At 61.9% G+C, this 57,671-nt stretch carries 51 protein-coding genes and 1 pseudogene (1 of these 52 running past the window's edge); 20 read left to right on the top strand and 32 right to left on the bottom strand.

Annotation, left to right across the window (positions count from 1 at the left end; all coding sequences use genetic code 11):
* From C3418_RS03490 to nuoN, 14 genes are all read left to right on the top strand, one after another.
* On the top strand, positions 1-601 hold the 3' portion of the coding sequence (locus C3418_RS03490) for a flagellar motor protein MotB (RefSeq protein WP_010675026.1). It extends 275 nt beyond the left edge of the window; 601 of the gene's 876 nt are visible here — the last part of the coding sequence; the start codon falls outside the window, past its left edge; the stop codon is at positions 599-601.
* 256 nt (positions 602-857) lie between these two features.
* Complete coding sequence (locus tag C3418_RS03485) at positions 858-1,262, top strand: NADH-quinone oxidoreductase subunit A (RefSeq protein ID WP_039038710.1); 405 nt, start codon at positions 858-860, stop codon at positions 1,260-1,262.
* A 29-nt stretch (positions 1,263-1,291) separates the two neighbouring features.
* Positions 1,292-1,966 (top strand): NADH-quinone oxidoreductase subunit B family protein, encoded by a 675-nt coding sequence (locus C3418_RS03480; RefSeq protein WP_103857956.1) that lies wholly within the window; start codon positions 1,292-1,294, stop codon positions 1,964-1,966.
* A gap of 2 nt (positions 1,967-1,968) precedes the next feature.
* On the top strand, positions 1,969-3,774 hold the full coding sequence (gene nuoC / locus C3418_RS03475; protein WP_041211563.1) for an NADH-quinone oxidoreductase subunit C/D: 1,806 nt from the start codon (positions 1,969-1,971) through the stop codon (positions 3,772-3,774).
* Positions 3,775-3,846: 72 nt separating this feature from the next.
* Positions 3,847-4,386, top strand: a complete 540-nt coding sequence (gene nuoE / locus C3418_RS03470) for an NADH-quinone oxidoreductase subunit NuoE (RefSeq protein ID WP_010675030.1) — start codon at positions 3,847-3,849, stop codon at positions 4,384-4,386.
* Positions 4,383-5,768: an NADH-quinone oxidoreductase subunit NuoF gene (gene nuoF, locus C3418_RS03465; protein ID WP_103857955.1), complete on the top strand. Its 1,386-nt coding sequence runs from the start codon at positions 4,383-4,385 to the stop codon at positions 5,766-5,768. The genes nuoE and nuoF overlap by 4 nt, the downstream gene beginning before the upstream one ends.
* Before the next feature lie 57 nt (positions 5,769-5,825).
* Positions 5,826-8,555 (top strand): NADH-quinone oxidoreductase subunit NuoG, encoded by a 2,730-nt coding sequence (nuoG, locus tag C3418_RS03460; protein ID WP_103857954.1) that lies wholly within the window; start codon positions 5,826-5,828, stop codon positions 8,553-8,555.
* The gene (nuoH, locus tag C3418_RS03455; protein WP_103857953.1) at positions 8,552-9,517 is read left to right on the top strand and encodes an NADH-quinone oxidoreductase subunit NuoH; all 966 of its coding nucleotides are present in this window, start codon (positions 8,552-8,554) and stop codon (positions 9,515-9,517) included. Before nuoG ends, nuoH begins: the two co-directional genes overlap by 4 nt.
* A gap of 90 nt (positions 9,518-9,607) precedes the next feature.
* Complete coding sequence (gene nuoI, locus C3418_RS03450; protein ID WP_010675034.1) at positions 9,608-10,150, top strand: NADH-quinone oxidoreductase subunit NuoI; 543 nt, start codon at positions 9,608-9,610, stop codon at positions 10,148-10,150.
* Positions 10,151-10,159: 9 nt separating this feature from the next.
* A complete protein-coding gene (gene nuoJ / locus C3418_RS03445) occupies positions 10,160-10,699 on the top strand; it encodes an NADH-quinone oxidoreductase subunit J (RefSeq protein ID WP_010675035.1) in 540 nt (179 codons plus the stop codon).
* Between the two features lie 79 nt (positions 10,700-10,778).
* Positions 10,779-11,087 carry an NADH-quinone oxidoreductase subunit NuoK gene (nuoK, locus tag C3418_RS03440; protein WP_010675036.1) on the top strand — a complete coding sequence of 103 codons (309 nt, stop codon included), beginning with the start codon at positions 10,779-10,781 and terminating at the stop codon, positions 11,085-11,087.
* Positions 11,084-12,931, top strand: coding sequence for an NADH-quinone oxidoreductase subunit L (gene nuoL / locus C3418_RS03435; protein ID WP_103857952.1), 1,848 nt, complete (start codon positions 11,084-11,086; stop codon positions 12,929-12,931). The genes nuoK and nuoL overlap by 4 nt, the downstream gene beginning before the upstream one ends.
* Positions 12,932-13,000: 69 nt before the next feature.
* Positions 13,001-14,518 carry an NADH-quinone oxidoreductase subunit M gene (nuoM, locus tag C3418_RS03430; RefSeq protein ID WP_010675038.1) on the top strand — a complete coding sequence of 506 codons (1,518 nt, stop codon included), beginning with the start codon at positions 13,001-13,003 and terminating at the stop codon, positions 14,516-14,518.
* 43 nt (positions 14,519-14,561) lie between these two features.
* A complete protein-coding gene (gene nuoN / locus C3418_RS03425; RefSeq protein WP_039038715.1) occupies positions 14,562-16,025 on the top strand; it encodes an NADH-quinone oxidoreductase subunit NuoN in 1,464 nt (487 codons plus the stop codon).
* Between the two features lie 356 nt (positions 16,026-16,381).
* On the opposite strand, the gene C3418_RS03420 is transcribed toward nuoN, so the two are convergent.
* From C3418_RS03420 to purL, 3 genes and pseudogenes are all read right to left on the bottom strand, one after another.
* Positions 16,382-17,535, bottom strand: a protein-coding gene (locus tag C3418_RS03420) for an IS3 family transposase (RefSeq protein WP_103857951.1) whose coding sequence is annotated in 2 segments (ribosomal slippage) — positions 16,382-17,298 and positions 17,298-17,535 — 1,155 coding nt in all. Because the reading frame shifts where the segments join, the coding sequence is not laid out codon by codon here.
* A 91-nt stretch (positions 17,536-17,626) separates the two neighbouring features.
* A pseudogene (locus C3418_RS25050) lies at positions 17,627-17,783 on the bottom strand (IS4 family transposase); the annotation flags it as partial.
* 67 nt (positions 17,784-17,850) lie between these two features.
* The gene (purL, locus tag C3418_RS03415; protein WP_103857950.1) at positions 17,851-21,744 is read right to left on the bottom strand and encodes a phosphoribosylformylglycinamidine synthase; all 3,894 of its coding nucleotides are present in this window, start codon (positions 21,742-21,744) and stop codon (positions 17,851-17,853) included.
* Between the two features lie 149 nt (positions 21,745-21,893).
* Between purL and mltF the strand changes: the two genes are divergently transcribed.
* On the top strand, positions 21,894-23,387 hold the full coding sequence (mltF, locus tag C3418_RS03410) for a membrane-bound lytic murein transglycosylase MltF (RefSeq protein WP_042016648.1): 1,494 nt from the start codon (positions 21,894-21,896) through the stop codon (positions 23,385-23,387).
* A 322-nt stretch (positions 23,388-23,709) separates the two neighbouring features.
* Here the strand turns inward: mltF and C3418_RS03405 are convergent, their stop codons facing one another.
* The 21 genes from C3418_RS03405 to C3418_RS03305 form a co-directional block, all read right to left on the bottom strand.
* Positions 23,710-23,940 (bottom strand): zinc ribbon domain-containing protein, encoded by a 231-nt coding sequence (locus C3418_RS03405; protein ID WP_069651392.1) that lies wholly within the window; start codon positions 23,938-23,940, stop codon positions 23,710-23,712.
* A 123-nt stretch (positions 23,941-24,063) separates the two neighbouring features.
* Positions 24,064-25,560 carry a ribosome biogenesis GTPase Der gene (gene der / locus C3418_RS03400; RefSeq protein WP_010675045.1) on the bottom strand — a complete coding sequence of 499 codons (1,497 nt, stop codon included), beginning with the start codon at positions 25,558-25,560 and terminating at the stop codon, positions 24,064-24,066.
* Between the two features lie 74 nt (positions 25,561-25,634).
* Positions 25,635-26,819 (bottom strand): outer membrane protein assembly factor BamB, encoded by a 1,185-nt coding sequence (gene bamB / locus C3418_RS03395; protein WP_039038719.1) that lies wholly within the window; start codon positions 26,817-26,819, stop codon positions 25,635-25,637.
* Complete coding sequence (locus C3418_RS03390; RefSeq protein WP_010675047.1) at positions 26,812-27,462, bottom strand: tetratricopeptide repeat protein; 651 nt, start codon at positions 27,460-27,462, stop codon at positions 26,812-26,814. The genes bamB and C3418_RS03390 overlap by 8 nt, the downstream gene beginning before the upstream one ends.
* A gap of 3 nt (positions 27,463-27,465) precedes the next feature.
* Positions 27,466-28,743, bottom strand: a complete 1,278-nt coding sequence (gene hisS / locus C3418_RS03385) for a histidine--tRNA ligase (RefSeq protein WP_103857949.1) — start codon at positions 28,741-28,743, stop codon at positions 27,466-27,468.
* Between the two features lie 138 nt (positions 28,744-28,881).
* Positions 28,882-30,012: a flavodoxin-dependent (E)-4-hydroxy-3-methylbut-2-enyl-diphosphate synthase gene (ispG, locus tag C3418_RS03380; protein ID WP_010675049.1), complete on the bottom strand. Its 1,131-nt coding sequence runs from the start codon at positions 30,010-30,012 to the stop codon at positions 28,882-28,884.
* Between the two features lie 10 nt (positions 30,013-30,022).
* Positions 30,023-30,943: a RodZ domain-containing protein gene (locus tag C3418_RS03375; RefSeq protein ID WP_103857948.1), complete on the bottom strand. Its 921-nt coding sequence runs from the start codon at positions 30,941-30,943 to the stop codon at positions 30,023-30,025.
* Positions 30,933-31,724 carry a PilW family type IVa pilus biogenesis/stability lipoprotein TapF gene (gene tapF / locus C3418_RS03370; RefSeq protein WP_103857947.1) on the bottom strand — a complete coding sequence of 264 codons (792 nt, stop codon included), beginning with the start codon at positions 31,722-31,724 and terminating at the stop codon, positions 30,933-30,935. The genes C3418_RS03375 and tapF overlap by 11 nt, the downstream gene beginning before the upstream one ends.
* 11 nt (positions 31,725-31,735) lie before the next feature.
* The gene (locus C3418_RS03365; RefSeq protein ID WP_041213014.1) at positions 31,736-32,839 is read right to left on the bottom strand and encodes a bifunctional tRNA (adenosine(37)-C2)-methyltransferase TrmG/ribosomal RNA large subunit methyltransferase RlmN; all 1,104 of its coding nucleotides are present in this window, start codon (positions 32,837-32,839) and stop codon (positions 31,736-31,738) included.
* 167 nt (positions 32,840-33,006) lie between these two features.
* Positions 33,007-33,435: a nucleoside-diphosphate kinase gene (gene ndk, locus C3418_RS03360; protein WP_039038725.1), complete on the bottom strand. Its 429-nt coding sequence runs from the start codon at positions 33,433-33,435 to the stop codon at positions 33,007-33,009.
* Between the two features lie 277 nt (positions 33,436-33,712).
* Positions 33,713-34,996 (bottom strand): aminopeptidase PepB, encoded by a 1,284-nt coding sequence (gene pepB, locus C3418_RS03355; protein WP_103857946.1) that lies wholly within the window; start codon positions 34,994-34,996, stop codon positions 33,713-33,715.
* Positions 34,993-36,294, bottom strand: a complete 1,302-nt coding sequence (pepB, locus tag C3418_RS03350) for an aminopeptidase PepB (protein ID WP_103857945.1) — start codon at positions 36,292-36,294, stop codon at positions 34,993-34,995. The genes pepB (C3418_RS03355) and pepB (C3418_RS03350) overlap by 4 nt, the downstream gene beginning before the upstream one ends.
* Positions 36,295-36,451: 157 nt before the next feature.
* Positions 36,452-36,790 carry an ISC system 2Fe-2S type ferredoxin gene (gene fdx / locus C3418_RS03345; protein WP_005299781.1) on the bottom strand — a complete coding sequence of 113 codons (339 nt, stop codon included), beginning with the start codon at positions 36,788-36,790 and terminating at the stop codon, positions 36,452-36,454.
* Between the two features lies 1 nt (position 36,791).
* The gene (hscA, locus tag C3418_RS03340) at positions 36,792-38,639 is read right to left on the bottom strand and encodes a Fe-S protein assembly chaperone HscA (protein ID WP_103857944.1); all 1,848 of its coding nucleotides are present in this window, start codon (positions 38,637-38,639) and stop codon (positions 36,792-36,794) included.
* A 28-nt stretch (positions 38,640-38,667) separates the two neighbouring features.
* Positions 38,668-39,186 (bottom strand): co-chaperone HscB, encoded by a 519-nt coding sequence (gene hscB, locus C3418_RS03335; RefSeq protein ID WP_103857943.1) that lies wholly within the window; start codon positions 39,184-39,186, stop codon positions 38,668-38,670.
* Between the two features lie 190 nt (positions 39,187-39,376).
* On the bottom strand, positions 39,377-39,700 hold the full coding sequence (iscA, locus tag C3418_RS03330) for an iron-sulfur cluster assembly protein IscA (protein ID WP_010675058.1): 324 nt from the start codon (positions 39,698-39,700) through the stop codon (positions 39,377-39,379).
* Between the two features lie 15 nt (positions 39,701-39,715).
* A complete protein-coding gene (gene iscU / locus C3418_RS03325; protein ID WP_010675059.1) occupies positions 39,716-40,099 on the bottom strand; it encodes a Fe-S cluster assembly scaffold IscU in 384 nt (127 codons plus the stop codon).
* A 54-nt stretch (positions 40,100-40,153) separates the two neighbouring features.
* Entirely contained in the window at positions 40,154-41,368 is a 1,215-nt protein-coding gene (locus C3418_RS03320; RefSeq protein WP_010675060.1) for an IscS subfamily cysteine desulfurase, read from the bottom strand.
* Between the two features lie 52 nt (positions 41,369-41,420).
* Positions 41,421-41,924 carry a Fe-S cluster assembly transcriptional regulator IscR gene (gene iscR, locus C3418_RS03315; RefSeq protein WP_025327241.1) on the bottom strand — a complete coding sequence of 168 codons (504 nt, stop codon included), beginning with the start codon at positions 41,922-41,924 and terminating at the stop codon, positions 41,421-41,423.
* 94 nt (positions 41,925-42,018) lie between these two features.
* Complete coding sequence (trmJ, locus tag C3418_RS03310) at positions 42,019-42,753, bottom strand: tRNA (cytosine(32)/uridine(32)-2'-O)-methyltransferase TrmJ (protein ID WP_103857942.1); 735 nt, start codon at positions 42,751-42,753, stop codon at positions 42,019-42,021.
* Positions 42,754-42,943: 190 nt separating this feature from the next.
* Positions 42,944-43,456 (bottom strand): SCP2 domain-containing protein, encoded by a 513-nt coding sequence (locus C3418_RS03305; RefSeq protein WP_103857965.1) that lies wholly within the window; start codon positions 43,454-43,456, stop codon positions 42,944-42,946.
* Between the two features lie 189 nt (positions 43,457-43,645).
* Between C3418_RS03305 and C3418_RS03300 the strand changes: the two genes are divergently transcribed.
* Complete coding sequence (locus C3418_RS03300) at positions 43,646-44,641, top strand: peptidase U32 family protein (RefSeq protein WP_010675064.1); 996 nt, start codon at positions 43,646-43,648, stop codon at positions 44,639-44,641.
* A gap of 12 nt (positions 44,642-44,653) precedes the next feature.
* The gene (locus C3418_RS03295) at positions 44,654-45,526 is read left to right on the top strand and encodes a U32 family peptidase (RefSeq protein ID WP_103857941.1); all 873 of its coding nucleotides are present in this window, start codon (positions 44,654-44,656) and stop codon (positions 45,524-45,526) included.
* Positions 45,527-45,601: 75 nt separating this feature from the next.
* Here the strand turns inward: C3418_RS03295 and nlpI are convergent, their stop codons facing one another.
* The 7 genes from nlpI to queA form a co-directional block, all read right to left on the bottom strand.
* The gene (gene nlpI / locus C3418_RS03290) at positions 45,602-46,534 is read right to left on the bottom strand and encodes a lipoprotein NlpI (RefSeq protein WP_280520777.1); all 933 of its coding nucleotides are present in this window, start codon (positions 46,532-46,534) and stop codon (positions 45,602-45,604) included.
* Positions 46,535-46,624: 90 nt separating this feature from the next.
* Positions 46,625-46,993 carry a rhodanese-like domain-containing protein gene (locus tag C3418_RS03285; RefSeq protein WP_069651399.1) on the bottom strand — a complete coding sequence of 123 codons (369 nt, stop codon included), beginning with the start codon at positions 46,991-46,993 and terminating at the stop codon, positions 46,625-46,627.
* A 100-nt stretch (positions 46,994-47,093) separates the two neighbouring features.
* The gene (gene secF / locus C3418_RS03280; RefSeq protein ID WP_010675068.1) at positions 47,094-48,041 is read right to left on the bottom strand and encodes a protein translocase subunit SecF; all 948 of its coding nucleotides are present in this window, start codon (positions 48,039-48,041) and stop codon (positions 47,094-47,096) included.
* Between the two features lie 9 nt (positions 48,042-48,050).
* Complete coding sequence (secD, locus tag C3418_RS03275) at positions 48,051-49,904, bottom strand: protein translocase subunit SecD (protein WP_039038737.1); 1,854 nt, start codon at positions 49,902-49,904, stop codon at positions 48,051-48,053.
* Positions 49,905-49,922: 18 nt separating this feature from the next.
* Positions 49,923-50,258 carry a preprotein translocase subunit YajC gene (gene yajC / locus C3418_RS03270; RefSeq protein WP_010675070.1) on the bottom strand — a complete coding sequence of 112 codons (336 nt, stop codon included), beginning with the start codon at positions 50,256-50,258 and terminating at the stop codon, positions 49,923-49,925.
* Positions 50,259-50,308: 50 nt separating this feature from the next.
* Positions 50,309-51,445 (bottom strand): tRNA guanosine(34) transglycosylase Tgt, encoded by a 1,137-nt coding sequence (tgt, locus tag C3418_RS03265; protein ID WP_103857940.1) that lies wholly within the window; start codon positions 51,443-51,445, stop codon positions 50,309-50,311.
* A gap of 118 nt (positions 51,446-51,563) precedes the next feature.
* A complete protein-coding gene (gene queA / locus C3418_RS03260) occupies positions 51,564-52,631 on the bottom strand; it encodes a tRNA preQ1(34) S-adenosylmethionine ribosyltransferase-isomerase QueA (protein WP_010675072.1) in 1,068 nt (355 codons plus the stop codon).
* A 211-nt stretch (positions 52,632-52,842) separates the two neighbouring features.
* Here queA and C3418_RS03255 point away from each other — a divergent pair, with 211 nt between their 5' ends.
* The 3 genes from C3418_RS03255 (at position 52,843) to ahpF (ending at position 56,214) form a co-directional block, all read left to right on the top strand.
* Positions 52,843-53,289 (top strand): CBS domain-containing protein, encoded by a 447-nt coding sequence (locus C3418_RS03255; RefSeq protein ID WP_010675073.1) that lies wholly within the window; start codon positions 52,843-52,845, stop codon positions 53,287-53,289.
* Between the two features lie 629 nt (positions 53,290-53,918).
* Positions 53,919-54,485 (top strand): alkyl hydroperoxide reductase subunit C, encoded by a 567-nt coding sequence (gene ahpC, locus C3418_RS03250; protein ID WP_010675074.1) that lies wholly within the window; start codon positions 53,919-53,921, stop codon positions 54,483-54,485.
* Positions 54,486-54,627: 142 nt separating this feature from the next.
* Positions 54,628-56,214, top strand: a complete 1,587-nt coding sequence (ahpF, locus tag C3418_RS03245) for an alkyl hydroperoxide reductase subunit F (RefSeq protein ID WP_103857939.1) — start codon at positions 54,628-54,630, stop codon at positions 56,212-56,214.
* Between the two features lie 71 nt (positions 56,215-56,285).
* Here ahpF and C3418_RS03240 read toward each other — a convergent pair whose 3' ends face one another.
* Positions 56,286-57,605 (bottom strand): MFS transporter, encoded by a 1,320-nt coding sequence (locus C3418_RS03240; protein ID WP_103857938.1) that lies wholly within the window; start codon positions 57,603-57,605, stop codon positions 56,286-56,288.
* Positions 57,606-57,671: the final 66 nt, after the last annotated feature.

Below are 57,671 nucleotides of genomic sequence, written 5' to 3'. Positions count from 1 at the left end.
GCAGGTGCTGGATACCCAGACGCCCGCAGCGGCGGCCGACCCTTTCAACGAGACCATCGGCTCCTCGGAGAAACCTACGGCCACGGAGTCCTGGCCCCACAAGACCAAGGAGCAGGATTGGGTCACGGTCACCAAGCAGAAGCTGGATCAGCAGCTCAAGAGCCAAATCGAGTCCAAGGAGATCGAGGTGGAGCAGCTTGGCAGCCAACTGGTGATCCGCATCGGCGAGAAGACCTTGTTCCCGGCCGACTCCGCCTTCTTGCAGCCCCAGTTCATTCCCCTGGTCAACAAGGTCTCGGACGTGCTGGCGGACATTCCCGGCATGGTGGTGGTCACCGGTCACACCGACAACTCCCAGGCGCCGGTGGAGCTCTATCGCAACAACTGGGAGCTGTCGGTGCTGCGGGCGGCCACCATCACCCACACCCTGCTGACCAACCCCAAACTGGATTCACGACGGCTGATCGCCCAGGGGGTGGCGGATACCCAACCCCGTTATCCGAACGATACCCCGGCTCACCGCCAGGCCAACCGCCGGGTGGAGATCGTGCTCTCCCAGGGCAAGGCGGCAGAGCAGAGCCTCCCCGTTCTCCAACCCTGAAACAGACCCCGCCATGCGGGGTCTTTTGTTTCCTGCCATCCACCGGATTTTCAAACTATCCGTTTTTTTTCTGCTACATAAAAACGATTGAAAACAATTCTCAAACGAGAAAGTTGACCCCGCTAGCAAAACACAATTTTCATCCCGTTGATTAATAATTAATCCTTTGAAATGACATGTAAATCAGTACGAAAGTGGCATACTACGTAACGTCATTGTTAAGTCACATGATTAATTTGGTTAGGGAAAAACCTATATGTTTGCTGATATTGCCGTCCAGCACTGGGCTTTTGCTGTCTATGTCATTGGCGCCATCTGTATCTGCTTGACCATGATAGGCCTGGCGGCCTTGCTGGGGGGACGCGCCTATGGCCGTGCCAAGAACAAACCCTTCGAATCCGGGGTGGATTCCGTCGGCAACGCCCGCCTGCGCTTCTCCGCCAAGTTCTACCTGGTCGCCATGTTCTTCGTCATCTTCGATGTCGAAGCCCTCTATCTCTTTGCCTGGTCCGTCTCCGTTCGGGAGAGCGGCTGGGTCGGCTTCATCGAAGCCACCATCTTCATCACCCTGCTGCTGGTAGGCCTCCTCTACCTGTGGCGCATTGGTGCCCTCGACTGGGCCCCGAAAAAGCGTGTCCTGACTGACAAGAAACCAGACTGAACTACCGATTATCTCTTTGAGGTTGCACCATGAAGTACACCCTGACCCGGATTGACCCGGATGCGCCCGTTGAGCGCTACCCCCAGGAACAGCGCCAGACCGTCGATGATCCACTGGCGCAGCAAGCGACCCGCGGCATCATGATCGGGCGCCTCGAAGAGGTGCTGCAAGACACCGTCAACTGGGGCCGCAAGAACTCCCTCTGGCCCTACAACTTCGGCATCTCCTGCTGCTACGTGGAGATGTGTACCGCCTTCACCTCTCCCCACGACGTGGCTCGCTTCGGCGCAGAGGTCATACGAGCCTCCCCCCGTCAGGCCGACTTCATGGTGATTGCCGGCACCCCCTTCATCAAGATGGCCCCTGTCATCCAGCGGCTCTATGAGCAGTTGCTCGAGCCCAAGTGGGTCATCTCCATGGGGGCCTGCGCTAACTCCGGCGGCATGTATGACATCTACTCCGTGGTACAGGGCGTCGACAAGTTCCTGCCGGTCGACGTCTACATCCCGGGCTGCCCGCCCCGCCCCGAGGCCTTCCTGCAAGCCCTGATGCTGCTGCAGGAGTCCATCGGCAAGGAACGCCGCCCCCTCTCCTGGGTGGTGGGGGATCAGGGGATCTACCGTCCCCAGGTGCAATCCGAGAAGGAACGCAAGCGCGGCGAGCGGATCAACGTGACCAACCTGCGCACGCCGGATGAGATCTGATCATGAAACTGACTCGAGAATTCCCAAGCAATTACACCATGGCCCAGTGGCAAACCGCCGATCACGCCGATGCCCAGGTGGTCGGCGAGCTGTTCGCCCACTTCGGTGCCGAGCGCTTCACCGTGCAGAGTACCCGTACCGGCGTGCCGGTCATCTGGCTCTCCCGGGATCTGCTGCTGGACGTGATGGGCTTCTTGCAAAAGCTGCCCTCCCCCTTCGTGATGCTGTTCGATCTCAGCGCCACCGACGAACGGATGCGCAGCCATCGCCACGGCCTGCCAGAGAGCGACTTTACCGTCTTCTATCACCTCATCTCCATCGACCGTAACGCCGACGTGATGCTGAAAGTGGCGCTCAAGGAGAGCGATCTCCATCTGCCCACCGTCAGCCGCCACTTCCCCAACGCCAACTGGTACGAGCGGGAAGTGTGGGATCTGATGGGGATCACCTTCGATGGCCACCCTCATCTGACCCGCATCATGATGCCCAAGAGCTGGCAAGGGCACCCCCTGCGCAAGGACTACCCGGCGCGCGCCACCGAGTTTGATCCCTTCATGCTCGATGCGGTCAAGCAGGATCAGGAGCAGGACAACCTGCTGTTCAAGCCGGAAGAGTGGGGCATGGCCCGCGGCAACGAGAACGAGGACTACATGTTCCTGAACCTCGGGCCGAACCACCCCTCCGCCCACGGCGCCTTCCGCCTAGTGCTGCAACTCGACGGGGAAGAGATCCGCGACTGCGTGCCCGACATCGGCTATCACCACCGCGGCGCCGAGAAGATGGGCGAGCGCCAGTCCTGGCACAGCTACATCCCCTACACCGACCGGGTCGAATACCTGGGCGGCGTGATGAACAACCTGCCCTATGTGCTGGCGGTCGAGAAGCTGGCCGGCATCAAGGTGCCGGCGCGGGTCGACATGATCCGGGTGATGATGGCGGAGCTGTTCCGTATCCAGAGCCACCTGCTGTTCCTTGGCACCTACATTCAGGACGTGGGGGCCATGACCCCGGTCTTCTTCACCTTCACGGACCGCCAGAAGATCTACACCATCATCGAGGCCATCACCGGGGCCCGCATGCACCCGGCCTGGTTCCGCATCGGCGGCGTGGCCCACGATCTGCCTGCCGGCTGGACCCGCCTCATCCAGGACAACCTGTTGAGCTGGCTGCCCAAGCGGTTGATGGAGTATGAAAAGGCGGCCATGCGCAACAGCATACTGCGGGGCCGCACCATAGGCGTCGCCGCCTACAACACGGCCCAGGCCCTGGCCTGGGGCACCACGGGGGGCGGTCTGCGGGCCACGGGGCTCAACTTTGACGTGCGCAAATGGCGCCCCTATTCCGGTTACGATCAGTTCGAGTTCGAGGTGCCGGTGGGTAGCAACGGGGACGCCTACGACCGCGCCACCGTGCGCATCGAGGAGATCCGCCAGAGCCTGTCCATTATCGAGCAGTGCATGAAAAACATGCCTGAGGGCCCCTTCAAGGCGGATCACCCGCTCACCACGCCACCGCCCAAAGAGCGCACCCTGCAGGACATCGAAACCCTGATCACTCACTTCCTGCAAGTCTCCTGGGGGCCTGTCATGCCGGCCGCCGAGTCCTTCCAGATGATAGAGGCGACCAAGGGGGTCAACAGCTATTACCTGACCAGCGACGGCTCCACCATGAGCTACCGGACCCGGATCCGCACCCCGAGCTTTGCTCACCTGCAGCAGATCCCCTCGGTGATCCGCGGCCAGATGGTGTCGGATCTTATCGTCTACCTAGGCAGTATCGATTTCGTTATGTCAGATGTGGATCGTTGAGTCCTCTCGCCCCGGCAGCCGGGGCGAAGGGCAAGACGCGCAGTAAAGGGACAAGCCACAAAAGGTCAAGTCATGAGCCAATGTCAGTGTCACAATAACCAGACCCCACAAGGGCAAGGGGCATGCAGCAGCCAGCAGGGAGATTTCGTCCTGAGCCAGGCTGAGCGCGATGCCATCGAACACGAGAAACACCACTACGAAGATCCCCGTGCAGCCAGCATCGAAGCGCTCAAGATAGTGCAACAGGCCCGTGGCTGGGTGCCTGACGGCGCCATTCACGCCATCGGCGCCGAGCTCGGCATCCCCGCCAGCGACGTGGAAGGGGTCGCCACCTTCTACAGCCAGATCTTCCGCCAGCCGGTGGGTCGTCACATCATCCGCGTCTGCGACAGCATGGTCTGCTACATCAACGGCCACGAGCAGCTGCTGGCCGGTCTGAAAGAGGTCGTCAATCTGGCCCCCGGCCAGACCTCCCCGGACGGTCGTTTCACCCTGCTGCCCGTCTGCTGTCTCGGCAACTGCGACAAGGGGCCGGCCATCATGATCGATGACGACACCTACGGCGGGCTCGACGCCGTCAGCCTGCTCAAGACCTTGGAGGCCTACCCATGAGCATCCAGCCAGGCAAGACACTCGCCTCCCTCGGCACCGCCAACCGCATCCCCCGCGCCGCCGAGACTCACCCGCTCACCTGGCGCCTGCGGGACGACGGCCAGCCGGTCTGGCTCGAGGAGTACCAGGCCAAGCAGGGCTACGAGGCCGCCCGCAAGGCGCTGAGCCAGATGAGCCCGGACGACATCGTCAGCACCGTCAAGGACGCCGGCCTCAAGGGGCGCGGCGGCGCCGGCTTCTCCACCGGGGTGAAGTGGGGCCTGATGCCCAAGGACGAGAGCATGAGCATCCGTTACCTGCTCTGCAACGCCGACGAGATGGAGCCGAACACCTACAAGGATCGGCTGCTGATGGAGCAGCTGCCCCACCTGCTGATCGAGGGGATGATCATCTCGGCCAAGGCCCTCAAGGCCTACCGTGGCTACATCTTCTTGCGCGGCGAGTACGTGGATGCCGCCATCCACCTGCGCCGCGCCGTGGAAGAGGCCAAGGCCGCGGGGCTCCTCGGCAAGAACATCCTGGGCTCGGGCTTTGACTTCGAGCTGTTCGTCCACACCGGCGCCGGTCGCTACATCTGCGGCGAAGAGACGGCGCTTATCAACTCCCTGGAAGGACGGCGCGCCAACCCGCGCGCCAAGCCCCCCTTCCCCGCCGTCTCCGGCGTCTGGGGCAAGCCCACCTGCGTCAACAACGTCGAGACCCTGTGCAACGTGCCCGCCATCATCGGCAACGGTGTCGAATGGTACAAGGGACTGGCGCTGCCTGGCTCCGAGGATCACGGCACCAAGCTGATGGGCTTCTCCGGCAAGGTGAACAACCCCGGCCTCTGGGAGCTGCCCTTTGGCATCACGGCCCGCGAGCTGTTCGAGCACTATGCCGGCGGCATGAAGCCCGGTTATCGCCTGAAAGCCTGGCAGCCTGGCGGCGCCGGTACCGGCTTCCTGCTGCCCGAGCACCTGGATGCCCAGATGTATGCCGGCGGCATCGGCAAGGTCGGCACCCGGATGGGAACGGGCCTCGCCATGGCGGTGGACGACAGCATCAACATGGTGAGCCTCTTGCGCAACATGGAGGAGTTCTTCGCCCGCGAATCCTGCGGCTGGTGCACCCCCTGCCGCGACGGCCTGCCCTGGAGCGTCAAGCTGCTGCGGGCGCTGGAGCGGGGCGAGGGCCAACCCGAGGATCTCGCCACCCTGGAGCAGCTGGTCAGTTTCCTCGGCCCGGGCAAGACCTTCTGCGCCCATGCCCCCGGCGCCGTCGAGCCCCTTGGCAGTGCGATGAAGTACTTCCGGTCCGAATTCGAGGCCGGGGTCAAGGCGCCCCACGACAATCACAAGCTGTTCAAGGGTATCCAGCCCAACCTGCTGGGCGAGCGCTGGTAAGCGCCAGGACGCATCGGGCAATAGCCGATTTCATAAAACAGGTTTCAGGGAAGTTGTATGGCAACCATTCATGTAGACGGTAAAGAGTACGAGGTAGACGGGGCAGACAACCTGCTGCAAGCCTGTCTGTCGCTGGGTCTGGACGTCCCCTATTTTTGCTGGCACCCGGCGCTGGGTAGCGTCGGTGCCTGCCGCCAGTGCGCGGTCAAACAGTATCAGAATGCCGACGACAAGCGCGGCCGCCTGGTCATGTCCTGCATGACCCCCTCCACCGATGGCACCTATATCTCCATCGAGGACGAAGAGGCGAAGGAGTTTCGCAAGACGGTGGTGGAGTGGCAGATGACCAACCACCCCCACGACTGCCCGGTGTGTGAAGAGGGCGGCGCCTGTCACCTGCAGGACATGACGGTGATGACCGGCCACAACAGCCGCCGCTATCGTTTCACCAAGCGCACCCACCAGAACCAGGATCTGGGCCCCTTCATCAACCACGAGATGAACCGCTGCATCGCCTGCTACCGCTGCGTGCGCTACTACAAGGATTACGCCGGCGGCGAGGATCTCGGGGTCTATGGCGCCCACGACAACGTCTACTTCGGCCGGGTCGAGGATGGCACCCTGGAGAGCGAGTTCTCCGGCAACCTGGTGGAGGTCTGCCCCACCGGCGTCTTCACTGACAAGACCCACTCCGAGCGCTACAACCGCAAGTGGGACATGCAGTTCGCCCCCAGCATCTGCCAGGGGTGCTCGGTTGGCTGCAACATCAGCCCGGGTGAGCGCTACGGCGAGCTGCGCCGCATCGAAAACCGCTTCCACGGCGCCCTCAACCACTACTTCCTGTGCGATCGCGGCCGCTTCGGCTACGGTCACGTCAACCTGGCCGACCGTCCCCGCCAGCCCCTCTTGCAAGATGGCGGCGACAAGCTGGCCATCACGGTGGACGGTGCCCTGAACCGCGCCGCGGACGCCCTGCGCACCGCCTCCGGCGTCATCGGCATCGGCTCGCCCCGCGCGTCTCTTGAGAGCAACTTCGCCCTGCGCGAGCTGGTGGGCGCCGCCAACTTCTACTCTGGTGTTGAGCAGAGCGAGTGGGCCTGCCTGCAGAAGATGCTGCAGATCCTGGAGCAGAGCGGTGTGCGCACCCCCAGCCTGCGCGACATGGAGGAGGCCGACGCCGTGCTGGTGCTCGGCGAGGACGTCACCCAGACTGCCGCCCGCATCGCCCTGGCCCTGCGCCAGGCGGTCAAGGGCAAGGGCCGCGAGATCGCCCGCAAGCTGAAGGTGGATCTCTGGCAGGTCGCTGCGGTGCAGACCCTGGCCCAGAACGAGCGCTATCCCCTGCTCATCACCAGCCTGGACGCCACCCGTCTGGACGACGTGGCGAGCGGCACCCTGCACGCCCCTCACGCGGATCAGGCGCGCCTCGGCTTTGCCATCGCGCACCTGCTTGACGGCACCGCCCCGGCGCCGACGGATCTCGCCCCCGAGCAGCAGGCCCTGGCCACCCGCTGGGCCGAACTGCTGGGCAGCGCCAGGAAGCCCCTCATCATCGCAGGCAATGGTGCCCGTTCACTGGCGCTGATCGAGGCGGCCAGCAACATCGCCCGCGCCCTCAAGGGCCGCGGCCAGGCCGTGGAGCTCGCCCTGGTGGCCCAGGAGGCCAACAGCCTGGGGCTGGCCATGCTGGCCCGGGATGCCGCCCCGCTGGAGAGCGCCCTCGAGCGTATCGAAAGGGAGGAGCAGCTCGCCCTGGTGGTGCTTGAGAACGATCTCTACCGCCGTGCGCCGCGCAGCCGGGTGGATGCCGCCCTGGATCGCCTGCAGCACCTACTGCTGGTGGACCACCAGGACACCCAGACCGCCAAGAAGGCGAGCCTGGTGCTGCCCGCCGCCAGCTTCGCCGAAGGCGACGGGACGCTTATCAACATGGAAGGCCGCGCCCAGCGCTTCTTCCAGGTCTATTCCCCCGCCTTCTACGACGCCGACATCCAGGTGCGCGAGGGCTGGCGCTGGCTGGCCGCCCTGCAGGGGACGCTGGCGCGCAAGCCCCTGCGCTGGAGCACCTTCGACGACGTGAGCGCCGAGTGCGCCGCCAGCACCCCGCAGCTCAGCACCATGCGCGAGCCTGCTCCCAACGCCGGCCTGCGCATCCGCGGCATGAAGCTCGCCCGCGAGCCGCACCGCTACAGTGGTCGCACCTCCATGCTGGCGAACCAGAACGTGAGCGAGCCCAGAGTCGCCCAGGATCCCGATTCACCGTTCGCCTTCTCCATGGAAGGCTACGCCGGTGCCCGCCAGCCCCTCTCCCAGGTACCGTTTGCCTGGGCGCCGGGCTGGAACTCCCCCTCCGCCTGGAACAAGTTCCAGGACGAGGTGGGTGGCAACCTGCGTGCCGGGGATCCCGGTCGCCGCCTGCTGGAGCCGGGCGAAGGCAACCTGGGCTGGTTTGGCGCCATCCCGGCCCCCTTCCTGCCCGCCGCATCCCTCCAGGTGGTGAGCTATGACCAGCTGTTCGGTGGCGAGGAGCTCTCCGCCAGAAGCCCGGTCATCCAGGCTCGCATGGGGGAACCCACCCTGGTACTGAACCCGGCGGATGCCGCACGCCTGGCACTGTCCCCTGACGCACTGGTGGCCTTCTCCTGGGGTGGCAACCACTGGCGCCTGCGTCTTCGCCTGAGCGATGCGCTGGCTCCGGGCCTGGCAGGGTTGCCACTCGGGGTGAACGGCCTGCCGACCGCCCTGCACCACGCCCTGATCGATAACCTGCAGGAGGTCATCGCATGAGCGACTCTCTGATGGATCTGCTGATCGAGGTCGGCAAGGCCCTGGTCGTGCTCGTGGGGATCGTGGGGGCCGGCGCCTTCATGAGCTTCATTGAGCGCCGCCTGCTGGCACTGTGGCAGGACCGTTACGGCCCCAACCGGGTTGGCCCCTTCGGCCTGCTGCAACTGGCGGCCGACATGGTCAAGATGTTCTTCAAGGAGGACTGGATCCCGCCCTTTGCGGATCGCCGGATCTTCGTGCTGGCCCCCATCATCGCCTTCACCGCCTTCATCCTGGCGTTTGCGGTGGTGCCCATCACCCCCACCTGGGGCGTGGCGGATCTCAACGTGGGGCTGCTCTATATCCTGGCGATCGCCGGGCTGGCGGTCTATGCCGTGCTGTTCGCCGGCTGGTCGAGCAACAACAAGTACTCCCTGCTCGGCAGCCTGCGCGCCTCGGCCCAGACCCTCTCCTACGAGGTGTTCCTTGGCCTCTCGCTCATGGGCATCGTCATCCAGACCGGCAGCTTCAACCTGCGTGACATCGTCGAGGCCCAGGCCGGCATGTGGAACGTGATCCCCCAGATCCTGGGCTTCATCACCTTCCTGTTTGCCGGGGTCGCCGTCACCCACCGCCACCCGTTTGACCAGCCGGAGGCCGAGCAGGAGCTCGCCGACGGCTATCACATCGAGTACGCGGGCATGAAGTGGGGTCTCTTCTTCGTGGGGGAGTACATCGGCATCGTGCTGATCTCTTCCCTCATCGTGACCCTCTTCTTCGGTGGCTGGCACGGCCCCTGGCTGCCGCCCTTCATCTGGTTCGCCCTGAAGACAGCCTGTTTCATGGTGTTCTTCATCCTGCTGCGGGCCTCCCTGCCCCGCCCGCGCTTCGACCAGGTGATGTCCTTTGGCTGGAAAGTGTGCCTGCCCCTGACCCTGCTCAACATGCTGGTCACCGCTGCCGTGGTGCTGATGAATGCGTGAGCAAAACGAGATGGACATGACGATGATTCGGCCGTCTGCGGCAAGGAAACGCTCAGACGCCAGTGCTGATAAATGTGCAGTGAGGCACCTATGAAAATTACGAGCATTATCAAGGGTGTTGGCACCCAGTTGCGCAGTCTTGGGATGGTCTTCTCCCATGCCTGGCGCCCCCGTGAAACCCTGAGCTACCCGGAGCAGCCGGTCTACGCCGCCCCCCGTTTTCGCGGTCGCATCGTACTGACCCGGGATCCCGATGGCGACGAACGCTGCGTGGCGTGCAACCTGTGTGCGGTCGCCTGCCCGGTCGGTTGCATCTCCTTGCAGAAGTCGGAGCGGGAAGATGGCCGCTGGTACCCGGAGTTCTTTCGCATCAACTTCTCCCGCTGCATCTTCTGCGGCCTGTGCGAGGAGGCCTGCCCCACCACCGCCATCCAGCTGACGCCGGATTTCGAGATGGGGGAGTATCGTCGCCAGGATCTGGTGTACGAGAAGGAAGATCTGCTGATAAGCGGCCCCGGCAAATACCCGGACTACAACTTCTACCGCATGAGCGGGATGGCCATCGACGGCAAACCCAAAGGGGATGCCGAGAACGAAGCCAAGCCCATCGATGTCAAGAGCCTGCTGCCCTAGGAGTCAATCATGGAACTGGCATTCTATGCCGCGGCCCTGGTCGCCGTTTACAGCACGCTGCGGGTGATCAGCACCAGCAACCCCATGCATGCGCTGCTCAATCTCATCATCTCCCTCATCGCCGTGGCCATGATCTTCTTCTGCCTGGGCGCCGCCTTTGCGGGGGCCCTGCAGGTGATCGTCTACGCCGGCGCCATCATGGTGCTGTTCGTGTTCGTGGTGATGATGCTGAACCTGGGGAGCGCCCAGGATCAGGAGAAGAAGTGGCTCACCCCCATGACCTGGGGTGGCCCGGCCCTGCTCTCCCTCATTTTGCTGGGCTTTCTGGCCCACGGCATTCTCGGCGTGACCGGCGGTGAACTGGGTCTGACCGAGGTCAGCGCCAAGGAGGTCGGTATCGCCCTGTTCGGCCCCTATGTGCTGGCGGTGGAGCTCGCCTCCATCCTGCTGCTGGCGGGTCTGGTCACCGCCTATCACCTGGGCCGCGAGGACAAGAGCGGGGAAGTGCTCTCCGTGCCTCGCACCACACAGGAAGGAGGTCAGCAATGAGCGACATCCCCGTGGTGAGGCATGGCTCGCTGCCGGCAGCCCGCCCCCTTTCCATCCAGCAAGCACAAGGAGCATGGCGATGAGTGGAATTCCCATGGAGCACGGCCTCCTGCTGGCGGCCATTTTGTTTGCCATCGGCCTGTGCGGCCTGCTGATACGCCGCAACCTATTGTTTATCCTCATGAGTATCGAAATCATGATGAACGCGTCCGCCCTGGCGTTCGTGGTGGCGGGTAGCCGCTGGGCCCAGGCCGACGGCCAGATCATGTACATACTGGTGATTTCTCTGGCGGCAGCGGAGGCCAGTATCGGCCTCGCCCTGTTACTGCTGCTCTATCGTCGTTACCACACCCTGAACGTGGACACTGTGAGCGAGATGCGCGGATGAGCCTCCTATTTCTGACTTTCCTGTTCCCGCTGCTGGGATGGCTGCTGCTGGCCTTCTCCCTCGGCCGCCTCGGCGAGCGCACCTCGGCGCTCATCGGTGTCGGCAGCATCGGTCTCTCGGCCCTCACTACCCTGTGGGTCGGCATCGATTTTCTCAATACCATGCCGGAAGGCGGCGTCTATACCCAGACCCTGTGGCAGTGGATGACGGTGGGCGAGTTCCAGCCCGCCTTCCGTCTCTCCCTGGACGGGCTGTCACTGACCATGCTGGGGGTCGTGACCGGGGTGGGCTTCTTCATCCACCTGTTCGCCTCCTGGTACATGCGTGGGGAAGAGGGGTATTCACGCTTCTTCACCTACACCAACCTCTTCATCGCCAGCATGCTGTTCCTGGTGCTGGCCGATGACCTGCTGTTCGTCTATCTGGGCTGGGAAGGAGTGGGGCTGTGCAGCTACCTGCTGATCGGCTTCTACTACAAGGATCGCAACAACGGCGCCGCCGCCCTCAAGGCGTTCGTGGTGACCCGGGTCGGCGACGTCTTCCTCGCCATCGGGCTCTTCGTGCTCTATCGCGAGCTCGGCACCCTCAACATTCACGAGCTGCTGGTGCGCGCCCCCGCGATGTTCGCAGAAGGCTCCCCTGCCCTGTCGTTCGCCTGCCTGATGCTGCTCGGCGGCGCGGTCGGCAAATCCGCCCAGCTGCCGCTGCAGACCTGGCTGGCGGACGCCATGGCGGGCCCGACCCCGGTCTCGGCGCTGATCCACGCGGCCACCATGGTGACCGCTGGTGTCTATCTCATCGCCCGCACCCACGGCCTCTTCCTGCTGGCACCGGAGATCCTCCATCTGGTGGCCCTGGTCGGTGCCATTACCTTGGTACTGGCGGGCTTCGCCGCCCTGGTACAGACCGACATCAAGCGGATCCTGGCCTACTCCACCATGAGCCAGATTGGCTACATGTTCCTGGCCCTGGGGGTCGGTGCCTGGGAAGGGGCCATCTTCCACCTGATGACCCACGCCTTCTTCAAGGCGCTCTTGTTCCTCTCTGCCGGGGCCGTGATCAATGCGACCCACCACGAACAGAACATCTTCAAGATGGGGGGGCTGCGCAAATCGCTGCCACTGGTCTATGCCTGCTTCCTGGTGGGGGGCTCGGCCCTGGCCGCGCTGCCGCTGGTGACCGCCGGTTTCTACAGTAAGGACGCCATCCTCTGGCAGGTGCAGGCCAGTGGCCAGAGCGCCCTGCTGTGGGCCGGTCTGGGGGGGGCTTTCCTGACCTCCCTCTACACCTTCCGCCTCATCTTCATCGCCTTCCACGGCAAGGCGCAGACCGAGGCGCACAAAGGTCACGGCCTTGCCCACCATCTGCCACTGCTGGTGCTGCTGGTGCTCTCCACCGGCGTCGGCGCCCTCATCGTGCCGCCGCTCGCCGGAGTACTGCCGGCAGGCCCCGGGGATCACATCGAAGAGGGACGCCATGGCCTCGAGATCCTCTCCGGCGTCATCGCCGTGGCAGGCATTGCGCTGGCCGCCTTCCTCTTCCTCGGCGAACGTCGCCTGGCGAAGGGGATCGCCGAGAGTGCACCGGGGCGGGCTCTGTCCACCCTCTGGTTCAATGCCTGGGGCTTTGACTGGCTTTATGACCTGATTTGGGTCAAACCCTACCTGCTGGCGACTCGCCTGCTCGGCAAGGATCCGCTGGACAGGATGATGAACCTGCCCGCCGTGCTGGCCCAGGGGGGGCATCAGCTGCTGGCCTGGACCGTCTCCGGCAAGTTGCGCTGGTACGCAGCCTCCATGGGGATGGGCGCCGCCCTGATCCTGGCCCTGCTGCTGCTCGGCTGATCCATGAGCCCAATATTGTGTGGCAGGCTCAGCGCCTGCCCGACTAGAACCTAGATGAGAGCTGATATCGTGACCTTACTCTGGATCTTGCTAATTCCCTTCATCGGCGGCTTGCTCTGCTGGCAGATGGAGCGGCTCGGCGGACAGTTTGTCCGCTGGGTGGCCCTCGCCTCCATGAGCGCCTGTCTGGTGCTCTCCAGCGCCATCTGGCTCGGTGGTGACTTCACCCTCGCCAACCCCGGCCTCCCCGTCTGGGCAGCCGAGTGGCAACAACCCTGGATCCCCCGCTTCGGCATCTCCCTGCACCTCGCCGTGGACGGGCTGTCGCTCCTGATGGTGATCCTCACCAGCTTCATCGGCGTGCTGGCCATCCTCTGTTCCTGGAAGGAGATCGTCCAGCGCATCGGTTTCTTCCACCTCAACCTGCTGTGGATCCTGGGGGGCGTGCTCGGCGTCTTCATGGCGGTGGATCTGTTCCTCTTCTTCTTCTTCTGGGAGATGATGCTGGTGCCGATGTACTTCCTGATCGCGCTCTGGGGCCACTCGGTCACCGATGGCAAGTCGCGCATCAACGCCGCCACCAAGTTCTTCATCTACACCCAGGCGAGCGGCCTCATCATGCTGGTGGCCATCCTGGGCCTGGTACTGACCCACCACGCCGCCACCGGTGTCTTCACCTTCAACTATCAGGAACTGCTCAACACCCCCATGAGCAGCACGGTACAGTGGCTGCTGATGCTGGGCTTCTTCATCGCCTTCGCGGTCAAGATGCCCCTGGTGCCACTCCATGGCTGGCTCCCTGATGCCCACAGCCAGGCGCCCACCGCAGGCTCCGTGGACTTGGCGGGCATCTTGCTGAAAACCGCGGCCTACGGCCTGCTGCGCTTCACTCTGCCGCTTTTCCCCGAGGCGTCCGCCGAGTTTGCCCCCTACGCCATGGTGCTCGGCCTCATCGGCATCGTCTATGGCGCCCTGCTGGCCTTTGCCCAGACCGACATCAAGCGGCTGGTGGCCTACACCAGCATCTCCCACATGGGCTTCGTGATGATCGCCATTTACTCCGGCAGCGAGCTCGCCCTGCAAGGCGCCGTGGTGCAGATGATCGCCCACGGGCTCTCGGCCGCCGGCCTCTTCATCCTGTGCGGCCAGCTCTACGAGCGCCTGCACACCCGGGATCTGCGCCAGATGGGCGGTCTCTGGGGACGGCTGCGCTACCTGCCCGGCGTGATGCTGTTCTTCTCCGTCGCATCCCTCGGGATGCCGGGGACCGGCAACTTCGTCGGCGAGTTCCTGATCCTCATCGGCAGCTTCCAGGTGGCCCCCGTCATCACCGTCATCGCCACCTTCGGGCTGGTGCTGGCCTCGGTCTACTCCCTCATCATGCTGCAACGGGCCTGCTTCGGGACGCCCCGGGAGGAGAGCATGCTCAAGGGGCTGGATACCCGGGAACTGACCATGATGCTGACCATCGCCGGCCTCTTGGTGCTGCTCGGTCTCTATCCCCAGCCGGTGCTCGACACCGCCAGCAGCAGCCTCCTGAGCGTGCTGCACTGGTACGCGCTGCCGGGCACGGGGGCGCTGCAATGATGCTTTCTCTTTCGCCTTCCTTGTCCATGTCGGGAGCACTGTCATGACGTTTACTGTTTCTCAACTGCTGGCCCTGCTGCCCCTGTTGCTGACCACGGGGGCCATGGTGGCCCTGATGCTGGCCATCGCCTGGAAGCGCTGTGACGACACCGCCTTCGTGGTCACCATCATCGGCCTCAACCTCGCGCTCTTCTCCCTGCCCATCGTGATGGCCCAGGGGGATCAGGGGGTCACTCCCCTGCTGCAAGTAGACGCTTACGCGGTCTTCTACATGGGGCTGGTGCTCATCGGGGCCCTGGCCACCTGTACCTTCGGTCGCACCTGGCTCAAGGGCTATCCGGACAACCGGGAAGAGTTCTACCTGCTGCTGCTCATCGCCACCGCAGGTGGTCTGGTGCTGGCGGCCTCCCGTCACCTCGCCTCGCTCTTCATCGGGATCGAGATGCTGACCCTGCCCATGTTCGGTCTGGTGGGGTATGCCTATCGCGAGCGGCACTCGCTGGAAGCCAGCATCAAGTACATGGTGCTCTCCGCCAGTGCCACCGCCTTCCTGCTGTTCGGCATGGCACTGCTCTACGCCCAGGCCGGAAGCCTGAGCTTCAGCGATCTCGGTGTGACACTGGCCCAGAGCCCGGCTCACCATCCGCTGCTGATGGGGGGCTTTGGCCTGATGCTGGTCGGCTTTGCGTTCAAGCTGTCCCTCGCCCCCTTCCACCTCTGGACCCCGGACGTCTATGAAGGGGCGCCGGCACCGGTGGCCACCTTCCTCGCCACCGTGAGCAAGATAGCCGTGTTCTGCGTGCTGCTGCGCTTCTACCTGGCGGTACCCGCCACCTCGGATCCCATGATCCACTGGCTGCTGGCGGCCATGGCAGTCATCTCCATCGTGGTCGGCAACCTCCTGGCGCTGATCCAGACCAACATCAAGCGGATGATGGGTTACTCCTCCATCTCCCACTTCGGCTATCTGCTGGCAGTGGTGGTGGCAAGCCGCCTCGGCGAGATGCCGGTGGAAGCGGCCGGCGTCTATCTGCTGATGTACCTGTTCACCAGCCTGGGGGCCTTCGGCGTCATCAGCATGATGTCCAGCCCCTATCGCGGCAAGGATGCGGACTCCCTGCACAGTTATCGCGGTCTGTTCTGGAAGCGCCCCTATCTGACGGCGGTGATGACGGTGATGATGCTCTCCCTCGCGGGTATCCCCATGACGCTGGGGTTCATCGGCAAGTTCTACCTCATCGGCGTCACCGTCGATGCCAAGCTGTGGTGGCTCAGTGGCGCCATCGTGCTCGGCAGTGCCCTGGGGCTCTACTACTACCTGCGGGTCATGGTCACCCTCTACCTGCGTGAACCCGGCATGCAACTACGCGATGCCAGGGCCGACTGGGCCTTCTCCTCCGGGGGCCTGGTGGTGCTGCTCTCCGCCATTCTGGTGGTCTTGCTCGGCATCTACCCCCAGCCTGTCATCAGCCTGGTGCAGGGCTTCCAGCACGTGGTGCTGCGTTAAGCCCCTGGCACACAACAAAAACCGGCCCCTGAGGCCGGTTTTTTTATCTCCCGGGGTGCCGCTCCTTGTGGCATTCCGGTTCAGGATACCAACCCCCTCCCCTCTCTACGCTGCTCTAACCGCTGCGTATCTGCAACCGGCCATCGACTCACAGGATTGAAGAACGCCTCAGAACGCCTCACTCGCCCTATGAAAAGACCGGCCACTGGGGCCTAAGCTGGTCAATCAAGGGGACTCACGTGGCGCAGGTGCTAAATAGGTTGCACCCTCCCCTTGTTCACTCCATGGGCATGAAGTGGCAATACAGGGTGACAACCCCTGTTTTGTGGAGCAGGAAGTGAATCGCCCCGGCTTCTCTAGACACTTTCGAGCCGCTCGAAATATTGCTTTTCACACTCTACTGGCGATAGCCCATGGTTGAAACTGTGCCGGCGCTTGGGGTTGTAAAACATTTCAATGTAATCGAACACATCCTGCCGGGCTTCCTCGCGATCCGCATAGGTTTTACGTCGGATCCGCTCGCGTTTTAGGAGCTGGAAGAAACTCTCCGCCACCGCGTTATCATGACAATTGCCACGTCTGCTCATGCTGGCCTTAAGCCGATGATCCCGCAAAAAATCCTGCCAGTCATAGCTGCTAAACTGGCTCCCTTGGTCGGAATGAACCAGCACTTCCTGCTCCGGTCGCCGTCGCCACACCGCCATCAGTAACGCGCTGATAGCCAGCTCTCGGTCGATACGTGGCCCCATTGACCAACCAATGACTTGTCGTGAGAACAAATCCAATACCGCGGCCAGATAGAGCCAACCTTCATGGGTTCGGATATAAGTGATGTCTGTTACCCAGACCTTATTTGGCTCAGTCACATCGAACTGGCGTTCAAGATGGTTCGGTGCAACCACCGTTGGCCGGCCACCATAATGACCGGGACGGCGGCGATAACCGGTTTGTGAACGTAAACCTTCATGACGCATTAATCGCGCCACCCGGTGTTTCCCACAGGTCTCGCCCATCTCTCGCAGGTCATCCCGGATCTTGCGATAACCATAGATGCCCCCGCTTTCTAGCCAACATTGCTTGATCTGGCCAAGAAGGCGTTGGTCTTCCAGGGCTCGGGCAGATAAAGGCTGGTGCTGCCAGGCGTAATAACCGCTCGGGTGGACATTCATCATCCGACACAGTCTGCGGATGGGATGTGCGGACGCGTGCTCCCGGATGAAGGCGTACCTTACCCTGACAGCTTGGCAAAGTACGCGGCGGCCTTTTTTAAGATATCTCGCTCATCGGTGACGCGACGCAGTTCAGCCTTGAGGCGCCGAATTTCGGCTTGCTGGCTGGAGTCATCCTGTTGCTGCGCTTCGGGTTGGCTGTAGCGTTTGATCCAGACATAAAGACTGTGGCTGGAAATACCAAGTCGTTCAGCGACCTCTGCTACTGGGTAATTGCGCTCAGTCACCTGCTTGACGGCTGCCAGTTTGAATTCTTCTGTGTAACGTTGCTGCTTGCTCATAACACCTCCTGATTGACCTCAGTTTGAGGCTCTTGAGGTGTCTAGGAAAGTAGGGGCGATTCATTGTTCATCCCTATAAATGCACAAAACCTTAAGTGGCGATTCCATTTAAAGCTCCTTCCAAGGTCCTGTTATGTATCGATTTTCCCTGTGTAATTCGGAAGGGATACTTTACCAAGTAATTGGAGTCCCTTATTCCTGTCAGTGCTCTATGGGCCACAGTTCTTCGACGCTTTCAGCATCGACAACTCACTCGCCCATAAAAAAACCGGCCACGGGGGCCGGTTCTGATTCGGAGCTCAAGTACGCGCGGGATTAACCCAGGCGAACCCGAGCATTGCGGAACATGCGCATCCAGGCGCCATCCTCGCCCCAGTTGTCCGGGTGCCAGGAGTTGGCCACGGTGCGGAACACCCGCTCCGGGTGCGGCATCATGATGGTGGCGCGGCCGTCCGCACTGGTCACCGCGGTGATACCGTCAGGGGAGCCGTTGGGGTTGGCCGGGTATTGCACGGTGACGTTGCCGCGGTTGTCCACGAAACGCAGCCCCACCAGACCGCTCTGTTGCAGCGCAGCCAGGTGAGCAGCATCGCGCACTTCCACGCGCCCTTCCCCGTGGGAGACGGCAATCGGCATCACGGAGCCCGCCATCCCGGCGAAGAAGGCGGACGGGGAGTCCTGCACTTCCACCAGGCTAAAGCGCGCCTCGAAGCGCTCGGAACGGTTGCGCACGAAGCGCGGCCAGAGATCGGCCCCCGGGATGAGGTCACGCAGGTTGGACATCATCTGGCAGCCGTTGCACACCCCCAGGGAGAGGGTATCGCCGCGCTCGAAGAAGCGCTGGAACTGCTCACGGGCGTTGTCGTTGAACAGGATGGACTTGGCCCAGCCTTCCCCCGCCCCCAGCACGTCGCCGTAGGAGAAGCCGCCACAGGCCACCAGGGTCTGGAAATCTTCCAGCTTGATGCGCCCCTCGAGGATGTCGCTCATGTGCACGTCGACAGCGGTGAAGCCGGCGCGGTCAAAGGCGGCCGCCATCTCCACGTGGGAGTTGACCCCCTGCTCGCGCAGCACCGCCAGACGGGGAGAAACCCCGCGAGCGATATAGGGCGCGGCCACGTCGTCGGACGGGTTGTAGGTGAGCCTGGCCTGCAAACCCGGATCGGTGGCGTCCTGGCGGGCGGCATGCTCCTGATCGGCGCACTCCGGGTTGTCACGCAGGCGCTGCATCTGCCAGCTGGTCTCGCCCCAGATGGTGCGAAGGGCGGTGCGGCTGGCGCGATACACCTCGCTGCCGGCACGCTGGAACAGGATGAGGTCGTCTTCGCGCACCGTGCCCAGCACATGGGAGCAGGCTGCCAGACCGTGACCGGCCAGCAGGGTCAGCACCGCTTCCTTGTCTTCGCGACGAACCTGGATGACGGCCCCCAGCTCCTCGTTGAACAGGGCCGGCAGCAGGTCGCCACCCACGCGATCGAGCTGGATATCGAGGCCGCAGTGACCGGCAAACGCCATCTCGGTCAGGGTGACGAAGAGGCCGCCGTCGGAGCGGTCGTGGTAGGCAATCAGCTTGCGATCCGCCACCAGCGCCTGGATGGCGTTGAAGAAGCCCTTGAGCTGGACCGGGTTGTCCAGATCCGGGGCACTTTGCCCAAGCTGGCGGTAAACCTGGGCCAGGGCCGAGGCGCCGAGGCGCTGCTTGCCGTTGCCAAGGTCGATGAGGATAAGGTCGGTCTCACCGAGATCGGTGCGCAGTTGCGGGGTCACGGTATTGCGCACGTCCTCGACCCGGGCAAAGGCGGAGATGAGCAGGGAGAGCGGCGAGGTGACGCTGCGCTCCTCGCCGTCCTGCTGCCAGCGGGTCTTCATGGACATGGAGTCCTTGCCCACCGGGATGGTGATGCCAAGGGCCGGGCAGAGCTCCTCGCCCACCGCCTTCACCGCCTCGTAGAGACCCGCATCTTCCCCCGGGTGACCGGCGGCGGACATCCAGTTGGCGGAGAGCTTGACCCGCTTGAGGGAGCCGATATTGGCCGGTGCCAGGTTGGTCAAGGCCTCGGCCACCGCCATGCGGGCGGAGGCGGCATGAGAGAGCAGCGCCACCGGGGTGCGCTCGCCCATGGACATGGCTTCACCGTGGTAGCTGTCGTAGGTCGCGGCGGTGACGGCGCAGTCAGCCACCGGGATCTGCCAGGGGCCGACCATCTGGTCGCGGTTGACGAGGCCCGTTACGGTGCGATCGCCGATGGTGATGAGGAAGGACTTCTCCGCCACGGTCGGCAGGCGCAGCACGCGCTCTGCGGCGTCGCCGAGGGTGATGCCGTCCAGTTGCAGCGCCTTGCCCTGGGCAGGCAGGCTCTGCACGTCGCGGTGCATCTTGGGCGCCTTGCCAAGCAGCACGTCCAGCGGCAGATCGATGGGCTGGTTGTCAAAGTGATCATCAGAGAGAGTGAGATGCTTCTCTTCGGTGGCGGTGCCGATGACGGCATAGGGGGCGCGTTCGCGCTCGCACAAGGCCTTGAACAGAGGCAGCTTGTCCTGGGCCACGGCCAGCACATAGCGCTCCTGGGATTCGTTGCACCAGACTTCCAGCGGGCTCATGCCCGGCTCGTCGTTCGGAATGGCACGCAGGTCGAAGCGACCACCGCGATCCCCGTCGCTCACCAGCTCCGGCATGGCGTTGGAGAGACCACCGGCGCCCACATCGTGGATGAAGACAATCGGGTTGTCGTCCCCCAGTTGCCAGCAGCGGTCGATCACTTCCTGGCAACGACGCTCCATCTCGGGGTTGTCACGCTGCACGGAGGCGAAGTCGAGATCTTCGGCAGACTGACCGGAAGCCATGGAGGAGGCTGCGCCGCCACCCAGGCCGATGTTCATGGCCGGACCACCCAGCACGATGAGGGCCGCCCCCACCGGGATCTCCCCTTTCTGGACGTGCTCGCTGCGGATGTTGCCGATACCGCCCGCCAGCATGATGGGCTTGTGGTAGCCGCGCACCTCGACGCCGTTGTGGCTCGGCACCTGCTCTTCGAAGGTACGGAAGTAACCCAGGATGGCTGGGCGACCGAATTCGTTGTTGAAGGCGGCGCCGCCAAGGGGCCCTTCCTGCATGATGTCAAAGGCGCTGACGATGCGGCTCGGCTTGCCGAAGTCCTGCTCCCAGGGCTGCTCGAAACCGGGGATGCGCAGGTTGGAGACGGAGAAGCCCACCAGGCCCGCCTTGGGCTTGGCGCCACGGCCTGTCGCACCCTCGTCGCGGATTTCGCCGCCGGAGCCGGTGGCGGCACCCGGGAAGGGAGAGATGGCGGTCGGGTGGTTGTGGGTCTCCACCTTCATCAGGATGTCGACGCGCTCCTGGTGATACTGGTACTCACCGTTGGCGGGGCTCGGGAAGAAGCGGCCACCCTGGCTGCCTTCCATCACCGCGGCGTTGTCTTTGTAGGCAGACAGGACATGATCCGGCGTCTGCTCGAAGGTGTTCTTGATCATCTTGAACAACGACTTGGGCTGCTGTTCGCCGTCGATGGTCCAGTCGGCGTTGAAGATCTTGTGGCGGCAGTGCTCGGAGTTCGCCTGGGCAAACATGTAGAGCTCGATGTCGTTGGGGTTGCGACCCAACTTGGTGAAGTTCTCCACCAGATAGTCGATTTCATCGTCGGCCAGCGCCAGACCGAGCACCACGTTGGCTTCGGCCAGGGCGGCGCGACCACCACCCAGCACATCTACCTGGGTAAAGGGGCGCGGCTCGTGGTGAGCAAACAGGGCGGCGGCCTCGTTCATCTCGGCAAAGACCACTTCCATCATGCGATCGTGCAGCAGGGCCGCGATCTCGCTACGCTGGGCCACGCTCAGCTCACCCTTGGCCTGCACATAATAGGCAATGCCGCGCTCCAGCCGCTTGACCTGTTTCAGGCCGCAGTTGTGGGCGATGTCGGTTGCTTTGGAAGACCAGGGGGAGATAGTGCCGGGGCGGGGGGTAACGAGGAACAGCTGACCGCTGGGGGTGTGTTCCGGGATGGTCGGGCCGTAGCGCAGAAGCTGGCCCAAGGTCGCTCGCTCGGGGGGCGACAGCGGGCTCGTCAGCTCGGCAAAATGCACGTATTCCGCATAGACGCTTGCTATCTCTACTCCTCTCTGTGCGCAGCTCTGCAGCAGCTTGTGGACACGAAACTCAGACAGTGCTGGGGCACCACGCAAGATTTCCATATACCTTTCTCACCAAGTTTTAGAGTGTGGGGGGATTTGAGACGCGCGTATTATAGGGATCAGGCCCATCCTGAACAAACGTTTTTCTCATCTCGCGCGGTGTGACTCCCTTCATACTCTCTGGTATAAAGGTGCCTCTTTTTTGACAAATGCCGATTTTTTCAACAAGGGTACTCACCTACTTGCGCTGCATTTTTCGACTGTTCATCGGGATGATGTTGACGCTGGCCCTGGCCGGTTGCGACTTCTACCACCCCTCCAGCCAACTGGAGCAGATCCGCCAGCGAGGCGAGATCCGGGTTGGCACCCTCTATGGCCCCACTTCCTATTACCAGCGTGACGACACCGCACTGGGGTTCGACTACGAGCTGGCGCAGCTTTACGCCGACTGGCTGGGGGTCAAGCTGACCATAGTACCGGCCTACAGCACCGCCGAGCTGGTCGAGCAACTGCAAAAGGGCAAGCTGGATCTCGCCGCCGCCGCCATCGTCGTGACCCCGGAGCGGCGCAAGCTGTTCCGCTTCGGCCCAGGCTTCTACCAGGTCTCCCCCAAGCTGGTCTATCGCAACGGCTCCTCCAGGCCCAAGAACCTCGGTGACATCAAGGGCAACATAGTGGTGCCGGCGGGTTCCACCGGCGAGGACCTGATGAAGGAGCTGGCCAAGCAGTACCCCAACCTGAAATGGAGCACCAATCGGGATGCGGACGTGGAGGAGCTGCTCAAGCAGGTTGCCGACGGCAAGGTGGACTACACGGTGGTGCAGGACACCATACTGGCCCGTACCCAGCGCTACTACCCCGAACTCACCGAAGGCTTGACCCTCGCCAGCAAGCAGACCGTGGCCTGGGCCATGACCAAGCTGCCCGACGACAGCCTCTACGCCAGCATCATCGACTTCTTCGGTCAGCGCTTCATGGATGGCGCCATCGCCAAGCTCGACGAGAAGTACTTCGGCCACGTACAGAACTTCGACTTCGTCGACACCCGTACCTTCCTGCAACGGGCCAAGAGCCTGCTGCCCAAGTACCAGGCGCTGTTCCAGACCCACGCCAAGGATATCGACTGGCGGCTGCTGGCCGCCATCAGCTACCAGGAATCCCACTGGGATCCCCAGGCTCGCTCCTACACCGGGGTGCGCGGCATGATGATGCTCACCGGCCCGACCGCCAAGGCGATGGGGGTAAACGATCGCACCCACCCGGAAGAGAGCATCAAGGGGGGCGCCCGCTACCTGCAGGAGATGATGGCGAAGGTGCCCGACTCGGTCCCGGCGGACGAGAAAGTGTGGTTTGCCCTCACCGCCTACAACATCGGCTACGGCCACATGATGGATGCCCGCCGCCTGACCAAGGAGCTGGGCAAGAACCCGGACGCCTGGAGCGACGTGAAAGAGGTGCTGCCCCTGTTGCAGCAGTCACGCTGGCATCGCAAGGTACGCTATGGCTATGCCCGTGGCGGCGAGGCGCGCAACTATGTCAACAACGTGCGCCAGTACTACCAGAGCCTGCTCTGGCTCGACAACGAACAGCAGAAGGCCCATCGTCGGGAGGAGCTGGACGAGGACGACAGCAGCGAGCCGGACGTGCAAGCGCAGCGTCCGGCCATCATCGCCGAAGTGGTCAAACAGATCATCACCCCCTAGCCTCGCCGGGGGTGTGTTTTCCTGCCCTGTTCTCTGTTACCATCCTTGGGTATACGAGGGGCGCTGGAGCGAACTTATTGCAATGTATTCATTGCGTTGCAGTTCCTGCCAAGGGCCCTTTCGACCCCACGCAAGACCAGGGAGGAGAACAGGATGCGAGCACGCAGAAGAGCCATGTTGGCCCGAAAAACCAAATGTGCCTGGAGCCCGAGACGCAAGCTCAAGCTGGCCGACATGAAACGCAAGATCTGGCACAGAAACCGCTCCTTCACGCTGCTGATAGCGGAGCACACAGTATAAACCCGGCATCAGCCGGGTTTTTTTATGCCTTGTCAGGCTGCGCTTCAAACAGAACGGTGCGCTTGGAGACCAGGGTGTTGCAGTGGTTGCAAAAATAATCCACCGCGCCGCAAGCCTTAAGCCGCTCCAGCTCCTGCCCGCAGGCAGGACACAGGGCCCGGATACGATAACGGGCCTGACATTGGCCACACGTCGTCTCGCGGCTGCGGCTGTCCAGTTCGCCCTGACAGGCAGGGCAGGTCAGCGTGTTCATTCTCTTCTCGACTCCTCTTTACGTCACTGTGCACCGGCGTCACTCGCAGCCCCTCCCCCGGTTTGTCTGCCCTGAGGAGGGCCATCAAGAAAAACGGCTGCCGGTAAGGGCAGCCGCAGGGCTTTATTTCTTCGCTTTGGCCTTGAGCAGGCGCTTGCGCTGGCGTTCCTGGCTCAGGGTCAGGGTGTTCTTCTTGCCCTCGAACGGGTTGACCGACTCCTGGAACTCCACCCGGATCGGCGTCCCCATGATCTTCAACGACTTGCGGAAGTAGTTGATGAGGTAGCGCTTGTAGGAGTCCGGCAGGTCGTTCAGCTGGTTGCCGTGGATCACGATGCGCGGCGGGTTGTAGCCACCAGCATGGGCATACTTCAGCTTGACCCGGCGACCATTCACCATGGGCGGCTGGTGATCTTCCTGGGCCATCTGCATGATGCGGGTCAGCATGGCGGTGCTGGTACGGCGGGTCGCGGACTCGTAAGCCTCGTTGATGGATTCGAACAGGTGACCGACGCCACTGCCGTGCAGGGCGGAGATGAAGTGCACCCGGGCGAAGTCGATGAAGCCCAGACGTCTGTCCAGCTCGTTCTTGACGTCCTCTTTCACCTTCTGATCCAGGCCGTCCCACTTGTTGACCACCAGTACCACGGAGCGGCCGCTGTTGAGCACGAAGCCGAGGATGCTCAAGTCCTGATCCGTGATGGTCTCCCGGGCGTCAATGACCAGCAGGCAGACGTTGGCATCTTCAATCGCCTTGAGCGTCTTGATGACGGAGAACTTCTCCACCGTCTCGTGCACCTTGCCACGGCGACGCACGCCGGCGGTGTCGATGACCACGTATTTCTGATCGTCGCGCTCCATGGGGATGTAGACGGAGTCGCGGGTGGTACCCGGCATGTCGTAGACGATGACCCGATCTTCACCCAGCATGCGGTTGGTCAGGGTGGATTTGCCAACGTTGGGGCGACCGACGATAGCAAATTTGATGGGCAGGTCGGCGAACGGCGTCTCCTTGGTATCTTCCCGGGTGTCGAGCTCACCGGCAGCCACCATGCGCAGCAGGGCCTCTTCGTCGAACTCCTCCAGCTCCTCTTCCTCTTGTGCCTCGGTGGCAGAGCCGACCAGGGTCTCGAGGTGGGGGGCCAGGGCCAGCTCCAGCAGGCTCAGTACGCCACGGCCGTGGGCGGCCGCCATCTGGTAGACCTCGCCCAGGGCCAGACCGTAGAACTCGGACACCGCGGAGTCACCGTCGATGCCGTCGGTCTTGTTGGCCACCAGAAACACCTTCTTGTGGGTCTTGCGCAGGTGCTCGGCGATAGCCTGATCCGCCGCGGTGAGACCGGCACGGGCATCCACCATGAAGAGCACCACATCGGCCTCTTCGATGGCCAGCAGGGACTGCTCGGCCATCTTCAGCTCGATCCCCTCCTCGGTGCCATCGATACCGCCGGTATCGACCACGATAAATTCCAGCTCGCCCAGCTTCGCCTGGCCATATTTGCGGTCCCGGGTCAAGCCGGGGAAGTCGGCAACCAGGGCATCCCGGGTACGGGTCAGGCGGTTAAACAGGGTGGATTTCCCCACGTTGGGGCGGCCCACCAGGGCAACTACAGGAGTCATAAAAGCCTCATTCTCAAGACGACAAAGGCTCCGGGTCCGAAGACCAGGAGCCGGATATTCACATTATCGGACGATCAAGGACGCTTGAGGGCGTACAATTTGCCGTCACGGCTCTGCACATACAGGGTGTCACCCTCCACCAGCGGAGCGGCATAGAGACCACTGCTGTCGAGCTGCTGCATGGCCTTGATGGTCCCGTCGGTACGGTCCAGCCAATACAGGTAACCTTCCACATCGCCGACCACCACATAGTCACCCAGGATGACGGGGGCGGTCACGGTGCGGTTTTCCAGCTGGGTGTTGGACCACAGCTCGAGACCGTTGCGACGATCGACCGCAAACAGATGGCTGCGGCTGTCGGTCAGCACGATGGCATTGCCGGTCACCGCCATGTCGCGATAACCGGAATACTTGCGCTTCCACACTTCGTCTCCGCTCATCAGCTTGCGCGCCATCAACTGGCCGTTGTAGGCGATGGCGTAGAGCTCATCACCGGCAATCAGCGGGCTGGCATCGACGTCCACCATCCGATCCAGTTCGGTGGCGCCGCGCGGGTCAGCCACCTTGGATTGACGCACCGGCTGACCGTTGCTCAGCAGGGCGATGCCCACCTTGCCATCGGCGCGGCCATAGATGACGGCACCGTTGGTGATGATGGGGGCGCCGGCACTGCGCAGGGTCAGGGGCGGCTGCTCTTCGGACAGGGTCCACTGCAGCTTGCCCTCGTCGGTATCGAGCGCCACCAGGCGACCGGAGGTGGTCAGCACCACCACGCGGCCATCCTCGACGGCGGGGCTCGCCACCACTTCCCCCGGCACCGTGGTCTGCCACAGCACTTCGCCGTTGGCCTCGTTCAGGGCGTAGACCACCCCGTTTTCGGACCCGAGGAACAGCTTGCCGTAGCGGGAAACCAGGCCGCCGGAGAGACGGGCGCTGCGCTTGTCGGCGTTGATGGGCAGATCTGCCAGATCCACGCTCCACAGCTCCTTGCCGCTCTCGCGCTCGAAGGCGGTCACATCGCCATCACGGGCCGCTGCATAGATGCGGTCCTCTTCCACCACCGGCTTGAGCTGGGAGTAGAAGTTGCCGATGCCATCGCCGACCGAGGAGGACCAGGCGGTATCGGCAGTGAACGCGGACTCGACCTTGGGCAGGGGTGCCATGGGGTTGAGATCTTCTTCCGAACTGAACAGGGAGCAGCCCTGCAAGGCGAAGGAGACAGCCACCCCCAGCGCCATTCGCTTGTACAGATTACGCATCCGGAGCCTCGCCCGCAGTGACGGCTGGCAGCGCCAGATCATCCATCTTCAGCTTGAGTTCGGCGCTGCTCTGCAGGCCGCCGGCATCCGCCGCCGCCTGATAGGCATCGCGCGCTTCTTCGGCCTTGCCCTGCTTTTGCAGGATGTCGCCGCGCACTTCCGCCACCTGGGCCTTGAAGGCGTCGTTGTTGATCTTGCCAAGCTGGGCCAGGGCCTCGTCAGCCTTGCCCTGATCGCTCAGGACCCGGGCCAGACGCAGGGCGGCGATGGGCTTGATGCTGTCATCGCCACTGGCGGCCACCTGGGTCAGCTGCTCGGCAGCCAGATCCAGCTTGCCCGCCTTGACGGCGGCCGCAGCTAGTTGCAGGGCAGCCAGCTCGGCATAGGCGTCACCCTTGTGGGCGGTAATGAAGCTCTTTGCCTGCTCCAGAGCGGCGTCATCCCCCTTGGCGAGCTGGGCGGTCATCTCGTTGTAAGCCTGGGAGGCGGCTTCCTGGTTGTTCTGCTGCATCTCGTTGTAGTAGCGCCAGCCAAAGAGGCCGACCAAACCGATCACGGTCCCGGCGATCACCGAGGTGCCGTTCTCTTTCCACCAGTTCTTGATGACCTCAACCTGTTGTTCTTCAGTGGTATACACTTCCACAGCTTACTCTCCTTTCGCTGCCAGCAGGGCGATGGCGGCATAGACCGAGACGGTCTGTTGCTCGGCCTGGCCACGCAGATATTTGATGGTGATCTCCCCGCTTTGCACCTCGGTCTCCCCAAGGATCAGGGCAATGGCCGCGCCGCTCTTGTCGGCACGCTTGAGTTGTTTCTTGAAGTTGCCGCCGCCGCAGTGGCTCATGAGGCGCAAGTCCGGCAGAGCATCGCGCAGGCGCTCGGCCAGAGCAAAGCCAGCCTGCTCGGTCCCCTCACCCACCATGCAGAGATAGACATCCACCGCCGGGCGGATGTCAGCATTGAGCTCGAGGGTTTCGAGCATCAGTACCAGACGCTCCATGCCCATGGCAAAACCCACCGCCGGGGTCGGCTGGCCACCGAGCTGCTCCACCAGGCCGTCGTAGCGACCACCGGCACAGACGGTGCCCTGGGCCCCCAGGCTGTTGGTCACCCACTCGAACACGGTCAGGTTGTAGTAGTCGAGGCCGCGCACCAGACGCTCGTTCACCTCGAACTGGATGCCGGCCGCCGTGAGCAGGCGCTTGAGCCCTTCAAAGTGAGCCAGGCTCTCTTCGCCCAGGTGGTCGAACAGACGGGGGGCACCTGCCAGGATGGCCTGCACTTTCTCGTCCTTGGAGTCGAGCACCCGCAGGGGGTTGCTGTACATGCGGCGCTGGCTCTCTTCGTCCAGCTCGCTCTTGTACTGTTCCAGATAGGCGACCAGGGCATCGCGATAGGCAGCACGTTCGCTGCTCTGGCCGAGGGTGTTGAGCTGCAGGGTCACGTGATCGCTGATGCCGAACAGACGCCACAGGCGGTGAGTCAGCATGATGAGCTCGGCATCGATGTCCGGCCCGTTGATACCGAACAGCTCGACCCCGAACTGGTGGAACTGGCGATAGCGACCTTTCTGGGGACGCTCGTGACGGAACATGGGGCCCATGTACCACATCCGGCGTTCCTGGTTGTAAAGCAGACCGTGCTCGATGCCGGCACGCACGCAACTGGCGGTCCCTTCCGGACGCAGGCTCAGGCTGTCGCCGTTGCGGTCTTCAAAGGTGTACATCTCTTTTTCGACCACGTCGGTCACTTCACCGATGGCACGCTTGAACAGATGGGTCTGCTCGACGATGGGCATGCGCACTTCGCTGTAGCCATAGCTGGCCACGACCTGGCGCAGGATCTGTTCTACTTTCTGCCATACCGGGCTCTGCTCCGGCAGGCAATCATTCATACCGCGAATAGCTTGGATCTGTTTTGCCACGTTGATACTCGAGAAAAAGAGGTAAAATTTGGCCGCATTATAGGGATTTTCGACCCCGAGGTAAAATCGGGTGCCCGGATGCGGGATGTAAAATCAACAACCTAAAGCCGGGGCCACCCCAGGTGGCCCCGTCATGGTTCAACCTTTGTCCACCTGGATCTGGTTGGCCGGATCCAGCATGGCGGCCCGGGCACGGATGCGACGCTCCAGGGTCGGGATCAAATCCTTGTTGTCGAGCCGGTCGACCCGCTGGCCCCCCTCGTAGAAGGCACTCTTGTTGGCGGCCCCCGCAAGGCCGAGATCGGAAACCAGCGCCTCCCCCGGACCGTTCACCACACAGCCGATGATGGAGACATCCATCGGGGTGATGATGTCTTCGAGCCGCTCTTCCAGGGCGTTGACCGTGCCGATGACGTCGAACTCCTGACGGGAGCAGGAGGGACAGGCGATGAAGTTGATGCCGCGGGAACGGATGCGCAGGGATTTGAGGATGTCGAAGCCCACCTTCACCTCTTCCACCGGATCGGCGGCCAGGGAGATGCGCAGGGTGTCGCCAATCCCCTCGCTCAGCAACATGCCAAGGCCGATGGCGGACTTGACCGCGCCGGCGCGAAAACCGCCCGCTTCCGTGATGCCCAGATGCAGGGGTTGATCGATCTGCTTGGCCAGCAGGCGATAGGCACCGACTGCCAGGAAGACATCGGACGCCTTCACGCTCACCTTGAAGTTCTGGAAGTCGAGGCGATCCAGGTAATCCACGTGGCGCATGGCGGACTCCAGCAGCGCCTCCGGGGTCGGTTCGCCATATTTCTCCTGGAGATCACGCTCAAGGGAACCGCCGTTGACACCGATGCGGATGGGGATGTTGTAGTGACGGGCGCAATCCACCACCGCACGCACCCGCTCTTCGTTGCCGATGTTGCCCGGGTTGATGCGCAGGCAGTCGGCCCCGTACTCGGCCACTTTGAGGGCGATGCGGTAGTCGAAGTGAATGTCGGCCACGATGGGGATGCGGGTCTGCTGCTTGATGAGCTTGAACGCTTCCGCCGCCTCCATGGTGGGGACGGAGACCCGGACGATGTCGGCGCCGACCCGCTCGATCCGCTGGATCTGCTCGACGGTAGCGGCCACGTCCGTGGTCTTGGTGTTGGTCATGGTCTGTACCGTGATGGGGGCATCGCCCCCAACCGGCACGTTGCCGACCATGATCTGTCTGGATTTGCGACGAACGATGGGTGATTCGTGTGCGGGCTTTTCGTGAACAGACATGGCGGACTGATTACTCCTGCGGCAGTGAGAAGCGGGCAGTCCGGCCGTTGTTGTAACGGCTCATGTCGAAGGACTTGCCCTGATATTCGAGATTGACCGCCATGGGCGCGCCAATGATGAATCTGAGTGGCTCGGGTCCTTCCAGCACAAGCTCGTCGTTCGCCTTCTTCAGACCACTGAACAGGGTCTTGCCGTTGGCATCCTTGACATCCAGCCAGCAATCGGCGGTGAAGCTCATCTTGAGCTGGGGCGCCTTGGCGGGCTCGGTGGTCGTGCTCTCGGCAGTCGAGACCGCACCGGAAACGTCCGTCGGGACGGCTGCGCTGGCATCCGTAGCGACCACAGGCAGGGTCGCGGTGGCACCGCTCACCACAACCTGGGTGGACACGGCATCGGACGCTACGGGCAGCACGGGCTCGGCGACCTCCACGGCGGGGGCAACATTCGCTTCCGGCGTATTGACGGTCGCGCTCATCTCGGTCGCCGCCAGGGCGTCGTCACCGGCAGAGCGGCGCGCCGTGCTCTGCCACCACCAGGCGACGGAGAGCCCGATCAGCATCAGGATCACCAGCCAGGTCACCACCTTGAGCCGGCTGTCATTGGCCTGCTGGCGGGAGCGACGGGAGAAGCTCTGCATGTCGATGTTGTCGGGGGGAGTCAGCCCCAGCTTTTCGTAGGCGGCGAGGATGGTCTCCTCGGGGATGCCCACGAGCTTGGCATAGGCCCGCAGATAGCCACGAATGAAGGTATGGGACGTGTGCTTGTCATAGGTATCCGCTTCGATGGCGGCGATCAGGGTCAGACGAAGGTGAATGCGGGACGCAACCTGTTCCCGGGTCCAGCCGAGCTGTTCACGGGCGTTGCGCAGCAGCTGGCCTGGGCCCGCTGCCTGGGAGTCGTCTTGGAAATCGTGTGGCTGTTCAGTAGTCATTGGCTAAGTAACGCTTGGCTTGTTGCGAAGTGGGATATTGCCTTACCAGCTCAGTCCCGAATTGGTGAAGTAATGCCGGTTTGTCCATGGCCTGGGCCAGCCGCAGCCGGAGCCAGAGGCTCTCCTCGTTCTCCTCTGCCACATCGGCAAAGCGCGCGAGGTAAGACTGGACATCAGGAAGCTTGCCATCTTTCATGGAAAGCTCGGCCATGTCCAGCAATAACCTAGGATTGCGGGGATTATACCCCAAGGCCAGACGATAATACTCGCTGGCCTTGTCATTTCTGTGATTTTGCATCGAGCAGAGCGCCGCATTCTCGTAGGTATCGGCGATCTTCACGTAATCGGGCTGGCTGACGGCCTGCAAGAACGCCTTTTCCGCTTCGTCGAAGCGGCCACGGTTGCAGAGGAAGGCGCCATAGTTGTTCATCGCGTCAGCATTGGACGGATCCATGGCCAGCGCTTTCTTGTAGCTCGCCTCGGCGGCCTTGAAATCCGACACCTGCTGGTAGAAATAGGCAAAACCGATGTAGACCTGAGGATTGTTGGGATCGTACTGAAGGGCGCGGTCGAGATTGAATTTGGCCTGCTCGGCATTGCCCTGGCGCAGATACTGGATACCCAGATCGAGACGAGTCTGGGCGGCGGCCTTGAGGTCGGGGCCCACTTCACGCTGGGTCGAATTCTGGCCAGCGTAAGTGGTCTCTGTGACACAGCCTGGCAGCGCACAAAGCGCTGCCACTACGATCAATGTACGGATATCCATTTCCTGTCTATACAATGGCTTAGGAGTTAAACCATTTTGACGGAAATCCCATCCTGTTGCATCCGATTTTTCATGGTGCGCTTGGTGCGGTCGATCACCTCTCCCACCAGCTGCCCACAGGCGGCGTCGATGTCGTCACCACGGGTCTTGCGCACGATGACGGTCAGGCCGTATTCCATCAACACCTTGGAGAAACGGTCGATACGGCTGTTGCTCGGCTTGCCAAACGGGTTGCCCGGGAAGGGGTTGAACGGGATCAGGTTGATCTTGCAAGGAGTTTCCTTGAGAACCTTGGCCAGCTCATGGGCATGCTGCATGTCGTCGTTGATGTGATCGAGCAGCACATACTCCACGGTCACCCGGCCGCCGTTGGCGTTGGACTTGGCCAGATAGCGGCGTACCCCGGCAAGGAAGGACTCGATGTTGTACTTGTCGTTGATCGGCATGATCTCGGAACGCAACTGGTCGTTCGGCGCATGCAGAGAGATGGCCAGGGCCACGTCGATCTGGTCGCCCAGCATATCCAGCGCCGGCACCACACCGGAGGTGGAGAGAGTGACGCGGCGCTTGGAGATGCTGAAGCCGAAGTCATCCATCATCAGTTTCATGGCCGGTACCACGTTGGCGAGGTTGAGCAGCGGCTCACCCATGCCCATCATCACCACGTTGGTGATGGGGCGCTTGCCGCCCACCACTTTGGCGGCACGCCACACCTGGCCGATGATCTCGGAGACTTTCAGGTTGCGGTTGAACCCTTGCTGGGCGGTGGAGCAGAAGGTACAGGCCAGGGCGCAGCCCACCTGGGAGGAGACGCACAGGGTAGCGCGGTCCGCTTCCGGAATGTAGACGGTCTCCACCTCCTGATCGCCCACCTGCAGCGCCCATTTGATGGTGCCATCGGCGGAGCGCTGTTCACGGCTGATCTCGGGGGCACGGATCTCGGCAATGGCCTTGAGCCGCTCGCGCAGCGCCTTGTTGACGTTGCTCATCTGATCGAAATCATCACAACCGAAGTGATAGATCCACTTCATTATCTGGTCTGCCCGGAACGGCTTCTCGCCCAACTCGACGAAGAAGGCACGCATGGCATCCCGGTCGAGATCCAGCAGGTTGGTTTTTGTTTCGCTCATCAGGGGCCTCAGCTCACACACTTCATAAATTATCGGCTGACCTACGTCAGGGGGCGGCATTGTACAAATAATGGGTCTGGCTTTCCACCTGGAGAATAAGTGGATATTGGCAGGATGACCAAAAAACAAAAGGGAGCCGAAGCTCCCTTGGTCACCAGCAGACAACATCAGCCGCGCGGGCAGATCTCGTCGTCGGAGAAGAAGTAGGCGATTTCACGGGCGGCAGAGGCCGGGGCATCGGAGCCATGGACGGCGTTGCGATCGATGCTCTCGGCGTAGCAGGCGCGCAGGGTGCCGGCCAGAGCCTCTTTCGGGTTGGTGGCGCCCATGATTTCACGGTGACGGCGGATGGCGTCTTCACCTTCCAGCACCTGTACCATGACGGGGCCAGAGGTCATGAAACCGACCAGAGCATCATAAAACGGCTTGCCCTGGTGCTCGGCGTAGAAACCGGCGGCCTGTTCGCTGGTCAGGTGCAGCATCTTGGCGGCAACCACTTTCAGACCGGCGCTTTCGAAGCGGCTGTAAATGGCACCAATCAGGTTCTTGCTGACCGCATCCGGCTTGACGATGGAGAAGGTACGTTCGATAGCCATTGAGTTCTTTCCTTAACTACAGAGTTTTATTGTAGGAATCCATGTTCGGCGGCGATTATACGTAAACAAAAAACGAAATAACACACAAAAAATCAACTTTTTGTTAAACAAAAGAATCCTTGAAACAACATGGTGACTCATCTTGTGCCAGGGCAGAGAGAAAAAATGTGCGCTTGCGCACGATCGGCATGCTAATGCCTCAAAACCGTATCAATTGCTCAGCAAAGCAGCACTGGAAAGGGCACCCTGAGGTGCCCTTGTGATGCCGTTCACTGACTCAGCGCGTCTCCGCCATCAGGGTATGGGCGATGGTGCGCATCCCCAGGGTATTGGCCCCGGGCGCCCACAGACTGTCGCCGTTCTCGCTGAAGCAGGCGGCGAGATCGACATGCAGCCAGCCTCTTCCCTCATCAGGGACAAAGCGGGAGAGGAAGCCTGCCGCATTGGAGGCCCCCCCCGGTCCGCCGCCCGGCACGGGGCGGCTGTTGGCGGTGTCGGCATAGTGGGACGGGCACTGCTGGCGATGCCAGGGCTCCAGCGGCAGCGGCCATGCTGGCTCCTGTTCCGCATCCGAATAGGCCATGGCGCGGCTCACCAGCCCCTTGTCCAGTCCAAACAGGGCGTTGTAACGCCCTCCCAACGCCATCACGGCCGCCCCGGTGAGGGTGGCAGCGTCGATGATGAGCGGCGCACCAGACTCGCCGGCCAGTTGCAAGCCGTCGGCCAGGATCAGACGCCCTTCGGCGTCGGTATTGACCACCTCCACCGTGGTGCCGTTCTTGTAGGTGAGGATGTCACCCAGCTTGTAGGCATGGCCGGATACCAGGTTCTCGGCGCAGCAGAGGATGAGCTTCACCCGCTTGTCGAAGCCACGCAGAATGGCCAGCGCCAACGCGCCGGTGACGATGGCGGCACCGCCCATGTCGTGTTTCATGGTCAGCATGCCCTGGGAGGTCTTCATGGAGTAGCCGCCGGAATCGAAGGTGATCCCCTTGCCCACCAGGGCGGCCGCTACCGGCGCCTTGGGATCCTTGCCCGGATTAAAATCCAGCTCCAGCATCACGGGCTCGCGGTCACTGCCACGACCCACTTGATAGAGACCGACCCAGCCCGCCTGTTGCAGCGCCTCTCCCTTGAGGATGCGATGGCTGATCCGGTCCGGTGCCAGCTCGGTGAGGAAGGCGGCGGCTTCGACCGCCAGCTCCAGCGGCCCCAACTGCTCCGGGGTGGCGTTGGTCATCTCCCGCACCCAGCGCCCGCACAGCCAGCGCGCCTCCAGCTCCTCCCTGTCCTCCTCGGACGAAGTGGCCCACTGCAACCCCACTTCCGCCTTGGGCGTCTGCAGCCCCTGGGCAAAGGCCCACTGCTGCTCCCGCTCCCAGTGGCCAGCCAGGACCACCTGCTGGATCCCCTGGCTGCACAGGCGCCGCGCCGCCTGCTGGATATCCAGCAAGGGAGTGGCGCTCACCAGATGGATCACCATGCCGTCGGCACGGTGGGAGAGCAGTGCCCCCTCCCCCCACTCGGCCGGTGCAAACTCTCGGCTCAACCAGACGTTCATGCGCACACCTCCTGCAACCAGCGGGCAATCGTGCGAAGACCATGGCCCTTGGCCCCGGTCGCCCAGAGATCATTGCCCGACTTCTGATAGGAAGCGGCCAGGTCCAGGTGCACCCAGCCCTTGCCTTCGTCACGGACGAAGCGCGATAGGAACGCCGCTGCCGTGGTGGCGCCGGCAGTGCCTTCGGCGGATGCCACATTGCCCAGCTCGGCAAAGGCCGAGGTGAGCTGGCCTGCATGCCAGGGTTCGAGCGGCAGCGGCCAGGCCTTCTCGTTTTCGGCGTTGGCGGCAGCCAGCGCGCGCACCTGCTCCGCCTCATCGAGAGCAAACACGGCGTTGTAGTCGCGGCCCAGCGCGGTCTTGGCGGCGCCGGTCAGGGTGGCAGCGTCGAGGATGTAGGCAGCCCCGCTTTCGCTGGCGGCCAGCAGGCCGTCTGCCAGCACCAGGCGACCTTCCGCGTCGGTATTCTGGATCTCGACCGAGATGCCGTTGCGATAAGTGAGGATGTCGCCGAGCTTGAAGGCGTGGCCGGAGACCAGGTTCTCGGCGCAGCAGAGGATGAGCTTGACCCGTTTGTCGAGGCCGCAGCTGATGGCCAGCGCCAGGGCGCCGGTCACCATGGCGGCGCCGCCCATGTCGGACTTCATCGGCAGCATGTTGTCGGAGGACTTCATGGAGTAACCGCCGGAATCGAAGGTGATCCCCTTGCCCACCAGCGCCGCGACCACAGGGGCGTTGGCATCCCCGGTCGGGTTGTAGTCGAGCTCCAGCAGCACCGGCTCGCGCTCGCTGCCACGGCCCACCGACCAGATCCCGATATGACCCGATTCACGCAAGGCTTCGCCAGCGGTGATGCGGGCGGTCACCTTGTCACCGCCGAGGCTGCGAATGAGCAGCAGAGCGGACTCCGCCAGGCTCATGGGGTAGATGGCTTCCGGGCAGCCGTTGGTCACCTCGCGCACCCAGTGGGTCGCCTTGAGCAAGGCGGCGAGTTCGGCAGCCTCCTGATCGCTCTGCTCGCCGAAATCGAGCTCGCGATCCCCCTTGGCGGCATAGAAGCCCTGGGCAAAGGCGTAGCGACGCTCCCCATTCCAACCCTCACCCACCAGTTTGACGCGCTTGATGCCGCTCGACTCGAGGCGTCTGGCCCCCCGCTGGATGGCGCGCAGCGCCTCCTTCTCCTGGCCAGCGGCCAGATGGAGATGGGCCTCGTCCCCGTTGAAACTGAGCAGGGCACCCTCGCCCCAGTGGGCGGCGGCAGCCTGGGACGACAACCTTACGTTCATCATGTCAGCCATGTTCTCTTGCTTCCTTTTTATTGGCACTTTCATCAACGAATAGGGAAATCACGGGCACAAAAAAGGCCGCTCCCTCAAGGGTCACGGCCTTCACCATATCATTACTGCACCATGAGATGCTGCACGCGCAATTCACTCATGTGTAATTAAGGGGTCATCAGTGGCGCTCGGACGCCAGATTCAGGGTGTACTTGGGCAGTTCCACCACCAGATCCTCATCCGCCAGTCTGGCCTGGCAGCTGAGACGGGATTCCGGCTCCAACCCCCACGCCTTGTCCAGCATGTCGTCTTCCAGCTCGTCGCTCGGCTCGAGGGAGTCGAACCCTTCCCGCACCACGCAATGGCAGGTAGTACAAGCACAGGACTTCTCGCAGGCATGCTCGATCTCGATGCCGTTGCGCAGCGCGATATCCAGAATGGTTTCACCGGTCGCACCTTCGAGGGCCGCGCCGTCCGGACAGAGCTCGGGATGGGGCAGAATAATCAGTTTTGGCATATCACACCTTGTTGACGTTTTGTCCGGTCAGCACCTTGCGGATGGAGGCATCCATCCGGCGGGCTGCAAATTCGCCACTGGCAGCATCCGCCGCCTCGATGGCCTCTTTGATCTGGTTGGTGGTGCCCGTGCTGCGCATGGTCAGCAGATGGGCGATGGCGGCATCCAGCTCGGCCCGCTCGGCGGGGCTCAATAAAGCCTCGCCATCGGCAGCCAGCGCGGCGTTGAGACTCTCGACCACCCGGTCGGCCTCGACCTGCTGCTCCGCCAGCATGCGGGCGTCCATGTCCTGCTGGGCATTGGCGATGGAGGCGCTCAGCATGTTGAGGATGTCATCCTCACCAAGTCCATAGGAGGGCTTGACCTGGATCTCGGCCTGCACGCCGGAGGATTTCTCCATGGCGCTGACCGACAGCAGACCGTCCGCATCCACCTGGAAGGTGACGCGAATGTGGGCCGCCCCCGCCGCCATGGGCGGAATGCCGGTCAGGGTGAAGCGGGCCAAGGATCGGCAATCGGCCACCAGCTCGCGCTCGCCCTGCACCACGTGGATCGCCATCGCGGTCTGGCCATCCTTGAAGGTGGTGAACTCCTGGGCGCGGGCCACCGGAATGGTGGTATTGCGCGGGATCACCTTCTCGGCAAGGCCACCCATGGTCTCAAGACCCAGGGAGAGCGGAATGACGTCCAGCAGCAGCATCTCGGCGTCAGGCTTGTTGCCCACCAGGATGTCGGCCTGGATGGCGGCACCGATGGCCACCACCTTGTCGGGGTCGATGCTGGTCAAGGGCGGACGCTGGAAGAACTCGCCCACCCGCTCGCGCACCAGCGGTACACGGGTCGAACCGCCGACCATCACCACTTCCAGCACTTCTTCCTGCTCGAGCCCCGCATCGCGCAGGGCGCGGCGGCAGGCCAGCAGGGTACACTTGACCAGCGGCTGGATCAGCTCGTCAAACTGGCTGCGGGTGACAGAGCCCTGCCAGCCGGCAAAGGTGCAGGGAACGGTGTCGGAGTCGGTCAGACCGTGTTTGACCGCGGCGGCCACATCCAGCAGCTCGCGCTGCAGACGGGCATCCAGCTCGCCAGTCAAACCGGCTTGTTCTTTCAACCAGTCTGCCAGCAGGTGATCGAAATCATCGCCGCCGAGGGCCGAGTCGCCGCCGGTGGCCATCACCTCAAACACCCCGCGATGCAGGCGCAGGATGGAGATATCGAAGGTTCCGCCACCCAGGTCATAGACGGCTATCACCCCTTCCTGACCGGAGTCGAGGCCATAGGCGATGGCGGCCGCCGTGGGTTCATTGAGCAACCGCAGCACGTGCAGTCCGGCCAGTCTGGCCGCGTCCTTGGTCCCCTGACGCTGGGCATCGTCAAAATAGGCGGGCACCGTGATGACCACGCCGTCGAGGTCTCCCCCGAGGGACGCGGCACCGCGCTCGGCCAGTTTTTTCAGGATCTCGGCCGAGACCTGCACCGGATTGACCAGCCCCTGGCGGGTCTGCAATTGCGGCATGCCGTTGTCGGCCGCCACGAATTGATAGGGTTGCTGGCGGGTATCGATGTCGGCCAGCGCCTTGCCCATCATCCGCTTGACCGAGACGATGGTGTTGTGGGGATCGAGGGCCGCCTCACGCTTGGCATCGAAGCCAACCCGGATGGTATCGGCCTGGTAATGGACCACGGAAGGCAGCAGATCACGCCCCTGCTCGTCACAGAGGGTGTCGGCCTGGCCGCTGCGCACGGCGGCGACCAGGGAGTTGGTGGTGCCAAGATCGATGCCAACGGCACGTTTATGCTGATGAGGTGCGGCGCTCTGGCCGGGCTCGGCGATTTGCAGTAATGCCATGGGTAATCACAATTCCTGCGTTAGAGGGTCAAGACTCGAACAGCGAGTCTTCGAATCGTTCCAGCTCCTCGAGGAGCTTGTCGACAAATTTGAGCTTGCGAACGCAATCCGCCGCCTGCAGATCCTCACCCCTGGTGAGATAGTCGGTCAGCCGTTGCATCAACGCCTGGTGATCATGCCTGATCTCCTGGCGAAAATCCTTGATGGCCCCCTCAGGGTCGGCGTCGCCCTTGAGATCAGCCAGCCGCTCTCGCCACTCCAGCTGTTGCATCAGAAAGGCAGGATCTTGTAGTGTCTGCTGCTCGCCGCGAATATCGGTGCCCCGCAAGGAGAGCAGATACTCGGCTCGGCGCAAGGGGGCCTTGAGGGTGGTAAAGGCATCGTTGATCTGGGCAGCACGCTGCACGGCAGCAAGCTGCTCCCGCTCGGGGGCAGTCGCAAAACGATCGGGATGGAACTGGGTCTGCAGCTGACGATAGGTGTCAGCCAGTTGGCGAGTATCGAGCTCGAAGCCCTCAGCCAGCCCGAACAGCTCGAAATGATTCATCCTTCGTCCTCAGACAATAGCGCTGGGAGTGCAACCACACTCGTCTTGAACTTGAAAGCAGTGGCATGGACTGGCGTCCACACCACTGTGTTGATGAGCAAGGTGTTGATCACAAGAGACTCGCCGCAACAGGGCTCACCCTTGGGGCTACGAGGCGTTGCAAACATGGGCGATCTGTCAATCGAACCACTTACACGCTGAAGCTTTCGCCACAACCACATTCGCCCTTGGCATTCGGGTTGTTGAACTGGAAGCCCTCGTTGAGGCCTTCCTTCACGAAGTCCAGCTCGGTGCCATCCAGGTGGATCAGGCTCTTGGCATCCACGATGATCTTGACGCCTTTCTGCTCAAATACCTGATCCTCGGCAGCCAGCTCATCCACGAACTCGAGCACATAGGCAAGGCCAGAACAGCCGGTCGTCTTGACGCCGAGGCGCAGGCCGATGCCCTTGCCCCGGTTGATCATGAAGGAGGAAACCCGCGCCGCTGCGGCATCTGTCATGGTTATGGCCATACTGCTCTCCGGACCTTAAAGACCTTTCTTCTGCTTGTAATCGGCGATGGCGGCCTTGATGGCATCCTCCGCCAGAATGGAGCAGTGGATCTTCACCGGCGGCAGCGCCAGCTCTTCGGCGATGTCGGTGTTCTTGATACCGGCCGCTTCGTCCAGGGTCTTGCCCTTGACCCACTCGGTCACCAGGGAGCTGGAGGCGATAGCGGAACCACAGCCGTAGGTCTTGAACTTGGCATCTTCGATGATGCCATCGTCGCTGATCTTCAGTTGCAGCTTCATGACGTCACCACAGGCCGGTGCACCGACCATGCCGGTGGCGACGCTGGGATCGTTCTTGTCAAAACCACCGACGTTGCGGGGATTCTCGTAGTGGTCGATTACTTTTTCACTGTAAGCCATATCTAACTCCTGCTAATTCCGTTGTTCACCAGACCCTTGCCATGCTGGCAAAGATCAGTGATGTGCCCATTCGACCGTGTTCAGATCGACGCCATCCTTGAACATCTCCCACAGGGGGGACATCTCGCGCAGACGACCGATGGAGTCGCAGATGAGCTTGATTGCGTAGTCGATCTCTTCTTCGGTGGTGAAGCGACCGATGCTGAAACGGATGGAGCTGTGTGCCAGCTCGTCGTTCAGGCCCAGGGCGCGCAGCACGTAGGAAGGTTCCAGGCTGGCCGAGGTACAGGCAGAACCGGAAGAGACCGCCAGATCCTTCAGTGCCATGATGAGGGATTCCCCTTCCACATAGGCGAAGCTGACGTTCAGGTTACCCGGTACACGCTGATCCAGATCCCCGTTGATATAGACTTCTTCGATGTTCTTGATGCCATCCCACAGACGCTGGCGCAGGGCCATGATGTGCTGGCTCTCGCTCGCCATCTCTTCCTTGGCGATGCGGAAGGCTTCCCCCATGCCGACGATCTGGTGGGTTGCCAGGGTACCGGAGCGCATGCCGCGCTCGTGACCACCGCCGTGCATCTGGGCTTCCAGACGAACACGGGGCTTGCGGCGCACATACAGGGCGCCAATGCCTTTCGGGCCGTATACCTTGTGGGCGGACATGGAGAGCAGATCAACCTTGAGCGCTTCCACGTCGACCGGGATCTTGCCCACGCTCTGGACGGCGTCCACGTGCAGCAGGATTTTGCGGGAACGGCACAACTCGCCGATGGCAGCGATGTCTTGCACCACCCCGATCTCGTTGTTGGCGTGCATGATGCTGACCAGGATGGTGTCATCACGCAGGGCGCCTTCGATCTGCTCAAGGGTGAACAGGCCGTTGGGCATGGGCTCAAGGTAGGTCACCTCATAGCCTTCACGCTCCAGTTGGCGGCAGGTATCCAGCACAGCTTTGTGCTCGGTCTTGGAGGTGACGATGTGCTTGCCCTTGCCGGCGTAGAAATGGGCAATGCCCTTGATGGCCAGGTTGTTGGACTCGGTCGCACCGGAGGTAAAGACGATCTCGCGCGGATCCGCGCCGATCAGCTCTGCCACTTGATTACGGGCCAGATCCACCGCCTCTTCGGCCTGCCAGCCGAAACGGTGGGAACGGGAGGCTGGGTTGCCGAACAGGCCGTCCATGGTGAGGCACTGCATCATTTTTTCTGCGACACGCGGGTCCACCGGACAGGTTGCCGAATAATCAAGGTAAATAGGCAGTTTCATCTTTTTCTCCGTTACGACGGGGTCACACAGCGACTCGTCGTGGAAAGCACGTTTATAGTTGGACTTTCAAGCTCACATCACCGCGTTCGGCCCGATCAACCAGGGACAACACGGTCTTCATTTGTTCATCTTGCTTGCCGGCGATACGGCGCACATCGGCCTGACCAACCAGCTCGGCCAGGGTGATATCCCCCAGGAAACTGGAGATGCGTTCGCTCAGATCCCGCCACAAGGAGTGGGTCAGGCACTGGGTACCACCGTGGCAGCCCCCTTTGCCGAGGCACTTGGTCGCATCGACCGATTCATCGACCGCAGTGATCACCTGACCGACCGAGATCTCGCCAGGGGCCAGACCGAGGCGATAGCCGCCACCGGGACCACGTACGCTGCTCACCAGACCATGCTTGCGCAGACGGGCAAACAGTTGTTCCAGATAGGACAAGGAGATGCCCTGGCGCTCTGAAATATCAGCCAGGGGCACGGGCCCCTGCTCTGCATGCAACGCCACGTCGAGCATGGCTGTCACCGCGTAACGTCCTTTTGAGGTCAGTCTCATATGCCTTACCGTCTTGCGAACCAATCAATATGTGGCATATGGTCACATACCCGACTAAATCAGTCAAGTATATGCTTGAGTAAATCAGTCGGGATTAATCCTGTGCCCTGGACTTCTGGACAGAGGTGAGAATGCCCCGCAGGATGTTCAACTCCACTGCTTCGGGTCTGGCCCGATTGAATAGACGACGCAGTTTGCTCATCACATGGCCTGGATGGTCATCGGCAATGAACCCCGTCTTTTGCAACGTCTGCTCCAGATGCTGATAAAACCCTTCCAGTTGCTGGGCGCTGGGGTACTCGACCCGCTCATCCTCCGGGGCCGAATGCTCCTGGTTCTGTACTTCCAGCCAGCGCATCCGCACCTCGTAACAAAGGGTCTGCACTGCCATGGCCAGATTGAGGGAGCTGTATTCTGGATTGGCGGGAATGGCCACATGGAAGTGGCATTTTTGCAGTTCGTCATTGGTGAGGCCGGTACGTTCACGGCCAAACACCAGCGCGACCGGGTGCTCCATGCCCTCGGCAACCAGCTTCTCGCCCGCTTCACGGGGATCCAGCATGGGCCAGCTCAAGGTGCGGGAACGGGCACTGGTGCCGATGACCAGACCACAGTTGGCAATGGCTTCATCCAGGGTCGGCACAATACGGGCGCGAGCCAGGATATCGCTGGCCCCCGCTGCCAGGGCGACGGCCTCCTCATCCGGCTGGGCCTGGGGATCGACCAGCACCAGTTGAGTCAGCCCCATGGTCTTCATGGCCCGCGCCGCGGATCCCATGTTGCCGGTGTGAGAGGTGTTTACCAACACGATACGAATCTGATCCAACATGCCCAGTCAATCTTCAGTCAAAAATGGCGCGCAATTGTAACATAACCAATCGCTATTTTGGCACCGCTTCCGACCAGGCATTTCTGCACAAACAGACAGATGATACATCCCCACCCTGCGTGGTCACGCTGACAGTGGGGTACTGCGGCTCAAGTTCACCTGTTCCGCAGCACTCGGGCAAGAAAACGGCTCAGCTCATTGTCGCGGCAGTGGGCACGTGCGTCTCGCGGGCCCGCTCGATAAAGGTCGCCAGATCCATCAGGGGGTATTTCATCAATCCCAGCCCGTCAAGATCCAGGCTGTCCATCAGGTTTTTCACCTCCAGACCCAACTCGGTGTTCCCTTCAATCTTCAGCTTGCGCTGGAAGAAGAGGGAATCCGGGTCTTCACGGCGCCCAGCGATCAGAACAAGATCCTGGCTATTGCCGCTGAAACAGACATCGGCATGCTCACACTTCCTTGCCACCACCAATTTTCCCTCCCGCTCGCTGATAAACCAGCATAGCCCCAGATCGCTGACTTCCACTTTCAGCCACTTGCCCGCAAGAAACGCAAATTCCCCCTCTTCGATGGCCTCCCGGAATACCCTGCCCAGCAGGGCCTCCATCAGGTTTTGTTGCAGCGGGAAGGGCACCAGCTTGAGGGGGTGGCGCAAGAGACGGGGTGCCTGTTCGACCAGGCGACGTTGCAGATGTTGAAACACGATAAACTCCCAGTTTTTTGCGCATTCAAGCACAGCCCCTTCGGCAAGATCCTGTTGAAAATCAAACTTGTGCCCACTTACCTCAAGAAGGGTAAAGCCACCTAAAGCTGCCTCAGGTCAAAAAGCGGGAGGGCAAGCATGAATACAATCGGGCCACTTTTGCATTTTTGCCCTCTCGGAGCGTACCCGATGGAATTACTCTGCCCGGCAGGCAGCCTGCCGGCACTGAAGACAGCCGTGGATAACGGGGCCGATGCGGTCTACATCGGCTTCAAGGATGACACCAATGCCCGCCATTTCGCCGGGCTCAACTTCACCGACAGCAAGCTGGAAAGAGCGGTTGACTATGTCCACCAGCATGGCCGCAAGCTGCACATCGCCATCAATACCTTTGCCCACCCGGGCTCCGATGCCCGTTGGAAGCAGGCCGTGGACAAAGGGGTGGCGCTCGGTGCCGATGCCCTGATCATCGCCGATCTCGCCGTGCTCGATTATGCCAGCCGCCGCCATCCCGACATGGAGCTGCATGTCTCGGTCCAGGCCAGCGCCACCAACGCCGCTGCCATCCGCTTCTACCAGCAGCACTTCAACGTCGGCCGGGTGGTGCTGCCGAGGGTGCTCTCCATGCATCAGGTCAGGCAGCTGGCCCGCGAGACTGACGTCGGCCTCGAGGTGTTCGCCTTCGGCAGCCTCTGCATCATGGCGGAGGGGCGCTGCTACCTCTCCTCCTACATGACCGGCGAGAGCCCCAACACCGTCGGTGCCTGTTCACCGGCCAAGTTCGTGCGCTGGGAAGAGACCCCGAGCGGCCTCGAATCCCGCCTCAACGAGGTGCTGATCGATCGTTACGGCCCGGGGGAAAATGCCGGCTACCCGACCCTGTGCAAGGGCCGCTTCGAGGTGGATGGCCAGACCTATCACGCGCTGGAGGAGCCCACCAGCCTCAACACCCTCGGCCTGTTGCCCGAGCTGTTCCAGACCGGCATCCAGTCGGTCAAGATCGAGGGGCGCCAGCGCAGCCCCGCCTATGTGGAGCAGGTGACCCGGGTCTGGCGCGCCGCCATCGACGCCTATCAGGCCAACCCCGAGGCCTATCAAGTCAAGGCTGAGTGGGATGCCCAGCTCGCCCGCGTCTCCGAGGGGAGCCAGACCACCCTCGGTGCCTATCATCGCCAGTGGCAATAAGGAGCACTGCTCATGAAATTCTCTCTCGGCCCCCTGCTCTTCTACTGGCCCAAGGCCGACACCCAGGCCTTCTATCAGGCGGCCGCCGCCAGCCAGGCCGACATCGTCTATCTGGGGGAGACCGTCTGCAGCAAGCGGCGCGAACTGAAAGTGGATGACTGGATTGCCCTCGCCCGTCAGGTGGCGGGCTCCGGCAAGCAGGCGGTACTCTCCACGCTGGCGCTGATCTCAGCTCCCTCCGAGCTCAAGGAGGTCAAGCGGCTGGTCGACAACGGCGAGCTGATGATCGAGGCCAACGATCTGGGGGCCGTCCAGCTCGCCAGTGAAGCCGGGCTGCCGTTCGTCTGCGGCCCCGCCATCAACGCCTACAACGCCGACGTGCTGCGCATGCTGCTCAAACAGGGAATGCAGCGCTGGGTGATGCCGGTGGAGCTCTCCCGCGACTGGCTGATGCAGCTCAATCAGGATCTGGGCAGGGAGCGCCAGCAGTTCGAGGTGGAGGTGTTCGCCTATGGTCATCTGCCGCTCGCCTACTCGGCACGCTGCTTCACCGCCCGCTCCCTCGACCGACCCAAGGACAACTGCGAACTGGCCTGCATCCACTACCCCATCGGCCGGCTTGCCAGCAGCCGCGAGGGGCAGAAGGTGTTCAACCTCAACGGCATCCAGACCCAGTCCGGTTACTGCTACAACCTGGGCAACGAGCTCAAGGGGATGGAGGGGCTGGTGGATGTGGTGCGCCTCTCTCCCGAAGGCATGGAGACCCTGACGATGCTGGAGCGCTTCAAGGCCAACGAACAGGGGATGGCCCCCCTGCCCCTGCTGCAGGAACGGGACTGCAACGGTTACTGGCGCCAGATCCCCGGCATGAGCCTGGTGGAGTAGCGGCACACCCCGTGTCACCAGACAGCAAAAAGGCCTCGTCAAGAGGCCTTTTTCATGGGGTTCAAACCCGTTTCGTCACGCTTTGCCGCTCTTGCCCTGGGCTCCGGGTGGCTGGGGCTTGCGCGCCATCAGTTCCAGCTCCAGCAAGGCATAGCGATGCTCGATGAAGTCATAGACGTTGTTGGCCAGCGCCAGCTTGAAGTAGCTGATGGCTTCCTTGCGGTTACCCTTGGCCAGCTCGAACTTGCCGAGGTAGAAGTAGGTCTCGCACAGGCGCTCGGCGAGCTCCCTGTTGTCCTTGACCCCTTTCACCACGTTGCTCATCAACTGGGTGGCATTGATGTCGCCCGTATAGAGGCGCACCAGATCCCAGTTCCAGGCGTCGTCGTCATACTTGTTGAGCCGCTCGCGCATCCGGCTCATGGCCGCCGGTCCGTTGAGCTTCTGCTCGGCCAGATAGAGCCAGATCACCCGATAAGGGTCTTCTGGTTGCGCCTCGTAGAAGCGCTTCATATCCGCCGCGGCAAGCTCGGGGCGATTGCCGTAATAGAGCGCGATTCCCCGGTTGAGATAGGCGTAGTCGTAATCCGGGGCGAGCTCCAGGGCGGAGTCGAACGCCTCATAGGCCTCGTCGTAGTTCTGCTGTTGAACCAGATAGACACCGATGAAGTTGTAGGCCTCGGCAAAATCCGGCTTCTCCCGCAGGGCGCGGTTGAAGTCAAGTCGCGCCAGGGAACGCAAGCCCACCCGGTCAAACACCACTGCACGCTCATAGAAGAGTTCTGCCCGCTGTTCGGTCGTCAATTCCATTTCACTGAGCATCTGCCCGAGTCGCGCCAACGCCAACTCGCTCTGGTAGGAGACCTGCAAGGGGGTCGCCAATACCAGTGAAGCGGGTTGCGGCTTGGGAACTTGAGGCGCTTTTACCTGACTGCTACTGCTGCAACCCCACAAGGGGAGCAACAACAGGATACCCGTGAGGTATCCAATCCCTATCCTGACGTTCAATGAACACTCCGACGCTTACGCTTGACCCCGCATATGGTAAAGATCACGGGGCCGTTTGTCATGTGGCGCAGCCCCTCTCCCTCAAATAAATCAGGATTCGACAGGGTATCCGGCATCGCTCCAGCCGCGAAAGCCTCCATCGACGCTGACGACCCGGGAATAACCCATCTTCTGCAGGTTATCCGCCACCAGGATGGAGCGAAATCCCCCACCACAATAGAGGTAGAGTTCGGTGTCGGGATCCGGATACCGGGTCTCGATGTCACGCTCTATCACCCCGCGCCCGAGATAGGCGGCCCCCGGCAGATGGCCCCTGGCCCACTCGCTCTCTTCGCGCACGTCGATCAGATGAAATGCTCGGCCCTCATCCTGCCAGCGCTTGATCTGGTGCACATCGGTTTCCTGCACCTGCGGGCGGATGGCCTCTACCAGGGCCAGAAAACGGGGATTGTGTTGCATGGGCTTGCTCCTTGCTTTGGGTAATGGATGCTGGGTTGTGGGGAGCATCATGACTCACCCCGGCCACAAGAGAAAGGGCGCCTTGCGGCGCCCTTGTCTGTTACGGCAGGATCTCTTGCTGATCCGCGCCCTCTTTTTCCACCTGGGTCGGCAGCATGTGCTCCCGCTTGATCCCGAGGAACATGGCTGAGGCGCTCGCCACATAGATGGAGGAGTAGGTCCCGAAGGCCACCCCGATCACCATGGCGATGGAGAAACCGTGGATCAGAGGCCCGCCTTTGAGCAGCAGCGCCACCACCACCACGAAGGTCAACCCCGAGGTGATGATGGTCCGGCTCAGGGTCTCGGTCATGGAGAGATCCATGATCTCCGCGGTGTCCCCACGGCGTACCTTGCGGAAATTCTCCCGCACCCGGTCGAACACGACGATGGTGTCGTTCAGGGAGTACCCCACCAGCGTCATCAGCGCCGCCAGCACGGTCAGGTCGAACTCGTACTGGAAGTAGGCAAAGATGCCGAGGGTGATGATCACGTCGTGAGCCAGGGAGAGGATGCCCCCCGTGGCCAGACGCCACTCGAAGCGCACCGCCACGTAGATCAGGATACAGATGATGGAGGCCAGCATGGCCAGGGCACCGTCGGTGGCCAGCTCGTCACCCACGGAGGGACCGACGAACTCGACACGCTTGAGCACAGCGCTCTCGTCGACCAGCTTGGCGGCCGCCAGGACCTCGTTGCCCTGCTGCTCGACCTTGACGCCCTCTTGCGGGGCCATGCGCACCAGCACATCACGGCTGGAGCCGAAGAACTGCAGGGTCGCCCCGTCAATCTTCTGCTGATCCAGCGCCTCGTGCATCTTGTCCAGGCTCACCGACTGCTGGAACCCCACCTCGATGGTGGTACCGCCGGTGAAGTCCAGCCCCCAGTTCAGGCCACGATCGTACAGAACGTAGAGGGCGAGCACCGTCACCAGAGCAGAGAGGACCATACCCAGCTTGGCGAAACGCATGAAGGGGATGGGCTTTTCAAAATGTAGAATTTGAAACATGTCTCTTCCTTAGATCGGCAGCTTGTCGATGCGCCGTCCACCCCAGGCCAGGTTGATGATGGCGCGGGATACCGTGATGGCAGTGAACATGGACGCCGTCAGGCCGATCCCGAGGGTCAGGGCGAAGCCCTTGATGGCACCGGTACCGATACCGAACAGGATCACGCAGGTGATGAGCGAGGTGACGTTGGAGTCGGCGATGGTGGAGAAGGCGCGATCAAAGCCCAGGTGAATGGCTTGCTGCACCCCGCGACCATTGCGGATCTCTTCACGAATACGCTCGTAGATCAGCACGTTCGCATCCACCGCCATCCCCAGCGTCAACACGATACCGGCGATGCCCGGCAGGGTCATGGTGGCCCCCGGGATCATCGACATGATACCGACGATGAGCACCAGGTTCATGGTCAGCGCCAGATTGGCCACCCAGCCGAAGGCACGGTAGTAGATCCCCATGAAGAGCACGATCACCAGCATGGCCCAGCCGATGGCTTCCATCCCGCTGTCGATGTTCTGCTGACCCAGGCTCGGGCCTATGGTGCGCTCTTCGACGATCTGGATGGGGGCAATCAGGGCACCGGCACGCAGCAGCAGCGCCAGGTTGTGGGCTTCGTTGGCGTTGTCGATCCCGGTGATGCGGAACTGGCTACCCAGGCGAGACTGGATGGTGGCGACGTTGATCACCTCCTCCTGCTTGCGGAACTTGCGCTTGCCGTCCGGACCAGGCTGCCCCACCGGCTTGTACTCGATGAAGACGGTCGCCATGCCCTTGCCAACGTTGTCCTTGGTAAAGTTGGCCATCTTGTTGCCACCCTGACCATCGAGCTTGATGTTGACCTGGGGACGGCTGTATTCATCGAAACCGGACTGGGCACCCACGATGTGGTCACCGGTCAGGATCACGCGCTTTTGCAGTACCACGGGACGACCGTTGCGATCGTTGTAGACCTTGGAGCTCGGCGGCACGCGGCCTGCGGCAGCGGCCTGGATATCGGCAGCCTCATCGACCATGTGGAACTCCAGGGTCGCGGTGGCCCCCAGGATCTCCTTGGCACGGGCGGTGTCCTGGATCCCCGGCAGCTCGACGATGATACGCTCGCCGCCCTGCTGCTGGACCAACGGCTCGGCCACACCCAGTTCGTTCACCCGGTTGCGGATGATGGTGATGTTCTGCTCGAGGGCATACTTCTTCACCTCTTTGACCTTGGCTTCGCTCAGACTGGCCAGCAGGATGAAGTCATCCCCTTTCTGGTCGGTGGTGAAGACAAGATCCGCATTCTGGCGACGCAGGAAGGAGAGTGCCTTGGCCTGATCGGCCTCGTCACGGAAGACCACCTGCACCTGATCCCCGACCCGGCGTACACCGGAGTAGCGGATCTTCTGGGTGCGCAGCTCGGCGCGGAAATCCTGCACCATCTGTTCCTGCTGCTTGGCCAGCGCTTCGGCCATGTCCACTTCCATCAGGAAGTGCACACCGCCCCGCAGGTCAAGACCGAGCTTCAGGGGCGCCGCGCCGATGGCCTCGAGCCAGGCGGGGGTGGACGGTGCCAGGTTGAGGGCGGTGATGAAATTGTCGCCCAGCTTGTTGGCCACGATGTCGCGCGCCTTGAGCTGGTCTTCGGTGTTGTTGAAACGGATCAGGATGAAGCCGTGCTCGAACGCCGCATGCTTGACCGGGATCTTCGCCTCGTCGAGGGTTTCCTTCACCTGATCGAGGGTTTCTAGTTTGACTTCGGCACCACGGCTGGCAGAGACCTGCAAGGCCGGGTCTTCGCCGTAAAGATTGGGGGCTGCATATAGAAAACCGATGGCGATCACGACGATCACCATCAGGTATTTCCACAGCGGATAGCGATTTAACACGCTGTGCTCCTCGGGAGATTAGAGGGACTGGATAGAACCCTTGGGCAGAACGGCAGAGACGAAGTCACGCTTGATGGTGACCTGGGTCTGATCGTTCAGGGCCAGCACAATGTAGTCGCTGTCGGCGGAAACCTTGGCGATCTTGCCGACCAGGCCACCGGAAGTGAGCACTTCGTCGCCCTTGGAGAGGGAGCTCATCAGATTGCGATGCTCCTTGGCACGCTTGGCCTGGGGACGGTAGATCATGAAGTAGAAGATGAGACCGAACACGGCCAGCATGATGATCATTTCCATGCCACCACCCTGTGCTGCCGGAGCCGCGCCTTCTGCATACGCCTTGGAGATAATGCTCATTTAACAACCTCTTATTGATGTAGATTTGAATACTAACTTATATGTCGTTGTTATTTCACGTCATTTTCAGCCAGTGGAGGCACAGGCTTCCCTTGCCGACGGTAAAACTCAGTTACAAAGTCGTCTAATTTACCCTGCTCGATCGCGTCCCGCAAACCCTGCATCACGCGCTGGTAATAACGCAGGTTGTGGATGGTATTCAGACGGGCACCGAGGATCTCGTTGCACTTGTCCAGATGGTACAGATAGCTGCGGGTGTAGTTCTTGCAGGTGTAGCAATCGCAGTCGGCATCCAGGGTGCTGGTGTCCTCGCGATACTTGGCGTTGCGGATCTTGACCACCCCGTCGGTGGTGAACAGGTGGCCGTTGCGGGCATTGCGGGTCGGCATCACGCAGTCGAACATGTCGATACCGCGGCGCACCCCTTCCACCAGATCTTCCGGCTTGCCCACCCCCATCAGGTAGCGCGGCTTGTCGGCCGGAATTTTCGGGCAGACATGGTCAAGGATGCGATGCATGTCCTCTTTGGGCTCACCCACGGCGAGACCGCCGACCGCGTAACCGTCGAAGCCGATCTCAAGGAGACCGTCCAGCGACACATCCCGCAGCGGTTCGTAGACAGAACCCTGGATGATGCCGAACAGGGCGTTCTTGTTGCCCAGCGCATCGAACTTGTCACGGGAGCGCTTGGCCCAGCGCAGGGACATCTCCATGGACTTGCGCGCTTCCTCGTAAGTGGCCGGGTACGGGGTGCACTCGTCGAAGATCATCACGATGTCGGAACCCAGATCGTACTGGATCTCCATGGACTTCTCGGGGTCGAGGAAGATCTTCTCGCCGTTGATGGGATGACGGAAGTGCACCCCCTTCTCGGTGATCTTGCGGATGTGCCCCAGACTGAACACCTGGAAACCACCGGAGTCGGTCAGGATGGGCCCCTGCCAGTTCATGAAGTCGTGCAGATCGCCGTGGGCGCGCATCACTTCCTGACCCGGGCGCAACCAGAGGTGGAAGGTGTTGCCAAGCAGGATCTGGGCACCAGTCTCACGCACCTCTTCCGGTGTCATCCCCTTGACGGTGCCGTAGGTGCCGACCGGCATGAAGGCCGGGGTCTGGACCACGCCACGCTCGAACACCAGTTGACCGCGACGGGCACGCCCATCGGTGGTTTTCAATTCAAATTTCATTGCTACCTCTATTCAGTCAGAGAAACAGTCTGACAACAAAGGGCCCGAGGGGCCCGGTAATATGAAGCCGGCCGGCATACTGACAAGCAGAGCCTGAACGACTTCTGAAGGGCAAGGCTTAACCCTGCACCCGGCGACGGGTGACGAACATGGCGTCCCCGTAGCTGAAGAAACGGTACTGTCCCGCCACGGCGGCCTGATAGGCGGCCATCACGTTGTCGTAGCCTGCAAAGGCGCTGACCAGCATGATCAGGGTGGATTCGGGCAGGTGGAAGTTGGTGATCATGGCATCGACCACCTGGAACTCGTAACCGGGGAAGATGAAGATGTCGGTGTCATTGAAGAAGGGCGCCAGCGGCTTGCCCTGGGCCAGGGTCGCCTTGGCTGCGCTCTCGAGGGATCGCACCGACGTGGTGCCCACCGCAACCACCCGACCGCCGCGGGCGCGGGTCGCCGCGATGGCATCCACCACCTCCTGGGGCACTTCGGCGTATTCCGAGTGCATGTGGTGATCTTCAATCTTGTCGACGCGCACCGGCTGGAAGGTGCCCGCCCCCACGTGCAGGGTCACGAAGGCCATCTCCACGCCCTTGGCACGGATCTGCTCGAGCAGCGGCTCGTCGAAGTGCAGACCGGCGGTCGGCGCCGCCACGGCACCCGGCTTCTGGTTGTAGACGGTCTGGTAGCGCTCCTTGTCGGCATCCTCGTCGGGACGGTCGATATAGGGAGGCAGCGGCATGTGGCCGATGGCATCCAGAATGGTCAGCACAGGGCGCGGGTCCAGGAAGTGGATCTCGAACAGAGCGTCGTGGCGGGCACGCATCTCGGCCTCGACGGGCACGCCGTCGGCACCGCCATCCAGAAGGAGACGGGTACCTGGCTTGGGGGACTTGGACGAGCGGACGTGCGCCAGCACGCTGTGCTCGTCCAGAATGCGCTCCACCAGCACCTCAAGCTTGCCGCCGCTGGCCTTCTGGCCAAACATGCGGGCCGGAATGACCCGGGTATTGTTGAACACCAGCAGATCGCCGGGGTTGAGCTGGTCAAGCACATCGACAAAATGACCGTGGCGCAGGGCGCCGGTTTGACCATCGAGCTGCAGCAGGCGGCTGGCGGTACGCTCCGCCATGGGATAGCGGGCAATCAGCTCGTCTGGCAGATCAAAATGAAAATCGGATACTTGCATCTTTCACCTCGGGGGAATCGGCGGCTAGTCTAGTTATCCCCCTCTTCCAAGGCAACCCAAAAGACTAAAAACCCAAGGAAGACAAGGGATAGCGGGCCATTTTGTGAGACTGGGCCCGTTAAAAAACCTTTAAGGTTTTGTATTGACCCCGATCATGTTCTGGCGACGGGGGCTGGGCTAGGGTGGAAGCAGACACACAAGGAGGCCCACCATGATGACCCTCTCCGAGATCATGACTGAACACCCCTTTACCCTGGGTCCGGAAAACAGCGTCAAGCAGGCGATGGAGCTGATGCAGCAGGAGCGGATCCGTCACGTTCCCATCGTTGACGAACACCAGCATCTGCTTGGTCTGGTCACCCTCTCGGACATCCTGGCCACCCGCGAATCCAAGCTGCTGCTGATCAACCCCGAGCGGGAGGCGGAGTTCACCGACAGCGTCCAGCTCGACGAGATCATGACTCGTCAGGTGGCGAGCGTGGATCCCCACGCCGGCATCAAGGAGGCGGCTCTGTATCTGCAGCGCCACAAATATGGCTGTCTACCGGTACTCAAGGGGCGCAAGCTGGTTGGCATCGTCACCGAGTCGGACTTCATCGCCGTGGCCATCAATCTGCTGGAGCTGATGGAGGAGCAGGAGCCCCCAACCGACTTTTGATCTTAAAGCTCTGTAATAAAATTACAATAAAAGCGTTTTCAGCCTAATTTAACGGCTATTTAAGTGAAACACTTTCAATTTGACTGTAAAATTACACCACAAAACTTGTGTTGTGACATTCATCACACTATGATGCCCACCATGCAATGGTTGCCGAAGAGGAGATGAGGATTGTGCACCCGCCATCTTCTCTTCATATGTCTGCAAGTTTGCACACCCCGTAGTTAGTCTTTGCTGTAAAGCATATTTATCGCCATTCCTTGTTTGATGACCCGGCCCTGTCTGTGCGACGGCGCCGGGATTTTTTTATCCCTCTTTTTTCTACTGCGCCGCCTCGTCTGCCCCCTTCTCTGCTCACGCAATGAAAACAAATCCGGCCCAGCCCTTGAAAATGTGACATGCAGGACAGAAATTGAACTTCGACAATGAGTTATCTCCGAAGGCCTGAGATATTCATGTTAGGTACAGTTGTGATGGTCTATCTAATAAATAGATTTATGTGATTCAAAATTGTGGCTTTGACCGATTAGAAAAAGTCACTATGATGACTCCATCGAAAGTTAAGCGCCTCGTCTGGCACGACTCTTCAACACCAGACAGGCATATGTACATCACCAAGGAGCAAATACATGTCTACCTACATCAACACTGAAATCAAGCCGTTCAACGCCACCGCCTACCACAATGGCAAATTCGTTCAGGTGTCTGACGCTGACCTGAAAGGCAAGTGGTCCGTGGTGTTCTTCTACCCGGCTGATTTCACCTTCGTCTGCCCGACCGAGCTGGGCGACCTGGCCGACAACTACGCCGAATTCCAGAAGCTGGGCGTCGAGATCTACGCCGTCTCCACCGACACCCACTTCACCCACAAGGCCTGGCACGACACTTCTGACACCATCCAGAAGATCCAGTACCCGATGATCGGCGACCCCACCGGCACCATCACCCGCAACTTCGGCGTGATGATCGAAGAAGCTGGCCTGGCTGACCGCGGTACCTTCGTCATCGACCCGCAAGGCGTCATCCAGATCGTTGAAATCAACGCTGGCGGCATCGGCCGTGACGCACTGGAACTGCTGCGCAAGGTCAAGGCTGCCCAGTACGTTGCTTCCCACCCGGGTGAAGTGTGCCCGGCCAAGTGGAAAGAAGGCGACGCCACCCTGGCCCCGTCCCTGGATCTGGTAGGCAAAATCTAAGCCTCCCCGCTCTGAAGACCGGCCCGTTCAAGGGCCGGTCTTGTTTACGGCCCTCAGAAAATGCGCCGGTCTGCTGTGTGGACCTCTGTTTTCTGTATCCGGTCATCGTGCCGACCCGCATTCAGCAAGAAGGAATTCGACCATGTTAGATACCAACCTCAAACAACAACTCAACGGTTACTTGCAGTACATCGTCAATCCCATCGAGATCAGCGTGTCCGGCAATGACAGCGACAAATCCGCCGAGCTCCTGGCATTGGCCAGCGAGATCGCCGAGATGTCCCCCAAAATTTCCCTGACCGATGGCACCAATGCCCGCAAGCCTTCCATGAGCATCGCGCCCCAGGGCCAGGCCCCGCGCGTGCACTTTGCCGGCATTCCCATGGGTCATGAATTCACCTCCCTGGTGCTCGCCCTGCTGCAAAGCGGCGGTCACCCCTCCAAGGCCGATCCGGCCGTGCTGGAGCAGGTGAAGAACCTCAAGGGCGAGTTCCACTTCGAGACCTATATTTCCCTCTCCTGCCACAACTGTCCGGACGTGGTACAGGCCCTGAACCTGATGTCCACCCTGAACCCCGGCATCACCCACACCATGATCGATGGTGCCCTGTTCCAGGATGAGGTGAACGAGCGTCAAATCATGGCGGTCCCGAACGTCTACCTGAACGGTCAGCCGTTCAGCCAGGGCCGCATTTCGCTGGAAGAGATCGTTGCCAAACTCGACACCGGCGCTGCCGAGCGCAAGGCGCAAGAGCTGAGCGAAAAAGCGCCTTATGACGTGCTGGTGGTGGGCGGTGGCCCGGCCGGTGCCGCCGCGGCCATCTATGCCGCCCGCAAAGGCATTCGCACCGCCATTGTCGCCGAACGTTTCGGTGGCCAGGTGATGGACACCGTCGGCATCGAGAACTTCATCTCCGTGCCCTACACCGAGGGCCCCAAGCTGGCCGCCAGCCTGGAGCAGCACGTCAAGCAGTACGGCGTGGAAGTGATCACCGAGCAGCGTGCCGCCGCCATCAGCAAGGATGGTTACGTCAACGTGGACCTCGCCTCCGGTGCCACCTTGAAGAGCCGCGCCGTGATCCTGGCAACCGGTGCCCGCTGGCGCGACCTGAACGTGCCGGGTGAACTCGAGTACCGTACCAAGGGTGTGGCCTACTGCCCCCACTGTGACGGCCCCTTCTTCAAGGGCAAGCGCGTGGCGGTGATCGGTGGCGGCAACTCCGGCATCGAGGCGGCCATCGATCTGGCCGGCATCGTCGAGCACGTCACCGTGGTGGAGTTCGCCGATACCCTGCGTGCCGACGACGTGCTGCAGAAGAAGGCCCGTTCCATGGGCAATATCGACATCATCATGAGCGCCCGCACCACCGAAGTGATCGGCGACGGCAGCAAGGTGGTGGGCATGGACTACGAAGATCGCACTACCGGCGAGATCAAGCATCTGGCGGTGGCCGGCATTTTCGTCCAGATCGGTCTGGTGCCGAACACCGAGTTCCTCAAGGGGAGCGAAGTGGCCCTGACCCGCTTTGGCGAAATCGAGATCGACACCAAGGGTGCCACCTCCCTGTCCGGCGTCTATGCCGCAGGGGATGCCACCACGGTACCGTTCAAGCAGATCATCATCTCCATGGGGGCAGGTGCCACCGCCGCCCTGGGTGCATTTGATTACCTCATTCGCAACCCGGCGCCGGAAGCACAAGCTACCCAGGCCGATGCCGTGACCGCCTGATAACCGTCACCCAACAAAAAACCGACTCCCTGGAGTCGGTTTTTTTATCCCTGTCATTGGGTCGCCAGCCTTCAGCGCCCCTGCGGCGCGTCCCTCTCCTGCCCCTCTTCACTCACCGCTCTCTCTTCTGCGTCAGGCGCGGCATAGCTCGCCGGCACTGCCTCCCCTTCCAGATCCGTTCTTGGCTCCAGCTCCGCCGTCATGGGGGTGTTGGGGGGCACCGGCATGAAGACCTGATGCTCCGTCAGCGGAATGGGGGCTCGCTTACGCCTGCGCCAGCCGAGATAGGCCGACAGCAGCAGACCGCACAGGGCAAAGTAGACGAACAGCCCCTGTGGTCCGAACGTCGCCATGGTAAAGGGGGCCAGCAGCGGACCCGTCATGGCCCCCAGGCTGTAGGCAAGCAGCAACCCCTGGTTTGCCCCCAGCACCTGATCCGGGCGCAGTTCATCGCAGGCATGGCTGAGGCTCAAGGGATAGATGGAGAACGCCATGCCCCCCAGCAGGAAGACAAGAGTCCCCTCGACTGGCTCACGCCAGGGCTCCGGCAGCAGCACCATCCACAACGCGATCAGGGTCAGCAGGGCGCAGAGCAGCAGGATCACCAACCGTCTGTCGTAACGATCAGATGCACGTCCGATAGGATATTGCAGACACATCCCCCCCAGGATCACCAGCGCCATCATGTCCGCCACCTGGGAGAGGGAGGCACCGCTGTCGGTGAAATAGAGCGGCAACAGCCCATAGATGGCCCCGAGGATGAGGCCCGAGGTAAAGCTGCTGCCCATCCCCGCCGGAGTGAGGCGCACCAGCTCCAGCATTCCCACCGGCTGGGGTGCCACCATGGCCGGCGTCGCCACTCGGGAGAGAGCCAGAGGCACCACGGAGAGAGTCGCCGCCATGGCGCACAGGGCGAACGGCGTCAGCACCATGGGGTCCACCTGCTTGAGCAGCAGCTGGCCCAGGGCAAGTGAACCGTACAGCAGGATCATGTAGAGGGACATCAACCGCCCCCGGTTCGCCGGGGTGCTTGAGACCAGCATCCAGGACTCCAGCACCACGAACAGGCCGCCGGTGGCAAACCCCCCGATCAGCCGCAGCGCCGCCCAGGTGACAGGCTCCACCACCATGCCGTGCAGCAGAAACAGAAAACAGAGCAGGGAGGCATAAGCCGCATAGGCCCGGATATGCCCCACCCGGATGATGAGGCGGGCATTGATGAAGGTCCCCAGCACCAGGCCGCCGAAATAGGCAGCCGACACCAGACCGATGGCCTGGGCGGACACCTGCTCGGCGGAGAGACGCACCGTCAGCAGGGTATTGAACAGACCGTGACCCAGAATGAAGATCACCAGACTGGTCAGGGGGGACAGCAACCTTGTCAGTGCCATGGAGCCTCCTCGCAACAAAAGGGTCATGGTAGCCCCTGCCTCCCGCCCCCTTCAACCCGAATGCCC

The organism is Aeromonas sp. ASNIH8 (assembly GCF_002919855.1).
Taxonomy (GTDB): Bacteria; Pseudomonadota; Gammaproteobacteria; order Enterobacterales; family Aeromonadaceae; genus Aeromonas; species Aeromonas caviae.
This window is presented reverse-complemented; position numbering and strand designations above follow the sequence as displayed.

Coding starts and splice junctions, on each gene's coding strand:
- C3418_RS03485 (WP_039038710.1), top strand. CDS start 858: ATGTTTGCTGATATTGCCGTCCAGCACTGGGCTTTTGCTGTCTATGTC.
- C3418_RS03480 (WP_103857956.1), top strand. CDS start 1,292: ATGAAGTACACCCTGACCCGGATTGACCCGGATGCGCCCGTTGAGCGC.
- nuoC (WP_041211563.1), top strand. CDS start 1,969: ATGAAACTGACTCGAGAATTCCCAAGCAATTACACCATGGCCCAGTGG.
- nuoE (WP_010675030.1), top strand. CDS start 3,847: ATGAGCCAATGTCAGTGTCACAATAACCAGACCCCACAAGGGCAAGGG.
- nuoF (WP_103857955.1), top strand. CDS start 4,383: ATGAGCATCCAGCCAGGCAAGACACTCGCCTCCCTCGGCACCGCCAAC.
- nuoG (WP_103857954.1), top strand. CDS start 5,826: ATGGCAACCATTCATGTAGACGGTAAAGAGTACGAGGTAGACGGGGCA.
- nuoH (WP_103857953.1), top strand. CDS start 8,552: ATGAGCGACTCTCTGATGGATCTGCTGATCGAGGTCGGCAAGGCCCTG.
- nuoI (WP_010675034.1), top strand. CDS start 9,608: ATGAAAATTACGAGCATTATCAAGGGTGTTGGCACCCAGTTGCGCAGT.
- nuoJ (WP_010675035.1), top strand. CDS start 10,160: ATGGAACTGGCATTCTATGCCGCGGCCCTGGTCGCCGTTTACAGCACG.
- nuoK (WP_010675036.1), top strand. CDS start 10,779: ATGAGTGGAATTCCCATGGAGCACGGCCTCCTGCTGGCGGCCATTTTG.
- nuoL (WP_103857952.1), top strand. CDS start 11,084: ATGAGCCTCCTATTTCTGACTTTCCTGTTCCCGCTGCTGGGATGGCTG.
- nuoN (WP_039038715.1), top strand. CDS start 14,562: ATGACGTTTACTGTTTCTCAACTGCTGGCCCTGCTGCCCCTGTTGCTG.
- purL (WP_103857950.1), bottom strand. CDS start 21,744: ATGGAAATCTTGCGTGGTGCCCCAGCACTGTCTGAGTTTCGTGTCCAC.
- mltF (WP_042016648.1), top strand. CDS start 21,894: ATGCCGATTTTTTCAACAAGGGTACTCACCTACTTGCGCTGCATTTTT.
- C3418_RS03405 (WP_069651392.1), bottom strand. CDS start 23,940: ATGAACACGCTGACCTGCCCTGCCTGTCAGGGCGAACTGGACAGCCGC.
- der (WP_010675045.1), bottom strand. CDS start 25,560: ATGACTCCTGTAGTTGCCCTGGTGGGCCGCCCCAACGTGGGGAAATCC.
- bamB (WP_039038719.1), bottom strand. CDS start 26,819: ATGCGTAATCTGTACAAGCGAATGGCGCTGGGGGTGGCTGTCTCCTTC.
- ispG (WP_010675049.1), bottom strand. CDS start 30,012: ATGTCTGTTCACGAAAAGCCCGCACACGAATCACCCATCGTTCGTCGC.
- C3418_RS03375 (WP_103857948.1), bottom strand. CDS start 30,943: ATGACTACTGAACAGCCACACGATTTCCAAGACGACTCCCAGGCAGCG.
- C3418_RS03365 (WP_041213014.1), bottom strand. CDS start 32,839: ATGAGCGAAACAAAAACCAACCTGCTGGATCTCGACCGGGATGCCATG.
- ndk (WP_039038725.1), bottom strand. CDS start 33,435: ATGGCTATCGAACGTACCTTCTCCATCGTCAAGCCGGATGCGGTCAGC.
- pepB (WP_103857946.1), bottom strand. CDS start 34,996: ATGAACGTCTGGTTGAGCCGAGAGTTTGCACCGGCCGAGTGGGGGGAG.
- pepB (WP_103857945.1), bottom strand. CDS start 36,294: ATGGCTGACATGATGAACGTAAGGTTGTCGTCCCAGGCTGCCGCCGCC.
- fdx (WP_005299781.1), bottom strand. CDS start 36,790: ATGCCAAAACTGATTATTCTGCCCCATCCCGAGCTCTGTCCGGACGGC.
- hscA (WP_103857944.1), bottom strand. CDS start 38,639: ATGGCATTACTGCAAATCGCCGAGCCCGGCCAGAGCGCCGCACCTCAT.
- hscB (WP_103857943.1), bottom strand. CDS start 39,186: ATGAATCATTTCGAGCTGTTCGGGCTGGCTGAGGGCTTCGAGCTCGAT.
- iscA (WP_010675058.1), bottom strand. CDS start 39,700: ATGGCCATAACCATGACAGATGCCGCAGCGGCGCGGGTTTCCTCCTTC.
- iscU (WP_010675059.1), bottom strand. CDS start 40,099: ATGGCTTACAGTGAAAAAGTAATCGACCACTACGAGAATCCCCGCAAC.
- C3418_RS03320 (WP_010675060.1), bottom strand. CDS start 41,368: ATGAAACTGCCTATTTACCTTGATTATTCGGCAACCTGTCCGGTGGAC.
- iscR (WP_025327241.1), bottom strand. CDS start 41,924: ATGAGACTGACCTCAAAAGGACGTTACGCGGTGACAGCCATGCTCGAC.
- trmJ (WP_103857942.1), bottom strand. CDS start 42,753: ATGTTGGATCAGATTCGTATCGTGTTGGTAAACACCTCTCACACCGGC.
- C3418_RS03300 (WP_010675064.1), top strand. CDS start 43,646: ATGGAATTACTCTGCCCGGCAGGCAGCCTGCCGGCACTGAAGACAGCC.
- C3418_RS03295 (WP_103857941.1), top strand. CDS start 44,654: ATGAAATTCTCTCTCGGCCCCCTGCTCTTCTACTGGCCCAAGGCCGAC.
- C3418_RS03285 (WP_069651399.1), bottom strand. CDS start 46,993: ATGCAACACAATCCCCGTTTTCTGGCCCTGGTAGAGGCCATCCGCCCG.
- secF (WP_010675068.1), bottom strand. CDS start 48,041: ATGTTTCAAATTCTACATTTTGAAAAGCCCATCCCCTTCATGCGTTTC.
- yajC (WP_010675070.1), bottom strand. CDS start 50,258: ATGAGCATTATCTCCAAGGCGTATGCAGAAGGCGCGGCTCCGGCAGCA.
- tgt (WP_103857940.1), bottom strand. CDS start 51,445: ATGAAATTTGAATTGAAAACCACCGATGGGCGTGCCCGTCGCGGTCAA.
- queA (WP_010675072.1), bottom strand. CDS start 52,631: ATGCAAGTATCCGATTTTCATTTTGATCTGCCAGACGAGCTGATTGCC.
- C3418_RS03255 (WP_010675073.1), top strand. CDS start 52,843: ATGATGACCCTCTCCGAGATCATGACTGAACACCCCTTTACCCTGGGT.
- ahpC (WP_010675074.1), top strand. CDS start 53,919: ATGTCTACCTACATCAACACTGAAATCAAGCCGTTCAACGCCACCGCC.
- ahpF (WP_103857939.1), top strand. CDS start 54,628: ATGTTAGATACCAACCTCAAACAACAACTCAACGGTTACTTGCAGTAC.
- C3418_RS03240 (WP_103857938.1), bottom strand. CDS start 57,605: ATGGCACTGACAAGGTTGCTGTCCCCCCTGACCAGTCTGGTGATCTTC.